This is a genomic window from Escherichia whittamii (assembly GCF_014836715.1).
Taxonomy (GTDB): domain Bacteria; phylum Pseudomonadota; class Gammaproteobacteria; order Enterobacterales; family Enterobacteriaceae; genus Escherichia; species Escherichia whittamii.
This window is the reverse complement of sequence record NZ_JACSQI010000009.1, coordinates 65,162-122,832: the sequence shown is the minus strand read 5'-3', so window position 1 is coordinate 122,832 and position 57,671 is coordinate 65,162. Positions and strand designations below refer to the sequence as shown.

Genomic DNA, 57,671 nt, shown 5'->3' with positions numbered 1-57,671 from the left:
CTCGGCTTCCCGGTGCTGCGTCTGCGCGGCGATTATCTGGCGATAGTTACCCTCGGTTTCGGCGAAATTGTGCGTATATTGCTGCTCAATAACACCGAAATTACCGGCGGTCCGAATGGAATCAGCCAGATCCCCAAACCGACCTTCTTCGGCCTTGAGTTCAGCCGTACCGCCCGTGAAGGTGGCTGGGATACCTTCAGTAATTTCTTTGGCCTGAAATACGATCCGTCCGATCGCGTCATCTTCCTCTACCTGGTGGCGTTGCTTTTGGTGGTGTTTTCTTTATTCGTCATCAACCGCTTACTGCGGATGCCGCTGGGCCGCGCGTGGGAAGCGTTGCGGGAAGACGAGATAGCCTGCCGTTCGCTGGGCTTAAGCCCGCGTCGTATCAAGCTGACTGCCTTTACCATCAGCGCCGCATTTGCGGGGTTTGCCGGAACGCTGTTTGCTGCGCGTCAGGGCTTTGTCAGCCCGGAATCCTTCACTTTTGCCGAATCAGCCTTTGTACTGGCGATAGTGGTGCTTGGCGGTATGGGGTCGCAGTTCGCGGTGATTCTGGCGGCAATTTTGCTGGTGGTATCGCGCGAACTGATGCGTGATTTCAACGAATACAGCATGTTAATGCTCGGTGGTTTGATGGTGCTGATGATGATCTGGCGTCCGCAGGGCTTGCTGCCCATGACGCGCCCGCAGCTGAAGTTGAAGAACGGCGCAGCGAAAGGAGAGCAGGCATGAGTCAGCCATTATTATCTGTAAACGGCCTGATGATGCGCTTCGGCGGCCTGCTGGCGGTAAACAACGTCAATCTTGAACTGTACCCGCAGGAGATCGTCTCGTTAATCGGCCCTAATGGTGCCGGAAAAACCACGGTCTTTAACTGCCTGACCGGTTTCTACAAACCCACCGGCGGCACCATTTTACTGCGCGATCAGCATCTGGAAGGTTTGCCGGGTCAGCAAATTGCCCGCATGGGCGTGGTGCGCACCTTCCAACATGTGCGTTTGTTCCGTGAAATGACGGTGATTGAAAACCTGCTGGTGGCACAGCATCAGCAACTGAAAACCGGGCTGTTCTCCGGCCTGTTGAAAACGCCCTCTTTCCGTCGCGCCCAGAGTGAAGCCCTTGACCGCGCCGCGACCTGGCTTGAGCGTATTGGTTTGCTCGAACACGCCAACCGTCAGGCGAGCAACCTGGCCTACGGTGACCAGCGTCGTCTGGAGATCGCCCGCTGCATGGTGACGCAGCCGGAGATTTTAATGCTCGACGAACCGGCGGCGGGTCTTAACCCGAAAGAGACGAAAGAGCTGGATGAGCTGATTGCCGAGCTTCGTAATCATCACAACACCACTATCTTGTTGATTGAACACGATATGAAGCTGGTGATGGGGATTTCAGACAGAATCTACGTGGTCAATCAGGGGACGCCGCTGGCAAACGGCACGCCGGAGCAAATCCGTAATAACCCGGATGTGATCCGTGCCTATTTAGGTGAGGCATAAGATGGAAAAAGTCATGTTGTCCTTTGACAAAGTCAGCGCCCACTACGGCAAAATCCAGGCGCTGCATGAGGTGAGCCTGCATATCAATCAGGGCGAGATTGTCACTCTCATTGGCGCGAACGGTGCAGGGAAAACCACCTTGCTCGGCACGTTATGTGGCGACCCGCGCGCCACCAGCGGGCGAATTGTGTTTGATGATAAAGACATTACCGACTGGCAGACGGCGAAAATCATGCGCGAAGCGGTGGCGATTGTCCCGGAAGGACGTCGCGTCTTCTCGCGGATGACGGTGGAAGAGAACCTGGCGATGGGCGGCTTCTTTGCCGAACGTGACCAGTTCCAGGAGCGCATAAAGTGGGTCTATGAACTGTTTCCGCGTCTGCATGAGCGCCGTGTTCAGCGGGCGGGCACCATGTCCGGTGGTGAACAGCAGATGCTGGCGATTGGTCGTGCGCTGATGAGCAATCCGCGTTTGCTACTGCTTGATGAGCCATCGCTCGGTCTTGCGCCAATCATCATTCAGCAGATCTTCGACACCATCGAACAACTGCGCGAGCAGGGGATGACCATTTTCCTCGTCGAGCAGAACGCCAACCAGGCGCTGAAGCTGGCAGATCGCGGTTACGTGCTGGAAAACGGCCATGTAGTGCTCTCTGATACCGGCGATGCACTACTGGCGAACGAAGCGGTGAGAAGTGCGTATTTAGGCGGGTAAATTGTCATCAGCCCGGTGGCATAAAGATCACCGGGCCAATGAAAAAACGGCGCTTGAGTTGGATTCAGTGACGGCCAGGAGTATGGTTTAATCCCGATAATGGAATATTAGCTGGCTCATAATGGATTTCTTAACGGTCGTTTTAAAGCTATTTTGCTGTGCGGTTGTTTTGCGATGGAGTTCTTCAGACGAAAACGATAAATCGTGTAGCACGCTGATCGTCTATTTTAGTGCCTGGATGTATGCTGGCTGGGTTGGTATATCATTCGAGCCTTTGCGAGGGTTTGGGTTGTTTATTTTCCCTTTTGTTGCCTTATGGTTAGCCGACAAAAAAATAAACTTACTCATTGGTGCAAGCGTACTGGTGGTGGGATATGCCATCGTTTTTATTCGCTCTTACTCCGGGGGATAGCCGTTAAATCCGGTAGCGGGCAATCAATGTACTTCGTCCGTATACAGACTTGTTTCAACTGACCAGGAGGATTAAAACCAGACCACTTATTTGCCACGGAAAGGTTTTCTCACATGCATTATGCCGTTGTCGTCATGCTTGAACTGCTTTGCTGTATTCACGCTTATCGCTCCGGACAAGAGCGATACTGGATTTTTATCATCTTCTGTTTTCCGGTGATTGGCTGCGTGGCGTATTTCGTCATGGTGATGCTGCCTGAAACGGGCGCTGACCGTCATGGGCGTACTTTGCTGATGCGCCTGCAGGACAAAATCAACCCGGAACGCCACCTGCACAAATTAACCGAAGAGCTGGCGATTGCCGAGACTAATCAAAATCACTACCAGCTTGCCAACGAACTGGCGCGCCTCGGGCGTTACCATGAAGCCGTTCCCCATTATCAGCAGGCGTTAAGCGGGATATTCATCCATGAAGCGGCAATGATGTTAAGCCTGGCGCAGGCGCAGTTTGCCATTCAGGAGTTCGCCGCCTGCCAGCAGACGCTGGAAGATGTGATGCGTTATAACCCCGATTTTCAGTCGGCTGATGGGCATTTGTTATTTGCCAGAACCTTAGCCGCCCAGGAAAAATATGCGGATGCACAAAGCGAGTTTGAAGTGTTGGTTTCTTATTACCCCGGCCCGCAGGCGCGTATTTACTATGCGGAAATGCTGGCAAAAATTAATCGGCTGCGTGAAGCCAATGAGCAGTATGTTGCCGTGGTTGATACGGCTAAACGCTCAAGACCGCATTATCGTAAGCACCACCGGGAATGGATTAAGACCGCCAATGAACGGCTGAAGCAGAGTGTTGTTCAGTAAGTGCTGCGCCAGATAACTTCTGGCGCATTAATTTTTCCCAACGTAGCATTATCCGTGTCCCATCTCCCATTTTCCCTCACCCGCACCGTCACTGCCTTGTCATCTTTCTGACACCTTACTATCTTACAAATGTAACAAAAAAGTTATTTTTCTGTAATTCGAGCATGTCATGTTACCCCGCGAGCATAAAACGCGTGAATTCGCGCATTCGGTACAACAAGAGAGATAAACGATGAAACCGTTACATTATACAGCTTCAGCACTGGCGCTCGGACTGGCGTTAATGGGGAATGCACAGGCAGTGACGACCATTCCGTTCTGGCATTCTATGGAAGGGGAACTGGGTAAAGAGGTTGATTCTCTGGCTCAACGTTTTAACGCCGAAAACCCGGATTACAAAATTGTACCGACCTATAAAGGCAACTACGAACAGAATTTAAGCGCGGGGATTGCCGCATTTCGTACCGGCAACGCTCCGGCTATTTTGCAGGTTTATGAAGTTGGCACCGCTACCATGATGGCGTCGAAAGCCATTAAACCGGTATATGACGTGTTTAAAGAGGCGGGGATTAACTTCGATGAGTCGCAGTTTGTGCCGACGGTTTCAGGCTATTACTCCGACAGCAAAACGGGACATTTACTCTCCCAACCGTTCAACAGCTCGACTCCCGTTCTCTATTACAACAAAGACGCCTTCAAGAAAGCGGGGTTAGATCCGGAGCAGCCACCGAAAACCTGGCAGGATCTGGCTGACTATGCCGCGAAACTGAAAGCCTCCGGCATGAAGTGCGGCTACGCCAGCGGCTGGCAGGGCTGGATCCAACTGGAAAACTTTAGTGCCTGGAATGGCCTGCCGTTTGCCAGCAAAAACAATGGTTTTGATGGCACTGACGCGGTGCTTGAGTTCAACAAGCCGGAGCAGGTGAAACACATCGCCATGCTGGAAGAGATGAACAAGAAGGGCGATTTCAGTTACGTCGGGCGTAAGGATGAATCCACCGAGAAGTTCTATAACGGTGATTGTGCGATGACGACCGCCTCTTCTGGTTCTCTCGCCAACATTCGCGAGTACGCCAAATTTAACTACGGCGTTGGCATGATGCCTTACGACGCGGACGCGAAAGATGCGCCGCAAAACGCCATTATCGGCGGGGCCAGCCTGTGGGTGATGCAGGGTAAAGATAAAGAAACCTACACCGGCGTGGCGAAGTTTCTCGACTTCCTCGCGAAGCCAGAAAACGCTGCCGAGTGGCATCAGAAAACCGGTTATCTGCCAATCACCAAAGCGGCTTATGACCTGACCCGTGAGCAGGGCTTTTATGAGAAAAACCCAGGGGCGGATACCGCGACGCGTCAGATGCTGAACAAGCCGCCGTTGCCGTTCACCAAGGGGCTGCGTCTGGGCAACATGCCGCAGATCCGCGTGATTGTGGATGAAGAGCTGGAGAGCGTGTGGACCGGTAAGAAGACACCGCAGCAGGCGCTGGATACCGCCGTTGAGCGTGGGAATCAGTTACTGCGCCGCTTTGAGAAATCGACGAAGTCTTAACCAGTGAAATGTCGGATGCGCTTCGCTTATCCAACCTGGCATCGCGTGTAGGCCGGATAAGCGAAGCGCATCCGGCACAGTTCAGGAATTAACCGTAATGTCATCATCCCGTCCGGTGTTCCGCTCGCGCTGGCTGCCTTATTTGCTGGTCGCGCCGCAGCTCATCATCACCGTTATCTTTTTTATCTGGCCTGCGGGCGAAGCGTTGTGGTACTCGCTACAAAGCGTCGATCCGTTTGGTTTCTCCAGCCAGTTCGTCGGTCTGGATAACTTTGTCACGTTGTTTCATGACAGCTACTATCTCGACTCCTTCTGGACGACGATAAAATTCAGCACCTTTGTCACCGTCAGCGGTTTGCTGGTGTCGCTGTTCTTTGCGGCGCTGGTGGAGTACATCGTGCGCGGCAGCCGTTTCTATCAAACCTTAATGCTGCTGCCTTACGCCGTGGCTCCCGCCGTTGCCGCCGTATTGTGGATCTTCCTGTTTAACCCTGGTCGCGGGTTGATCACTCATTTTCTCGCCGAGTTCGGCTACGACTGGAACCATGCGCAAAACAGCGGCCAGGCGATGTTCCTGGTGGTGTTTGCCTCGGTGTGGAAGCAAATCAGCTACAACTTTCTGTTTTTCTATGCCGCGCTGCAATCCATTCCCCGTTCGTTGATTGAAGCTGCAGCCATTGATGGCGCAGGGCCGATTCGCCGCTTCTTTAAGATTGCGTTGCCGCTTATCGCCCCGGTGAGCTTCTTCCTGCTGGTGGTGAACCTGGTGTACGCCTTCTTTGACACCTTCCCGGTGATCGACGCCGCCACATCAGGCGGGCCAGTACAGGCCACCACGACGCTGATTTATAAGATCTACCGCGAAGGCTTTACCGGACTGGATCTGGCTTCGTCTGCCGCGCAGTCGGTGGTGTTGATGTTCCTCGTCATCGTGCTGACGGTGGTGCAGTTCCGCTATGTTGAAAGCAAGGTGCGTTACCAATGATTGAGAACCGTCCGTGGCTGACGATATTCAGCCATACCATGCTGATCCTCGGGATCGCGGTGATCCTCTTCCCGCTGTACGTGGCGTTTGTCGCGGCGACGCTGGATAAACAAGAAGTCTATGCTGTACCGATGACGCTTATTCCCGGCACGCATCTGCTGGAAAACATCCACAATATCTGGGTAAACGGGGTAGGCACGAATAGCGCGCCGTTCTGGAGGATGTTGCTCAATAGCTTCGTGATGGCGTTCAGCATTACGCTCGGCAAAATTACCGTCTCGATGCTCTCGGCATTTGCCATTGTCTGGTTTCGTTTTCCGCTGCGTAACCTCTTCTTCTGGATGATTTTTATCACCCTGATGCTGCCGGTTGAAGTGCGTATCTTCCCGACAGTGGAAGTCATCGCCAACCTGAAAATGCTCGACAGTTACGCTGGTTTAACGCTGCCGTTAATGGCCTCGGCTACCGCTACCTTCCTGTTCCGCCAGTTCTTTATGACGCTGCCGGATGAACTGGTGGAAGCCGCGCGGATCGACGGTGCGTCGCCAATGCGCTTCTTTTGCGACATTGTCTTTCCGTTGTCCAAAACCAATCTGGCGGCGCTGTTTGTGATCACCTTTATTTACGGCTGGAACCAGTATTTGTGGCCGTTGTTGATTATTACCGACGTTGATCTCGGCACCACCGTGGCAGGGATTAAAGGGATGATCGCCACAGGCGAAGGTACAACGGAATGGAACTCGGTGATGGCCGCGATGTTGTTAACGCTTATCCCTCCAGTTGTGATTGTTTTAGTGATGCAGCGTGCCTTTGTGCGCGGCCTGGTCGATAGTGAGAAATAAGATGGCAGGACTGAAATTACAGGCAGTAACCAAAAGCTGGGATGGCAAAACCCAGGTCATTAAACCGCTGACCCTTGATGTGGCGGATGGCGAATTTATCGTGATGGTTGGGCCGTCTGGCTGCGGGAAATCGACGCTGCTGCGCATGGTTGCCGGGCTGGAGCGAGTGACTGAAGGCGATATCTGGATCGATGGTCAGCGCGTTACCGAAATGGAACCGAAAGATCGCGGGATTGCGATGGTGTTCCAGAACTACGCGCTCTATCCGCACATGAGCGTCGAAGAAAACATGGCGTGGGGGCTGAAAATTCGCGGCATGGGTAAGCAGCAAATAGCCGAGCGCGTTAAAGAAGCGGCACGTATTCTTGAACTGGACGGGCTACTTAAGCGCCGACCACGCGAACTTTCTGGCGGTCAGCGTCAGCGTGTGGCGATGGGCCGCGCGATTGTGCGCGATCCGGCGGTGTTCTTGTTTGATGAGCCGCTCTCTAACCTCGATGCCAAGCTGCGTGTGCAGATGCGCCTTGAGCTGCAACAGTTACACCGTCGCCTGAAAACGACTTCACTCTACGTTACTCACGATCAGGTTGAGGCAATGACCCTCGCCCAGCGGGTGATGGTGATGAACGGCGGTGTTGCCGAACAGATTGGCACACCGGTGGAAGTGTACGAAAAGCCCGCCAGCCTGTTTGTAGCGAGTTTTATCGGTAGCCCGGCGATGAACCTGCTGACAGGCCGCGTGAATAACGAAGGCACGTATTTCGAACTGGACGGGGGTATTGCGCTACCGCTAAACGGTGGCTACCGTCAGTACGCCGGACGTAAAATGACCCTCGGTATTCGCCCGGAACATATTGCGTTAAGCTCACAAACAGAAGGCGGCGTACCGCTGGTGATGGACACGCTGGAGATCCTCGGCGCAGATAACCTGGCGCACGGACGTTGGGGCGAACAGAAGCTGGTGGTAAGACTGGCGCATCAGGAACGCCCGACGGCAGGCAGTACACTGTGGCTGCATCTGCCGGAAAATCAGCTGCATCTTTTTGATGGTGAAACAGGACAACGAATATGAGTAACTGGCCTTATCCCCGCATCGTCGCCCATCGTGGCGGCGGTAAACTGGCCCCGGAAAACACTCTGGCGGCAATCGACGTGGGGGCAAAATACGGTCATAAGATGATCGAATTTGACGCGAAGTTATCGAAAGATGGCGAGATCTTCTTGCTTCATGACGATAATCTCGAACGCACCAGCAACGGCTGGGGCGTCGCTGGTGAACTGAACTGGCAGGATTTACTGCGCGTGGATGCGGGCAGTTGGTACAGCAAAGCGTTTAAAGGTGAGCCGCTGCCGTTGCTTTCGCAGGTGGCGGAACGCTGTCGCGAACACGGGATGATGGCGAATATCGAAATCAAACCCACCACTGGCACCGGGCCGTTGACGGGCAAAATGGTGGCGCTGGCGGCACGCGAGCTTTGGGCTGGTATGACGCCGCCGCTGCTGTCATCGTTTGAGATTGATGCTTTAGAAGCCGCACAATTGGCAGCGCCGGAACTGCCGCGCGGTTTGTTGCTTGATGATTGGCGCGACGACTGGCGCGAACTGACTACGCGGCTGGGCTGCGTCTCTATTCATCTCAATCATAAGTTGCTTGATAAAGCGCGAGTGATGCAGTTGAAAGACGCTGGATTACGGATTCTGGTGTATACCGTTAACAGACCCCAGCGCGCGGCAGAGCTGTTACGCTGGGGCGTGGATTGCATTTGCACCGATGCGATTGACGTGATTGACCCGAACTTTACGGCCCAATAGTTTTCAACGGAATGTCAGGCTGCGACGTGCTGGGCGGATTCAGCATGTCACCGTTTCTCCTCTCTTGCAGCATATGCTGCTGATTTAGCGAGCTATCCGGATTATGGTTGCTGTTTAGCATCCCGCCGTTGGTGTTGGGTAGCATTTGCTGCCGGGCGGGATTTAGCTCCCCCGGCTGCGACTGCAATACCCGCTGGGAGTTGCTATTAATCTGATTTTCTAAATGCTGTTGCTGCAACTGAGTCTGTGTTTTCAGTTGCTGGTTTAGCATCCCTTTTTGCTGGATTTGCTGCGTTTGCATTTGAGTTTGCATCCGCTGCTGGCTGGGGATCTGATATCCCGGCTGGTTGGGGTTATTCAGAGTATTAATGGGCTGTGCAAAGCCGACAAACGGCAGGAGTGCCGTCAAAAGCAGAAGTCGTTTCATCGCGTATCCTCCTCTGAAGATATCCTTTAAGTTTACTCTGTTCCCGGCGAAACGATGATTATTTCAGAGTTATACACCAGGCTTAAGTGGGGAAAGCCCCTCACGTAACTGGAGAATAACGATGATAAAACCGACGTTTTTACGCCGGGCGGCGATTGCTACTTTGCTTTCAGGATGCTGTTTTAGTGCTGCCGCCGCGCCACCTGCGCCGCCGCCCGTTTCGTATGGCGTGGAGGAAGATGTCTTCCATCCAGTGCGCGCGACGCAGGGGATGGTGGCTTCTGTGGACGCCACTGCCACTCAGGTGGGGGTAGATATCCTTAAGCAAGGCGGGAATGCCGTTGATGCCGCCGTTGCGGTAGGGTACGCGCTGGCGGTAACGCATCCGCAGGCGGGGAATCTGGGCGGCGGCGGTTTTATGCTGATCCGTTCTAAAAATGGTAACACCACTGCTATCGACTTTCGCGAAATGGCGCCAGCCAAAGCGACCCGCGATATGTTCCTCGATGACCAGGGCAACCCGGACAGCAAAAAATCACTCACTTCGCATCTGGCTTCCGGCACACCGGGTACGGTAGCGGGCTTCTCGTTGGCGCTGGATAAATACGGCACCATGCCGTTGAATAAAGTGGTGCAACCGGCGTTTAAACTGGCACGCGATGGTTTTATTGTTAACGACGCGCTGGCCGACGATCTCAAAACCTACGGCAGTGAAGTGCTGCCTAATCACGAAAACAGCAAAGCTATCTTCTGGAAAGAGGGCGAGCCGCTGAAAAAGGGCGACAAACTGGTGCAGGCGAATCTGGCAAAGAGCCTGGAGATGATTGCTGAAAACGGCCCGGACGAATTCTACAAAGGCACGATTGCGGAACAGATCGCTCAGGAGATGCAGAAAAACGGTGGTTTGGTAAGCAAAGAAGATTTAGCCGCGTATAAAGCGGTCGAACGCACACCGATTAGCGGCGATTATCGCGGGTATCAGGTTTACTCCATGCCGCCGCCATCTTCCGGCGGGATCCATATCGTACAAATCCTCAATATTCTGGAAAACTTCGATATGCAGAAGTACGGTTTTGGTAGCGCCGATGCGATGCAAATCATGGCAGAAGCTGAGAAACACGCCTACGCCGACCGCTCGGAGTATCTTGGCGACCCGGATTTTGTCAAAGTCCCGTGGCAGGCGCTGACCAATAAAGCCTATGCCAAATCTATTGCCGATCAAATTGATATCAACAAAGCGAAGCCATCCAGCGAAATTCGCCCTGGCAAGCTTGCGCCTTATGAGAGTAATCAAACTACCCATTACTCAGTGGTGGATAAAGACGGTAACGCGGTGGCGGTGACCTATACGCTGAATACTACCTTCGGTACGGGTATTGTTGCGGGCGAGAGTGGTATTTTGCTTAATAATCAGATGGATGATTTCTCCGCCAAACCGGGCGTACCGAACGTTTACGGGCTGGTGGGCGGTGATGCTAACGCCGTCGGGCCGAATAAACGCCCGCTGTCGTCAATGTCGCCGACTATTGTGGTGAAAGACGGTAAAACCTGGCTGGTGACTGGCAGCCCTGGTGGGAGCCGGATTATCACCACCGTGCTGCAAATGGTAGTGAACAGCATCGATTATGGAATGAACGTTGCTGAAGCGACCAATGCGCCGCGTTTCCATCATCAGTGGTTACCAGACGAACTGCGTGTCGAAAAAGGGTTTAGCCCGGATACGCTTAAGCTGCTGGAAGCAAAAGGTCAGAAAGTGGCGCTAAAAGAGGCGATGGGCAGTACGCAAAGTATTATGGTTGGGCCGGACGGCGAGTTGTACGGCGCATCCGACCCGCGCTCGGTGGATGATTTAACAGCGGGGTATTAATATTTCCATTATTTTTCAGCCCTCTCTCGGTGGGAGAGGGCTGAAATGAGAGCGTTCGACCGAAAATTCTTTATTTCACCCGCGCCATATAATACGCATCGACATATTCACCGTTTCGTAATGCGTACTTCTTACCAGTCCCTTCAATTTCAAAGCCGAATTTTTTATAGACCTTAATCGCCGGGGCGTTATCGACAAATACTGTGAGCTCAATGCGATCTACCCGCAACCAGTTATCACACATCTCAATCATCTCTCGCATCAGGGCGCTGGCGACACCGCGATTCTTCCAACGGAAGTCGACGCAGATACCAAAATCGGCAACATGACTGCGGCGAGGGCGTTGCTGCACGTCAATGGTGAGATGACCCACGACGGTTCCATCAATACAGGCGACTAATTGCTTGATACCGGGGCGATCTACGAGTCGCTCCTGCCACATATGATCGGAAGGATGAGGCACTTGTAGTGTGTTGTAATACACCTCCGGCTGGGCGTGAATTTGCCGAATGGCCTCGTAATCCCGTGTTTCAGCGTGGCGTATTACTATCTCACTCATTCCTCTGTCCTCTTTGGGGTAAATGTCCCTTTCAACATCATTGACTTTCAAATACGAGTCAAATGCATTTTTTTGCAAAAAGTGTTGGACAATTGCGAATGAGAATGATTATTATTGTCTCGCGTTCAGGAAGACCCTCGCGGAGAACCTGAAAGCACGACATTGCTCACATTGCTTCCAGTATTACTTAGCCAGCCGGGTGCTGGCTTTTTTTTTGCTTGTCATTTTGTCCACGGGAATGTTCCTCGTGTTGAGACAAATGCAAAATCGTCTGATGCGTTACGCTTATCAGGCCTACAAATAGTCCTGAACCGTAGGCCGGATAAGGCGTTCACGCCGCATCCGGCATGAATAAAACGCACTTTGCCAACAATCTGACCTACTGAAGCACAGGCATAGGAACCGTGTCCGCTTTGCGCTAAGGTGTAACTAACCACCTTAAAAAGGACGAAATCATGGTCATCAACTGCGCCTTTATTGGCTTCGGCAAAAGCACCACCCGTTACCATCTGCCGTATGTACTTAACCGCAAGGATAGCTGGCATGTCGCGCATATTTTTCGCCGCCATGCGAAGCCGGAAGAACAGGCCCCCATTTACTCCCATATCCATTTCACCAGCGATCTCGACGAAGTGCTAAACGATCCCGATGTTAAGCTGGTTGTCGTCTGCACCCACGCGGACAGCCACTTCGAGTACGCGAAACGCGCGCTGGAAGCCGGGAAAAATGTGCTGGTTGAAAAACCGTTCACCCCGACGCTTGCTCAGGCGAAAGAGCTGTTTGCGCTGGCGAAAAGTAAAGGGCTAACCGTCACGCCGTATCAGAATCGTCGCTTTGACTCCTGCTTCCTGACGGCAAAAAAAGCGATTGAAAGTGGCAAGCTGGGAGAGATTGTTGAAGTGGAAAGCCATTTTGACTATTACCGCCCGGTAGTAGAAGCCAAACCTGGACTGCCGCAGGATGGCGCGTTCTATGGTCTTGGCGTGCATACTCTGGACCAGATTATCTCGCTGTTTGGTCGTCCTGATCATGTGGCCTATGACATCCGCAGCCTGCGTAATAAAGCTAATCCTGACGACACCTTCGAAGCGCAGTTGTTTTATGGCGACCTTAAAGCGATCGTTAAAACCAGTCATTTGGTGAAAATCGATTATCCGAAATTTATCGTTCACGGTAAGAAAGGTACATTTATTAAATACGGCATCGACCAGCAGGAAACCAGCCTGAAGGCTAATATTATGCCGGGCGAACCGGGATTCGCGGCGGATGATTCAATCGGTGTGATGGAGTATGTCAATGACGAGGGCGTTACGGTCAGAGAAGAGATGAAGCCGGAGATGGGCGACTATGGCCGTGTATATGATGCGTTGTACCAAACCATCACCAACGGTGCGCCAAATTACGTCAAGGAATCTGAAGTTCTTACCAATCTGGAAATCCTTGAACGCGGTTTTGAGCAAGCCTCTCCCTCCACAGTGACTCTCGCGAAGTAAGTTTTATGGCCCCTCAAATAGTTCAATTTTTTTGAACAGAGGGGTCAATTTTCACCCTCTATCATCCCAGGCGGATCGGGGCCACACTAAGCCCATCGAAATCATTCAGGGGGCGAATACAAATGATCTACTTACGCAAAGCAAATGAACGCGGTCATGCTAATCATGGCTGGCTGGACTCCTGGCATACTTTCTCTTTTGCCAACTATTACGATCCGAACTTTATGGGCTTCTCCGCGCTGCGCGTGATTAACGACGACGTGATTGAAGCAGGGCAGGGCTTCGGCACTCACCCGCATAAAGATATGGAAATTTTGACCTACGTGCTGGAAGGTACTGTTGAGCACCAGGACAGCATGGGTAATAAAGAGCAGGTTCCGGCGGGCGAGTTCCAGATTATGAGTGCGGGTACGGGTATTCGTCACTCAGAGTACAACCCAAGCAGCACTGAGCGTCTGCATCTGTATCAGATCTGGATCATGCCAGAAGAAAACGGCATTACGCCGCGTTATGAACAGCGTCGATTCGATGCCGTGCAGGGCAAACAACTGGTGCTCTCGCCGGATGCGCGTGATGGTTCTCTGAAAGTGTATCAGGATATGGAACTGTACCGCTGGGCGCTGGTAAAAGATGAGCAGTCGATACATCAGATTTCCGCTGAACGCCGCGTCTGGATCCAGGTAGTGAAAGGCAATGTCACCATTAACGGTGTCAAAGCCTCTACCAGCGATGGTCTGGCGATTTGGGATGAGCAGGCGATTTCCATCCATGCTGATAGCGACAGTGAAATTCTGTTGTTCGATTTACCGCCAGTCTAAATTTATCTCACAACCTTCCTGAGGAATCAGGAAGGTTGTGATGCGTCCGTGGTAAACTAAAGGAATCTATCCCTTTTGTACCTTTCAGGACGATGAAAAAGAAAAGACCCGTACTTCAGGATGTGGCTGACCGTGTAGGCGTGACCAAAATGACGGTCAGCCGTTTTTTGCGCAACCCGGAGCAAGTTTCCGTCGCTCTACGTGGCAAGATTGCCGCCGCTCTTGATGAACTGGGCTATATTCCCAATCGCGCGCCCGATATCCTCTCTAACGCCACCAGCCGGGCGATTGGCGTCCTGTTACCTTCGCTTACTAACCAGGTTTTCGCTGAGGTTTTACGCGGCATCGAAAGCGTCACCGATGCGCACGGTTATCAAACTATGCTGGCCCACTACGGTTATAAACCGGAAATGGAGCAAGAACGCCTCGAATCAATGCTCTCCTGGAATATCGACGGCCTGATCCTTACCGAACGCACCCATACGCCACGCACCTTAAAGATGATTGAGGTAGCGGGAATTCCTGTGGTGGAGTTGATGGACAGCAAGTCGCCGTGCCTCGATATCGCCGTCGGTTTTGATAACTTTGAAGCGGCACGCCAGATGACCACCGCCATTATTGCTCGCGGGCATCGTCACATTGCCTATCTCGGCGCACGTCTCGACGAACGTACTATCATCAAACAGAAGGGATACGAACGGGCGATGCTGGATGCGGGCCTGGTGCCGTATAGCGTGATGGTCGAGCAATCTTCTTCTTACTCTTCTGGTATTGAACTGATTCGTCAGGCGCGGCGGGAATATCCGCAACTGGATGGGGTGTTCTGTACCAACGATGACCTGGCTGTCGGCGCAGCGTTTGAATGCCAGCGTCTGGGGCTGAAAATCCCTGACGATATGGCTATTGCTGGTTTCCACGGCCACGATATTGGTCAGGTGATGGAGCCTCGGCTGGCGAGCGTGCTGACGCCGCGTGAGCGGATGGGCAGCATTGGCGCTGAACGCCTGCTGGCGCGTATTCGTGGCGAAGCGGTGACACCGAAAATGTTAGATTTAGGTTTCACCTTGTCACCGGGCGGATCTATTTAAGCTCACAAATTTGAAGTAGCTCACACTTATACACTTAAGGCACGGATGGATATTGCTTCTGTTTTTGTCCGGCTGGAGAATGTTACCGATAACAGTTACCCGTAACATTCTTAATTTTTGTACTGTGGGGGCACCACTTTGAGCACGACTAATCATGATCACCACATTTACGTCTTAATGGGCGTATCGGGCAGCGGCAAATCTGCGGTCGCAAGTGAAGTGGCGCATCAACTTCATGCCGCGTTTCTTGATGGCGATTTCCTCCATCCGCGCTGCAATATCGAAAAAATGGCTTCCGGCCAACCGCTGAATGATGACGATCGCAAACCGTGGTTACAGGCGCTGAACGACGCCGCGTTTGCCATGCAGCGTACCAATAAAGTGTCGCTGATCGTCTGTTCCGCACTGAAAAAGCACTATCGCGACCTGCTACGCGAGGGCAATCCGAATCTCTCTTTCATCTACCTGAAAGGCGATTTTGATGTGATTGAAAGCCGCCTGAAAGCGCGCAAAGGCCATTTCTTTAAAACCCAAATGCTGGTGACGCAGTTTGAAACGCTGCAGGAGCCTGGTGCGGACGAAACCGATGTACTGGTGGTGGATATCGATCAACCACTGGAAGGTGTTGTGGCAAGCACCATTGAGGTTATTAAAAAAGGCAAATAAGTAGTGACTACATTAACGCTTGTTTTAACAGCAGTAGGGTCTGTTTTACTGCTGCTGTTTTTAGTCATGAAAGCGCGTATGCACGCTTTCCTGGCTTTGATGGTGGTGTCTATGGGGGCTGGCCTTTTTTCCGGTATGCCGCTCGATAAAATCGCAGCGACAATGGAGAAAGGGATGGGAGGCACCCTCGGCTTCCTGGCGGTGGTTGTCGCCCTGGGAGCCATGTTTGGCAAGATCTTACATGAAACCGGCGCAGTCGATCAGATTGCCGTCAAAATGCTCAAATCCTTCGGTCACAGCCGCGCGCATTATGCCATTGGCCTTGCGGGTCTGGTTTGTGCGCTGCCGCTGTTCTTTGAAGTGGCAATTGTTCTGCTGATTAGCGTTGCCTTCTCGATGGCACGCCACACCGGCACGAACCTGGTGAAACTGGTGATCCCGTTGTTCGCAGGCGTGGCGGCAGCGGCGGCATTTCTGGTGCCAGGGCCAGCGCCGATGCTGCTGGCATCGCAGATGAATGCCGACTTTGGCTGGATGATCCTGATTGGTCTGTGTGCGGCAATTCCGGGGATGATTATTGCTGGTCCGCTGTGGGGCAACTTCATCAGCCGTTACGTTGAGCTGCACATTCCTGACGACATCAGTGAACCGCATCTTGGCGAAGGCAAAATGCCATCCTTCGGATTCAGCCTTTCGCTGATCCTGCTGCCGCTGGTGCTGGTAGGTCTTAAAACCATTGCTGCGCGTTTTGTACCAGAAGGATCAACTGCTTACGAATGGTTTGAGTTTATCGGTCATCCGTTTACCGCGATTCTGGTTGCTTGTCTGGTAGCGATTTATGGCCTGGCCATGCGTCAGGGCATGCCAAAAGACAAAGTGATGGAGATTTGCGGTCACGCGTTGCAACCGGCGGGGATCATTCTGCTGGTGATTGGTGCGGGTGGCGTATTCAAACAGGTGCTGGTTGACTCTGGTGTAGGTCCAGCACTGGGTGAAGCATTAACCGGGATGGGGCTGCCGATTGCCATCACTTGCTTCGTGCTGGCAGCAGCGGTGCGCATCATTCAGGGTTCTGCCACCGTTGCCTGCTTAACGGCGGTAGGATTGGTGATGCCGGTTATTGAACAACTGAATTACTCCGGTGCGCAAATGGCGGCACTGTCTATTTGTATCGCCGGTGGTTCGATTGTTGTCAGTCACGTTAACGACGCTGGTTTCTGGTTGTTCGGTAAATTTACCGGTGCAACCGAAGCCGAAACGCTGAAAACCTGGACCATGATGGAAACCATCCTTGGCACTGTCGGTGCTATCGTCGGGATGATTGCGTTCCAGCTGTTGAGTTAAGTTTGTTCGCCCGGTAGTTCTGACGCTACCGGGCTCATTTCGAGAAATTATCCCCGTCACCCCTTCATCCACATCCGAATTCCGTCGAGGAACATCTGGGTTGCCATCATCACCAGAATCAATCCCATCAGACGTTCCAGTGCATTCACCCCTTTCTCACCCAGCAGACGCAAAAATAGCGATGACTGTAGCAGGATGACAAATGTGCCGCCCCAGGCCAGCAGCAGAGCAATCACCAGATGCCCCATCTGATTCGGGTACTGATGAGACAGCAGCATTAATGTGGCGAGGATAGTCGGTCCAGCCACTAATGGGATTGCCAACGGCACGATAAACGGCTCTTCACCAGCCGGAAGCCCGCTACTGTTTCCTGAGGCGCTGGGGAAAATCATCTTAATGGCGATCAGAAATAGAATGATGCCGCCGGAAATGGAGACGGTTTCCGCCCGCAGGCTAAGAAATGCCAGAATTTTCTCACCCGCAAACAGGAACACCAGCATCACCAGGAGGGCAATAAGCAACTCTCGCACCATGATTGCCCGACGTCTTTTCGGTTCAGTATGTTTCAGTACGGACATAAAAATAGGTAGGTTTCCGAGCGGATCCATAATTAAGATCAATAAAACTGCTGCAGAAATGACTTCATTCATAACTCAAGTTCCCTGATAATTGCCTTGGACTTTCTGCGTGCTATGAAAGCAGGATAAGTCGCATTACTGATGGCTTCGCTATCATTGATTAATTTCACTTGCGACTTTGGCTGCTTTTTGTATGGTGAAAGATGTGCCACGAGGACACCGGCACATATATACAGCACACATCTTTGCAGGAAAAAAACGCTTATGAAAAATGTTGGTTTTATCGGCTGGCGCGGTATGGTCGGCTCCGTTCTCATGCAACGCATGGTAGAAGAGCGCGATTTCGACGCCATTCGCCCTGTCTTCTTTTCGACTTCCCAGTCTGGTCAGGCTGCGCCTTCCTTTGGCGGTGCTTCTGGCACACTTCAGGATGCCTTTGATCTGGAGGCGCTGAAGGCCCTCGATATCATCGTAACCTGTCAGGGCGGCGATTATACCAACGAAATCTATCCAAAGCTCCGTGAGAGCGGATGGCAAGGTTACTGGATTGACGCAGCATCGTCTCTGCGCATGAAAGATGACGCCATCATCATTCTTGACCCAGTCAATCAGGACGTCATTACTGACGGATTAAATAAAGGCATCAGGACTTTTGTTGGCGGTAACTGTACCGTAAGCCTGATGTTGATGTCGTTGGGCGGTTTATTCGCCAATGATCTTGTTGATTGGGTTTCCGTTGCGACCTACCAGGCGGCTTCCGGCGGTGGTGCGCGACATATGCGTGAGTTGTTAACCCAGATGGGCCAGCTGTACGGCCATGTGGCGGATGAACTCGCGACACCGTCCTCTGCTATTCTCGATATTGAACGCAAAGTCACGACCTTAACCCGCAGCGGCGAGTTGTCAGTGGATAACTTTGGCGTGCCGCTGGCGGGCAGCCTGATTCCGTGGATCGACAAACAGCTTGATAACGGTCAGAGCCGCGAAGAATGGAAAGGGCAGGCGGAAACCAACAAGATTCTCAACACATCTTCCGTTATTCCGGTAGATGGTTTGTGTGTGCGTGTCGGGGCGTTGCGCTGCCACAGCCAGGCATTCACCATCAAATTGAAAAAAGATGTGTCTATTCCGACCGTGGAAGAACTGTTGGCGGCCCATAACCCGTGGGCAAAAGTGGTTCCAAACGATCGCGAAATCACCATGCGTGAGCTAACCCCAGCTGCCGTCACCGGTACGCTGACCACGCCGGTAGGCCGTCTGCGTAAGCTGAATATGGGACCTGAGTTCCTGTCAGCCTTTACCGTGGGCGACCAGCTGCTGTGGGGGGCCGCGGAGCCGCTACGTCGGATGCTTCGTCAACTGGCGTAATGTTTATTCATTAAATTTGGGGCGTAATGCAGCCCCTTTTAGTGCGTAGTACAGGAGTAAGCGCAGATGTTTCATGATTTACCGGGAGTTAAATAGAGCATTGGCTATTCTTTAAGGGTGGCGGGATACATACGTATTCAATGCCTTACCTGAAGTGAGGATGGCGTAGAGAGGATGCACAGAGTGCTGCGCCGTTCAGGTCAAAAAAATGTCACAACCAGATGTCAAAAATTAGTTGGATGGGGTGACACAATAAAACAGGAAGACAAGCATGTCCGATCGTATCGATAGAGACGTGATTAACGCGCTAATTGCAGGTCATTTTGCGGATCCTTTTTCCGTACTTGGAATGCATAAAACCACAGCGGGACTGGAAGTCCGTGCCCTTTTACCTGACGCCACTGATGTGTGGGTAATTGAACCAAAAACTGGACGCAAAGTCGCTAAACTGGAGTGTCTCGACTCTCGTGGATTCTTCAGCGGCGTCATTCCTCGGCGTAAGAATTTTTTCCGCTATCAGTTGGCGGTTGTCTGGCATGACCAGCAGAATCTGATTGATGATCCTTACCGTTTTGGCCCTTTAATCCAGGAAATGGACGCCTGGCTGTTATCTGAAGGTACCCACCTGCGCCCATATGAAACCTTAGGTGCGCACGCAGATACTATGGATGGCGTTACCGGCACGCGTTTTTCTGTCTGGGCGCCAAATGCCCGCCGTGTCTCGGTTGTTGGGCAATTCAACTACTGGGACGGTCGTCGTCACCCGATGCGCCTGCGCAAAGAGAGCGGCATTTGGGAACTGTTTATCCCTGGCGCGCATAACGGTCAGCTCTATAAATACGAAATGATTGATGCCAATGGCAATCTGCGTTTGAAGTCTGATCCTTATGCCTTCGAAGCACAGATGCGCCCGGAAACCGCTTCCCTTATTTGCGGACTGCCTGAAAAGGTCGTGCAGACCGAAGAGCGCAAAAAAGCGAATCAGTTTGATGCGCCAATTTCTATCTATGAAGTTCACCTGGGGTCATGGCGTCGTCACACCGACAACAACTTCTGGTTAAGCTATCGCGAACTGGCCGATCAACTGGTGCCTTACGCTAAATGGATGGGCTTTACCCACCTCGAACTGCTGCCAATCAACGAACATCCATTCGATGGCAGCTGGGGCTATCAACCGACGGGGATGTACGCGCCAACTCGCCGTTTTGGTACTCGCGATGACTTCCGCTATTTCATTGATGCCGCCCACGCAGCAGGTTTGAACGTCATTCTCGACTGGGTACCGGGCCACTTCCCGACTGATGACTTTGCACTTGCCGAATTTGACGGCACAAATCTGTATGAACACAGCGATCCGCGTGAAGGTTACCATCAGGACTGGAATACCCTGATCTACAACTATGGCCGTCGCGAAGTCAGCAATTTCCTTGTTGGTAACGCGCTGTATTGGATCGAGCGTTTTGGTATCGATGCGTTGCGCGTCGATGCTGTAGCTTCGATGATTTATCGTGATTACAGCCGTAAAGAGGGCGAGTGGATCCCGAACGAGTATGGTGGACGCGAGAATCTCGAAGCGATTGAATTCCTTCGCAATACCAACCGTATTATCGGTGAGCAAGTCCCGGGCGCGGTGACGATGGCGGAAGAGTCTACCGACTTTCCTGGCGTTTCTCGCCCGCAAGATATGGGCGGTCTGGGTTTCTGGTACAAGTGGAACCTGGGATGGATGCACGACACCCTCGACTACATGAAGCTCGACCCGGTTCATCGTCAATATCATCACGATAAACTCACCTTCGGCATGCTCTACAACTACACTGAAAACTTCGTCCTGCCGTTATCGCATGATGAAGTGGTGCACGGCAAAAAATCGATTCTCGACAGAATGCCGGGCGATGCATGGCAGAAATTTGCCAATCTGCGAGCCTACTATGGCTGGATGTGGGCGTTCCCGGGCAAGAAACTGTTGTTCATGGGTAACGAATTTGCCCAGGGGCGTGAGTGGAACCACGATGCCAGCCTCGACTGGCATCTGCTGGAAGGCGGTGACAACTGGCATCACGGTGTCCAGCGACTGGTACGCGATCTGAACCATACTTATCGTCACCACAAAGCACTGCACGAGCTGGATTTCGACGCGTATGGCTTTGAATGGCTGGTGGTGGATGACCATGAACGCTCGGTGCTGATCTTTGTGCGTCGCGATAAAGAGGGTAACGAAATTATCGTTGCCAGCAACTTTACGCCAGTGCCGCGTCATGATTATCGCTTCGGCATTAATCAGCCAGGTAAATGGCGTGAGATTCTCAACACCGATTCCATGCACTACCACGGCAGCAATGCTGGCAATGGCGGCGCGGTACACAGTGATGAGATCGCCAGCCACGGTCGCCAGCATTCATTAAGCCTTACGCTACCGCCACTGGCCACTATCTGGCTGGTCCGGGAGGGATAATGACACAACTCGCCATTGGCAAACCCGCTCCTCTTGGCGCGCATTACGACGGCCAGGGCGTTAACTTCACGCTCTTCTCCGCTCATGCCGAACGGGTAGAGCTGTGTGTGTTTGACGCCCAGGGCATCGAACATCGGTATGATTTGCCAGGACGAAGTGGTGACATCTGGCACGGTTATCTGCCGGATGCGCGCCCGGGTTTGCATTATGGTTACCGCGTTCATGGCCCATGGCAACCCGGCATGGGACATCGCTTTAACCCGGCGAAGTTGTTGATTGATCCTTGCGCGCGGCAAATTGTCGGGGAATTTAAAGATAACCCGCTGCTGCACGCAGGGCATAGTGAACCTGACTATCGCGACAATGCTGCCATTGCGCCGAAATGCGTAGTGGTGGTCGATCACTATGACTGGGAAGATGATGCCCCGCCGCGTACGTCGTGGGGCAGCACCATCATTTATGAAGCCCATGTCAAAGGCTTAACCTATCTGCATCCGGAAATCCCGGTGGATATCCGCGGCACCTATAAAGCGCTCGGTCATCCGGTGATGATCAACTATTTAAAACAGTTGGGCATTACGGCGCTGGAACTGTTGCCGGTGGCGCAGTTTGCCAGTGAACCACGCCTGCAACGCATGGGGCTAAGTAACTACTGGGGCTACAACCCGGTGGCGCTGTTTGCGCTGCATCCGGCATATGCCTGCTCGCCCGAAACGGCGCTGGATGAGTTTCGCGATGCAGTCAAAGCTCTGCACAAAGCGGGCATTGAGGTCATTCTTGATATCGTGCTCAACCACAGTGCGGAACTGGATCTCGACGGCCCGCTATTCTCACTGCGCGGGATCGACAACCGTAGCTATTATTGGATAAGAGAAGACGGCGATTATCACAACTGGACCGGTTGCGGCAATACGCTCAATTTGAGTCATCCAGCTGTGGTGGAGTACGCCAGCGCCTGTCTACGCTACTGGGTGGAAACCTGCCACGTTGATGGCTTCCGTTTCGATCTCGCAGCAGTCATGGGGCGAACACCGGAGTTTCGTCAGGATGCGCCGCTGTTTACGGCTATCCAGAATTGCCCGGTGCTTTCACAAGTGAAGTTAATTGCTGAACCGTGGGATATCGCGCCCGGCGGCTATCAGGTGGGCAATTTCCCACCGCTGTTTGCCGAGTGGAACGATCATTTCCGCGATGCCGCCCGCCGTTTCTGGCTGCATTATGATTTACCGCTGGGAGAGTTTGCCGGACGCTTTGCCGCATCCAGCGATGTTTTTAAACGTAATGGCCGTCTGCCGAGTGCTGCGATTAATCTCGTTACCGCGCATGACGGTTTTACGCTTCGCGACTGTGTTTGTTTCAACCATAAACACAATGAAGCAAACGGAGAAGAAAATCGCGACGGAACCAACAACAATTACAGTAACAATCATGGTAAAGAAGGGTTAGGCGGTACTCTTGATCTGGTTGAACGGCGGCGCGACAGCATTCACGCCCTGTTAACGACGTTGTTGCTCTCCCAGGGTACGCCGATGTTGCTGGCAGGTGATGAACATGGTCACAGCCAGCATGGCAATAACAATGCCTACTGTCAGGATAACCAACTAACGTGGTTGGACTGGTCACAGGCAAGTAGTGGGTTAACGGCGTTTACCGCCGCGTTAATCCATCTGCGCAAGCGCATTCCTGCTTTGGTAGAGGATCGCTGGTGGGAAGAAGGCGATGGTAATGTCCGTTGGCTGAATCGATATGCTCAACCTTTAAGCTCGGATGAGTGGCAAAACGGGCCAAAGCAGCTGCAAATTTTGCTTTCGGATCGTTTTTTGATCGCAATAAACGCCACGCTTGAGGTAACAGAGATTGTTTTACCTGCAGGGGAGTGGCACGCCATTCCCCCATTCGCTGGAGAGGATAACCCAGTGATTACGGCTGTCTGGCCGGGACCTGCACACGGACTGTGTGTGTTCCAGAGATGATAAAAAAGGAGTTAGTCATGATTAGTTTAGAGAAGAACGATCACTTAATGTTGGCGCGCCAGCTGCCATTGAAATCTGTTGCCCTGATACTGGCGGGAGGACGTGGTACTCGCCTGAAGGATTTAACCAATAAGAGAGCAAAGCCTGCCGTACACTTCGGCGGTAAGTTCCGCATTATCGACTTTGCGCTGTCCAACTGCATCAACTCTGGAATCCGTCGTATGGGCGTGATCACCCAGTACCAGTCTCACACCCTGGTGCAGCATATTCAGCGCGGCTGGTCGTTCTTCAATGAAGAAATGAACGAGTTTGTCGATCTGCTGCCCGCGCAGCAGAGAATGAAAGGGGAAAACTGGTATCGCGGTACCGCAGATGCGGTCACTCAAAACCTCGATATCATCCGCCGCTATAAAGCGGAGTATGTGGTGATCCTGGCCGGTGACCATATCTACAAGCAAGACTACTCGCGAATGCTTATCGACCACGTCGAGAAAGGTGCGCGCTGTACCGTTGCTTGTATGCCTGTACCGATTGAAGAAGCCTCTGCATTTGGCGTTATGGCGGTTGATGAGAACGATAAAATTATCGAATTTGTTGAAAAACCGGCTAACCCACCGTCAATGCCAAACGATCCGAGCAAATCTTTAGCGAGTATGGGGATCTACGTCTTTGACGCAGAGTACCTGTATGAACTGCTGGAAGAAGACGATCGTGATGAAAACTCCAGCCACGACTTTGGTAAGGATTTGATTCCAAAAATTACCGAAGCAGGCCTCGCCTATGCGCATCCATTCCCGCTCTCTTGCGTACAGTCCGACCCGGACGCCGAGCCGTACTGGCGCGATGTGGGTACGCTGGAAGCTTACTGGAAAGCGAACCTGGATCTGGCCTCTGTGGTGCCGGAACTGGATATGTACGATCGCAACTGGCCGATTCGCACCTACAATGAATCATTGCCGCCAGCGAAATTCGTTCAGGATCGCTCCGGTAGCCATGGGATGACCCTTAACTCACTGGTTTCCGGCGGTTGTGTAATCTCTGGTTCTGTGGTGGTGCAGTCCGTTCTGTTCTCGCGCGTTCGTGTTAATTCATTCTGCAACATTGATTCCGCCGTATTGTTACCGGAAGTATGGGTAGGTCGCTCGTGCCGTCTGCGTCGCTGCGTCATTGACCGCGCTTGTGTCATTCCAGAAGGCATGGTGATTGGTGAGGATGCAGAAGAGGATGCACGTCGTTTCTATCGTTCAGAAGAAGGCATTGTGCTGGTTACGCGCGAAATGCTACGGAAGTTAGGGTATAAACAGGAGCGATAATGCAGGTTTTACATGTATGTTCAGAGATGTTCCCGCTGCTTAAAACCGGCGGTCTGGCTGATGTTATTGGGGCATTACCCGCAGCACAAATCGCAGACGGCGTTGACGCTCGCGTACTGTTGCCTGCATTTCCCGATATTCGCCGTGGCGTGACCGATGCGAAGGTGGTATCTCGCCGTGATACCTTTGCCGGACATTTCACGCTTCTGTTTGGGCATTACAACGGGGTTGGCATTTACCTGATTGATGCACCGCATCTCTACGATCGTCCCGGAAGCCCGTATCACGATACCAACTTATTTGCTTACACCGACAACGTATTGCGTTTTGCACTGCTCGGGTGGGTTGGAGCGGAGATGGCAAGCGGGCTTGACCCATTCTGGCACCCCGATGTTGTGCACGCGCACGACTGGCATGCGGGTCTTGCGCCTGCGTATCTGGCGGCAAATGGGCGTCCGGCGAAGTCGGTGTTTACTGTGCACAACCTGGCCTATCAAGGCATGTTTTATGCACATCACATGAATGACATCCAATTGCCATGGTCATTCTTTAATGTTCACGGACTGGAGTTCAACGGGCAAATCTCTTTCCTGAAAGCCGGACTGTATTACGCTGACCATATTACAGCGGTTAGTCCGACCTACGCTCGCGAGATTACTGAACCACAGTTTGCCTACGGTATGGAAGGTTTACTTCAACAGCGTCATCGTGAAGGACGGCTTTCCGGCGTACTGAACGGCGTGGACGAAAAAATCTGGAGTCCAGAGACGGACTTACTTTTAGCCTCGCGTTACACCCGCGATTCATTGGAGGATAAAGCGGAGAATAAGCGCCAGCTGCAAATCGCAATGGGGCTTAAGGTTGACGATAAAGTGCCGCTTTTTGCAGTGGTGAGCCGTCTGACCAGCCAGAAAGGCCTGGATCTGGTGTTAGAAGCCTTACCGGGCCTTCTGGAACAGGGCGGACAACTGGCGCTGCTCGGCGCGGGCGATCCGGTATTGCAGGAAGGTTTCCTTGCTGCAGCGGCGGAGCATCCCGGCAAGGTTGGTGTACAGATTGGTTATCACGAAGCATTTTCGCATCGCATTATGGGCGGCGCGGACGTCATTCTGGTTCCCAGCCGTTTTGAACCATGCGGTTTAACACAACTTTATGGATTGAAGTACGGCACGCTGCCTTTGGTGCGGCGTACCGGTGGGCTTGCTGATACGGTTTCTGACTGTTCTCTTGAGAACCTCGCAGATGGCGTCGCCAGTGGGTTTGTCTTTGAAGATAGTAATGCCTGGTCGCTGTTACGAGCTATTCGACGTGCTTTTGTACTTTGGTCCCGTCCTTCACTTTGGCGGTTTGTGCAACGTCAGGCTATGGCAATGGATTTTAGCTGGCAGGTCGCGGCGAAGTCGTACCGTGAGCTTTACTATCGCTTGAAATAGTTTTCAGGAAACGCCTATATGAATGCTCCGTTTACATATTCATCGCCCACCCTTAGCGTAGAAGCGCTTAAGCACTCTATCGCTTATAAGCTGATGTTTACGATTGGAAAGGATCCTGTCGTCGCCAATAAACATGAGTGGCTGAACGCAACGTTATTTGCTGTGCGCGATCGTCTCGTGGAGCGTTGGTTGCGCTCGAACCGTGCCCAACTGTCGCAAGAAACTCGTCAGGTTTACTACCTGTCGATGGAGTTTTTGATTGGCCGTACTCTCTCCAACGCCATGCTGTCGTTAGGTATTTATGACGATGTCCAGGGGGCGCTGGAGTCGATGGGATTGAATCTCGAAGAGTTAATTGATGAAGAAAATGACCCGGGCCTCGGGAACGGTGGTCTGGGCCGTCTGGCAGCTTGCTTCCTGGACTCACTGGCGACTTTAGGGTTGCCAGGTCGCGGCTACGGTATTCGTTACGACTATGGCATGTTCAAACAGAACATCGTTAACGGCAGTCAGAAAGAGTCTCCGGACTACTGGCTGGAGTACGGCAATCCGTGGGAATTTAAACGCCACAATACGCGCTACAAAGTGCGTTTTGGCGGTCGTATTCAGCAAGAAGGCAAGAAAACGCGCTGGATTGAAACTGAAGAAATTTTGGCCGTGGCTTACGACCAAATCATCCCCGGCTATGACACTGACGCAACTAATACCCTGCGTTTGTGGAGCGCACAAGCCAGTAGCGAAATAAACCTGGGTAAATTTAACCAGGGGGATTACTTCGCAGCGGTGGAAGACAAAAACCACTCCGAGAACGTATCCCGCGTACTGTATCCGGACGACTCCACTTATTCCGGACGTGAACTGCGCCTGCGTCAGGAATACTTCCTGGTTTCCTCGACCATTCAGGACATTTTAAGCCGCCATTATCAGTTGCATAAAACCTACGATAATCTGGCAGATAAAATCGCGATTCATCTCAATGACACCCATCCGGTGCTGTCAATTCCTGAGCTGATGCGTCTGCTGATTGACGAGCATAAATTCAGCTGGGACGACGCTTTTGAAGTGTGTTGTGAGGTCTTCTCTTACACCAACCACACGCTGATGAGCGAGGCGCTGGAAACCTGGCCGGTCGATATGCTGGGTAAAATTCTGCCGCGTCACTTGCAGATAATCTTTGAAATCAATGACTATTTCCTGAAAACCTTGCAAGAGCAGTATCCTAACGACACTGACCTGCTTGGACGGGCGTCAATCATTGATGAATCTAACGGGCGTCGTGTGCGGATGGCCTGGCTGGCGGTTGTCGTGAGTCATAAAGTCAACGGTGTGTCGGAGTTGCACTCTAACCTGATGGTGCAGTCGCTGTTTGCTGATTTTGCGAAAATCTTCCCGGGTCGTTTCACCAACGTTACCAACGGTGTGACGCCGCGTCGCTGGCTGGCGGTTGCGAACCCATCGCTTTCAGCCGTGCTGGACGAACACCTGGGCCGTAACTGGCGTACCGATCTGAGTCAATTAAACGAGTTGCAGCAGCACTGTGATTTCCCGATGGTCAACCATGCGGTGCATCAGGCGAAGCTGGATAACAAAAAACGTCTGGCGGAGTACATCGCCCAGCAGTTGAATGTGGTGGTGAATCCAAAGGCGCTGTTCGATGTGCAGATCAAACGTATTCACGAATACAAACGTCAATTGATGAATGTGTTGCACGTTATCACTCGTTATAACCGTATCAAGGCCGATCCGGATGCTAATTGGGTGCCGCGCGTGAATATTTTTGGCGGCAAGGCGGCTTCGGCTTATTACATGGCGAAGCACATTATCCATTTGATCAACGATGTCGCTAAAGTGATCAACAACGATCCACAGATTGGCGACAAGCTGAAAGTGGTGTTTATCCCGAACTACAGCGTTAGCCTGGCGCAGTTGATCATTCCGGCGGCCGATCTGTCTGAACAGATTTCGCTGGCGGGGACGGAAGCCTCCGGCACCAGTAACATGAAGTTTGCGCTTAACGGTGCGCTGACTATCGGTACGCTGGACGGTGCGAACGTCGAGATGCTGGATCATGTCGGTGCTGACAACATCTTTATCTTTGGTAACACAGCGGAAGAAGTGGAAGAACTGCGTCGTCAGGGCTACAAACCGCGTGAATACTACGAGAAAGACGAAGAGCTGCATCAGGTGCTGACGCAAATCGGCAGCGGCGTGTTCAGCCCTGAAGACCCAGGCCGTTACCGCGATCTGGTTGATTCGCTGATCAACTTTGGCGATCACTACCAGGTGCTGGCGGATTATCGCAGCTATGTCGATTGTCAGGATAAAGTTGATGAACTCTATGAGCGTCAGGAAGAGTGGACTGCGAAAGCGATGCTGAACATCGCTAATATGGGCTACTTCTCTTCAGACCGTACGATCAAAGAGTACGCCGATCTTATCTGGCATATTGATCCGGTGAGATTGTAATTTCGCTAAAAATAGAACGGGGCCAAAAGGTCCCGTTTTTTTTCGCCTTTATTTCGGAAAAGTGTCCAGCGGGGGGGAGGATACAGGAGGAGTATAATTTCGCCATTCAGAAAGAATGGACAGAATGATGCAAAACAGAAAATGGATTTTGACCTCGTTGGTAATGACTTTTTTTGGTATTCCCATACTGACGCAATTTTTGGCAGCGGTTGTTGCCATGCTGGGTGCCGGGCTTGCCGCTATTCTTGAGTTTTGCAATCTACTCCTCACACCAACAATTTACCTTCTGCTTAACATTTTTATGCTGGCGCTGGGCGCAATAGTGATATTTTTCTCGGGGCGAGTGTGGGCGGGAGATAGTGCACCAGAAAACAGAGAAATAGCCGTCTGGAGACAGTGTCTTTTTTTAATACCCGCATTATTAACCCTGGTTGGCTGGATAATCACGCTATATCTGGCCGATTATCAATTTCGCCAGATGGGAACTGGTTGGTTGGCAAACCTTATGCTTCCCTGGCTGGGCGTTTTGTTAGTCTCATTAGTCGGTGGTGAGTATTGGTGGGTAGTCATAATTCCCGTTGGGGCGCATATCAGTTTTTCGCTGGGATACGCCTGGCCGACAAGACATCCTTTAACCGGCACGTCCGGACTACGTTGCCGTAACTTACTCCTGTTTCTACTTCTCTTACTCGGTATTGTCGCCGGGTATCAGGCCCATTTATATAAGCAACAAAACCCTGGTGTCGGTGTGCGCGAAAATATTGATACCTGGGCCTGGCGACCCGATAAACTCAATAATCAACTGACGCCACTGCGTGGTAAACCGCAAATTCAGTTTACGCAAAACTGGCCGCGACTCGATGGCGCGACGGCGGCATATCCAATTTACGCCTCTGCCTTTTATGCGTTAAGCGTAATACCAGAGGATTTTCACGCCTGGGAATATCTGGCGAACTCTCGCACGCCAGAAGCGTATAACAAAATCGTTAAGGGCGATGCCGATATTATTTTCGTGGCGCAACCTTCCGGTGGGCAGAAAAAACGCGCAAAGGAATCGGGCGTCACTTTGCTGTACACACCCTTTGCCCGTGAAGCGTTTGTTTTTATCGTCAATGCGGATAATCCGGTTAATTCCCTGACTGAACAACAAGTACGTGACATCTTTAGTGGTGCAATTACTAACTGGCGTACTGTCGGCGGTAACGATCAGGAGATCCAGACCTGGCAACGCCCTGAAGACTCTGGCAGTCAGACGGTGATGCAATCACAGGTCATGAAAAATGTCCGCATGATCTCGCCGCAGGAAACGGAAGTGGCAAGCGTGATGGAGGGAATGATTAAGGTCGTTGCCGAATACCGTAATACAAACAACGCAATAGGCTACACCTTCCGCTATTACGCGACGCAAATGAACGCTGATAAAAATATAAAATTGCTAGCGATTAACGGCATTACACCGACTGCGGAAAACATCCGTAACGGTAAATATCCGTATATCGTCGATGCTTTTATGGTAACGCGGGAAAATACGACATCAGAAACACAAAAATTGGTGGAATGGTTTTTAACTTCGCAGGGGCAGAGCCTGGTGGAAGATGTGGGCTATGTGCCGCTGTATAAAACGCAACCTTAAAGCAGGGGAATAATATGGATACCGTTACTATTCGCCTGAACGCAGCGAATGCCCGTTTTGTCTGTCAGCCGTTTACATGCGATCAGCGGGAGAGGGGATAATTATGCAACCCAGTCCCGCCATGCAGGTATTAATTGAGCAGATATATTACACCTTTCGCCGTTATCCGGCGCCGAAGCAATTTGTGGTTTGTTGTGAATATTGCCTGAGTCAGCAGGAACAAAAGGCATTACGCAATACATCGTTACGAGCGATCCCTTATTCCTTAATCAATGCCTGGAATAGTAGTCCAGGTCCTGATCCGCAAAACAGCGATGAAGTCCGTTATTTTCTGCCGCGTTTACTGGAGTTTGTTGTGCAGGGGTATTTTGACAACATTCACGAAGTATTTACTCTACGCCGTATAAACCTTGCTAATAAAGCAAACTGCGTGCGGATGAACTGGCGATATTGCAGCGATTTGCCTGCCAGTATATGGCTGATTGGGTATCTGGCGATGAAGCTGTCGAATTACATTACATGCTGGAGATGTTTTTCCGTGCCGATATCGCCCTTGCGCCATTGCTTGATGCGGTTATCTCTGTACCCGGTTACCAGCCCACAGTATCGATGGCATGTTTGCTGTGGCATAACAGGGAAGAGAATATCCAGAATAGTCGTTTTGAGCAGAATGATGACGATAAAGCGATTACCGCCCAAATCAATGCCTGGGCCGTCAACAATCAATCCATCCTGAAAGAACGCGCGCGGCAAGCGATTGAGAACCCGCTTAAGCAGCCCGAACAGGATACACGATATCAGGTCTGGGAAGACGACTGGATGATTGATGAGTGTTTATGCGTGATGTATGACGCATCACCCGAACCATCAGGACAATAAAGATGAACAAATTCAGACTTTATATTCCACCTGTCATTCTCGGCTTTGTTATCGTGCCGTTGTTGGTATGGCCGACGGTGGTTGCGCTGGCTGCTTGTGTTATCACATTGAGTTTTCTGGGGGAGATACTGTTCTCTATCCCGCTCATGATCAGGCGTATTTCACTTCTGGAATTACAACTTTGGTTATTGGCTGAATATACGCTTGCTTTCTGTGCAATGTGTTACGTCGGTTGGCAATTTGCCCGCAGAACACCATCGGAACTAAAAAACAGACCTCACTGTTGGCTGGTATTCACACCGGTCTATTTCTGGTTAATTCTCTGGAATATTATTTTTTATATTGCGCCAGAGAAGTCAGCTGTGCTGGAAAATATCCGCAAGTTCTTTCTGAGTGTTGTCTGGTTACCGCTGAATTTTTCGCCATTTTGGTCCCAACCCTGGACCGACTTTGTCGGTCCGATAAGCGCACAGCTTGGTTTTGCGTTGGGATATTACTGCCAGTGGCGCAGCAAAAACAGAAGTCAGGGGCAGAAGTGGAGCGAGTGGGGAACGTGCTTAAGTTTTGTTACGTTGGGTATGATGGCGTGGGCTTTGTCGTAATTCCCTGAATCCAAAAGTTGGTCAGATTGTTGACAAAGTGCGCTTAGTTCATGCCGGATGCGGCGTGAACGCCTTATCAGGCCTACAAAATCATGCAAATTCAATATATTGCATAAACCACGTAGGCCTGATAAGCGTAGCGCATCAGGCAGTTTTTGTGTTTGTCATCAGTCCAGCCCGCTTACGTTAAATCACGACGCCAGCGACAATTTCTGCTGCGTATACTCCAGCAACCACTGACTCACTCGAGACTGTTGTTCCGCATTCAGCCACATACCTTGTTTCGTGCGACGCCACAGGGCATCGTCGGCGCGGCGGACCCATTCATGATCCACCAGATATTTTAGCTCCGCTTCGTAGAACTCATGACCGAAATCTTCCCCGAGGTCGCTTATAGCCCCCGCATTGCCGAGCAGCAGCTCGCTGTTGCTGCCGTAGGTGCGTGCGTAATGACGTGCCAACGATTCGGTCAGGAACGGGTAACTGCGGCGCAGGCGGGCTGCGTAGTCGTCGCGGTCGCCTTCGATGGCGCCACCCGGTAACACACTCTCTTTCGTCCAGGCCGGGCCAATACCCTGATAATACGGTGTCAGTTTTTCCAGCGCGTGCTCTGCCAGTTTGCGGTATGTGGTCAGCTTGCCGCCAAATACCGACAACAGCGGCGCTTTGCCGTTTTCATCATGGATATCGAGCGTGTAATCACGGGTAATGGCCTGCGGCGAGTCGGATTCATCATCACAAAGCGGGCGCACACCGGAGTAGGTCCAGACGATATCGTCCCGGCTTAACTGCTTTTTAAAGTGCGTGTTATACACTTTCAGCAGGTAATTGATTTCACTCTCTTCAATCTTCACTGCTTTCGGGGAGCCTTTGTATTCCACATCGGTGGTGCCGATGATGGAAAACTCGTCCATCCACGGGATCACGAACACAATACGTTTATCTTCGTTTTGCAGAATGTAGGCTTGTTTTTGGGTATGTACGCGTGGCACCACAATATGGCTGCCTTTGATCAGGCGAATGCCATAAGGTGAAGGCAGATGCATGCCTTCGTCGAAGAACTGTTTCACCCACGGGCCGGTGGCATTAACCAGGCCGCGTGCCTGCCATGTGTATTTTTTGCCGGTATCGATATCTTCCGCTTCCACAATCCACATACCGTTTTCGCGGCGAGCAGACGTGGCGCGAGTACGGGTAAGTACTTCGCCGCCTTTACGCACCACCATCTGAGCGTTGGCGAGTACCAGACGGGCGTCGTCTACCCAGCAGTCGGAATATTCGAATCCGCGCGTAATTTCCGGTTTTAACACTGAATTTGCGCCAAAACGCAAACCGGTTGATCCCGGCAGACTGGTGCGTTTTCCCAGATGATCGTACATAAACAGACCAATACGAATCATCCACGCCGGGCGCAGATGCGGGCGATGCGGCAGGCGAAAACGCATCGGGAAGGCGATATGTGGAGCCATTTTCAGCAGCACTTCACGTTCAGCCAGCGCCTCGCTGACCAGACGGAATTCATAGTGTTCAAGGTAGCGCAGGCCGCCGTGAATGAGTTTTGAACTGGCGGAAGATGTCGCACAAGCAAGATCCTGCGCCTCCAGCATCAGCACGGATAAACCGCGTCCAGCGGCGTCTGCCGCGATACCAGCACCATTGATGCCGCCACCTATCACAATCAGATCTTTGGTTTCCATGCTGCCCTCATTCACTTTCGTTAAAGCTCATAAATGTTCGTTATCGAACATATTAGCAAAGAATCGCGCTTTAGGTAACATTGAAAAAACATTTTAGAGTGATATGTATAACATTATGGCGTTTATCTGCCGCTTCGACGTAAACTGGGCGGTAAATTTGCCCACTTGTTTGTAAAGAAAGAGAGACGCATGGATCAGTTCGAATGTATTAACGTTGCCGACGCGTACCAGAAGTTGCAGGAAAAAGAGGCGGTGCTGGTCGATATTCGCGATCCACAGAGTTTCGCAATGGGGCATGCGGCGCAGGCTTTTCATCTGACCAACGATACGCTGGGCGCGTTTATGCGTGATAACGACTTTGACACTCCGGTAATGGTGATGTGTTACCACGGTAACAGCAGCAAAGGCGCGGCGCAGTATCTGTTGCAACAGGGCTACGATATGGTCTACAGCATTGATGGCGGTTTTGAAGCCTGGCAGCGTCAGTTTCCCACAGAGGTGGCGTACGGCGCGTAAGGCTTTATACTGTCCCCTTTTGTGTGGAATAAGCGACAGCAACAATGTTGATGATTACCTCTTTTGCTAACCCCCGCGTGGCGCAGGCGTTTGTCGATTACATGGCGACGCAGGGTGTTATCCTCACGATTCAGCAACATAACCAAAGCGATGTCTGGCTGGCGGATGAATCCCAGGCCGAACGTGTGCGGGCGGAGCTGGCGCGTTTTCTCGAAAACCCGGCTGATCCGCGTTATCTCGCCGCCAGCTGGCAGTCAGGCCATACCGATAGTGGCCTGCATTATCGCCGTTATCCTTTCTTTGCTGCCTTGCGTGAACGTGCTGGCCCGGTAACCTGGGTGATGATGATCGCCTGCGTGGTGGTGTTTATCGCCATGCAAATCCTCGGCGATCAGGAAGTGATGTTATGGCTGGCCTGGCCATTTGATCCGACACTGAAATTTGAGTTCTGGCGCTACTTCACCCATGCGTTAATGCACTTCTCACTCATGCATATCCTCTTTAACCTGCTCTGGTGGTGGTATCTTGGCGGCGCGGTGGAAAAACGTCTCGGTAGCGGTAAGTTAATTGTCATTACGCTAATTAGCGCCCTGTTAAGCGGCTATGTGCAGCAAAAATTCAGTGGGCCGTGGTTCGGTGGACTTTCTGGCGTGGTTTATGCGCTGATGGGCTACGTCTGGCTGCGCGGCGAGCGCGATCCGCAAAGTGGCATTTACCTGCAACGTGGGTTAATCATCTTTGCGCTAATCTGGATTGTCGCCGGATGGTTTGATTTGTTTGGGATGTCGATGGCGAACGGAGCACACATCGCCGGGTTAGCCGTAGGTTTAGCGATGGCTTTTGTTGATTCGCTTAATGCGCGAAAACGAAAATAATTCCAGGGACTTGTAAATGAAACAAACACAACGTCACAACGGTATTATCGAACTGGTTAAACAGCAAGGTTATGTCAGCACCGAGGAACTGGTGGAGCACTTCTCCGTCAGCCCGCAGACTATTCGTCGCGACCTCAATGAACTGGCGGAGCAAAACCTGATCCTGCGCCATCATGGTGGTGCGGCGCTGCCTTCCAGTTCGGTTAACACGCCGTGGCACGATCGTAAAGCCACCCAGACCGAAGAAAAAGAGCGTATTGCTCGCAAAGTGGCGGAGCAAATCCCCAACGGCTCCACGCTGTTTATCGATATCGGCACCACGCCGGAAGCGGTGGCGCACGCGCTGCTCAATCACAGCAATTTGCGCATTGTCACCAACAATCTCAACGTTGCTAACACGCTGATGGTAAAAGAGGATTTTCGCATCATTCTTGCCGGTGGCGAATTACGCAGCCGTGACGGCGGGATAATCGGTGAAGCGACGCTCGATTTTATCTCCCAGTTCCGCCTCGACTTTGGCATTCTCGGGATAAGCGGTATTGACAGCGACGGCTCGCTGCTGGAGTTCGATTACCACGAAGTTCGCACCAAACGCGCCATTATTGAGAACTCGCGTCACGTGATGCTGGTTGTCGATCACTCGAAATTTGGCCGTAACGCAATGGTCAATATGGGCAGTATCAGCATGGTTGATGCCGTCTACACCGACGCCCCGCCGCCTGCGGGCGTGATGCAAGTGCTGGCGGACCACCATATTCAGCTGGAGCTGTGCTGATCCTGCACTTCCTCCCACGTCAGACCAAAACGCGCCAGGTATTTGCGTAGCCGATCCGCGTCGTTGACGCTGGCTTTGCCCTGGCGCGAAACGTCAAAAAGCTGACGTCCGGCAGCAGAAAGCGACTTTGCCTGGCGGCAGATAGCGATAACGTGTTCCAGTTGCAGTCTGTCAAAAAGGTCGATGTTTTCCGCCTCTGCGCCCAACAGTTGTGTAAGCGCCGAAGGATGACTTTCCTGCCAGTTATAGCGCAGACGATTAATCTCATCTTCTACGGTTTTAAGAGTGATTCGTCCACTTTCGGCAAACGTCGCCATCCGCGTAACGCTGGCAGAAAGTTCGCGAAAATTACCGCGCCATGTCGCCTGAGGCGATGTCGCAAAAGCCAGCCAGGCGCGCCGCGCTTCGGTGTTAAAGCGTACGTGGTCGCCAGTGAGCGAGGCGTGGCGCTCTACTTCATAATCCAGATTAGGTTCGATATCTTCCTGGCGCTGGCGTAGCCCTGGCAGGGTGAAGGTCCAGAGATTAATCCGTGCATACAGGTCTTCGCGAAACTTGCCTTCGGCAACCAGCTGGCGTAAATCGCGCACCGTACCGGCGATAAGCTGAAAATCACTGCTCACCTGGCGATCGCTGCCAAACGGGTAAAAGGTTTTCTCTTCAATGGCTTTCAGCAGCATTGCCTGTTCGTCCGCGCCCAGTTCGCCAATCTCATCGAGAAACAACATCCCGCCGTTGGCGCTACGTAGCAGCCCTTCCCGTGATTCCCGCGCCCCGGTGAACGCGCCTTTCACATGACCAAATAGCGCCGACATGGCGGTATCACCGCGCAAGGTGGCGCAGTTCACTTCCACAAACGCGCCGCTAAACTGATGCCGCGCCTGTTTTAACTCGAAGATGCGTCGCGCCAGAAACGACTTACCCGCACCAGTAGGGCCGTTAAGCAGAATTGGCGCGCGGGATTTGATCGCCACTTTTTCGATCTGCTCAATCATGCGGTTAAAGAGGGGGTTACGCGTAGCGATACCGGATTTGAGGAAATCGAGGGTTTGCTGGCGTTCTTCGGCAAAGCGGCTGGCGATAGCGTTATAACGGCTTAAATCGAGATCGATAATCGTCACTTCACCTGCGCTGCGCGGTTGTTCTTTTTTGCGCGGTGGTGAAGATTGTATCAAACGGGCGGGCAAGTAACGGGCTTCCGCCAGCAGAAACCAGCAAATCTGCGCGACGTGGGTGCCGGTGGTGATGTGAATTAAATAGTCTTCTTTATCAGGTTTAAAAGCGTAATGCCGGGCGAAATCATGCAGGCAGGCGTAAACCTCTTCGAAATCCCACGGGTTATGCAGTTCAATCTCAACGCCTACCACTTCTGTTTCTGGCGAAACGCTGGCGATATCGCGTTTAAGCGTTTCAAATAGCGAGCGCGAGCGGGCGTCATGCAACAATTCCAGCCGATCGATGACTAACGATTCTTGCTGGCATAAACAGAGCGTCGGGCGCCATTTTGACCAGCGTTGACTGCCGCGCCCGGCATAATCCAGCACGGTTCCGACAAAGCCAAAAGCCACTGTTTTACGCATCTTAGATATCCTTATAAAAGACGATATTTCATTATCGGTTAAGTGACTTTATAGAAAATCTCCGTTTACGGACTTTGTACTTTTAATTAAATAAAAACAAACAATTATAAAATTAATTCGCTGATTTAATTTTCTGGCACGACGGTTGCAATTATCAGGACAGCAAACAACGAAAAGAGAAAAACATAATGAATTACGAATTACTGACCACTGAAAATGCCCCGGTAAAAATGTGGACCAAAGGCGTACCGGTAGAAGCCGATGCGCGTCAGCAACTTATTAATACGGCGAAGATGCCGTTTATTTTCAAACATATTGCGGTAATGCCTGACGTGCACCTGGGTAAAGGTTCCACCATTGGTAGCGTGATCCCAACGAAAGGGGCGATTATTCCGGCGGCGGTGGGGGTGGATATCGGTTGTGGAATGAACGCGCTGCGTACCGCGTTAACGGCAGCGGACCTGCCTGAAAACCTGGCGGAGCTGCGTCAGGCGATTGAAACTGCCGTGCCGCACGGGCGTTCCAATAATCGTAGCCGTCGTGATAAAGGCGCATGGGAAAATCCGCCTGTTAACGTCGACGCTAAATGGGCCGAGCTGGAAGCCGGTTATCAGTGGTTAACGCAAAAATATCCGCGTTTCCTTAATACCAATAACTACAAACATCTGGGAACGCTGGGAACGGGTAACCACTTTATTGAAATCTGCCTAGATGAGTCTGACCAGGTGTGGATTATGCTGCACTCTGGTTCACGCGGAATCGGTAACGCCATCGGGACGTACTTTATCGATCTGGCACAAAAAGAGATGCAGGAAACGCTTGAAACGTTGCCGTCGCGTGATCTGGCGTACTTTATGGAAGGTACGGAATACTTTGATGATTACCTGAAAGCCGTGGCCTGGGCGCAATTATTCGCAAGTCTTAACCGCGATGCGATGATGGAAAACGTGGTAACGGCGTTGCAGAACATTACGCAGAAAACGGTGAGACTGCCGCAAACGCTGGCGATGGAAGAGATTAACTGTCACCACAACTATGTGCAAAAAGAGCAGCACTTTGGCGAAGAAATCTATGTAACGCGTAAGGGCGCGGTGTCTGCGCGTGCCGGGCAGTACGGAATTATTCCCGGTTCGATGGGAGCGAAAAGCTTTATCGTCCGTGGGCTGGGAAATGAAGAGTCATTCTGTTCGTGTAGCCACGGTGCCGGGCGGGTAATGAGCCGTACCAAAGCGAAAAAACTGTTCAGCGTGGAAGATCAAATTCGTGCCACCGCTCATGTGGAATGCCGTAAAGATGCCGAAGTGATCGACGAAATTCCGATGGCGTATAAAGATATTGATGCGGTGATGGCGGCACAAAGCGATCTGGTGGAAGTTATCTACACCCTGCGTCAGGTGGTGTGCGTAAAAGGATAAATGATGAAAAGGATGATTGCGCTGGATGGCGCACAAGGCGAAGGTGGCGGGCAGATCCTGCGCTCGGCGCTGAGTCTGTCGATGATAACCGGCCAGCCATTTACCATCACCGGCATTCGTGCCGGGCGGGCGAAACCGGGGCTGTTGCGCCAGCATCTGACCGCAGTAAAGGCGGCGACGGAAATTTGCGGGGCAACGGTAGAAGGCGCGGAACTGGGGTCGCAACGTCTGGTCTTCCGGCCCGGCACCGTGCGCGGCGGCGATTACCGCTTTGCTATCGGTAGCGCCGGAAGTTGTACGTTGGTGCTGCAAACGGTGCTGCCCGCGCTGTGGTTTGCCGATGGGCCATCGAGTGTTGAAGTGAGCGGAGGCACCGATAACCCGTCGGCGCCGCCTGCGGATTTTATCCGCCGGGTGCTGGAGCCGCTGCTGGCGAAAATAGGAATTCATCAGCAAACCACATTATTACGCCACGGTTTTTACCCTGCCGGAGGCGGCGTGGTGGCAACGGAAGTCTCGCCCGTGGCATCGTTTAACACCTTGCAACTTGGCGAGCGCGGAAACATTGTGCGCCTGCGTGGTGAGGTGTTATTAGCTGGCGTGCCGCGCCATGTTGGTGAGCGCGAAATCGCTGCGTTGGCAGCGAGTTTTTCTCTGCATGAGCAGACTATTCAGTCATTGCCGCGCGATCAGGGACCGGGTAATACCGTCTCGCTTGAAGTCGAAAGTGAAAATATTACCGAACGCTTTTTTGTCGTCGGTGAAAAACGTGTCAGTGCCGAAGTGGTAGCCGCGCAGTTGGTGAAAGAGGTGAAACGTTACCTGATAAGCCCGGCGGCGGTGGGGGAATATCTCGCTGACCAGCTTGTGTTACCGATGGCGCTGGCGGGCGCGGGAGAGTTTACGGTCGCCCATCCTTCATGCCATCTGCTGACCAATATCGCCGTGGTGGAGCGTTTCTTGCCGGTGCGGTTTGGTCTGATAGAAACAGACGGCGTAACGCAGGTGAGCGTTGAATGATGTAAAGATGTAAGCCGGAACCGACGCGTTATCCGGCTAAACTCACACTCCATACCCCATCATCTTCAGCAGTTTCTGTGCATGTTGCACGGCAGCCTGACGATGGGCCACGCCGAGTTTCTGATACAGATTACGGATATGCGTCTTGATGGTGGTCGCCGCCACTTCCAGCTCGCCTGCAATTTGTTCGTTACTGTAACCGGAGTAAATCAGCCCCAGTACCTGCCATTCGCGTTGGGTCAGCGGACTGGTACGGATCAATTCTGGTACTTCCGGATGATTTAGCAGACGTTCAACGAAACTCTCATCGAAATGGGCGAATTTATGTCGATGATGTTGATTGATTTCCCGCAGAATACGCTGCGCGCGGTGCTGTTCCAGTTCCGGCAGCGTATTGAGCTGAATCAGCTGACGTAACTGCTGCGCCATCGCTTCGCCTTCAATAACAAAATGACTGATAAATCCGGTGCGATTCGCCAGTTTTAATGCATCCAGCAACACTCGCTGGGCGTCGCTTTTACGCCCGGCTTGCCAGTACAACTGATTGAGTAAAAGCAGGTTACGGTTGAGATCGCTCATTAACCGCAGACTACGGGCGTTTTCGTTCAGTTCTTCGAGGACTATTTCCGCAGGTTCAAACTCGCCCAGCAAGATTTGTGCACGGGCAATGTTGCGCCATTGACCTTGCAGGAAGTGGTTGTTAGCAAACTCCGGTTTGGCTGTGTGACGCAACCAGTTGGCAGCTGCCGCTTTATCGCCGGTCATCTGCCAGTAAATCACGCGAACTTTGTTGGCGTTAGAGATCCAGTCGCTGTGGTATTTGCCATTTCCCAGCAGGTTTTCCAGACGGTTTAGCTGGCTACGGGCATTATCTAAATCGCCACGGGCCAGCGAGCATTGAATTAACATTGCCAGGCACTGAAGCTGTTGCTGCGGCTGATAAGATGACAAGACTTCAATCCCGCTTCGCGCTGAGGCTTCTGCTTCATCCAGCCGCGCCCAGGCCCATAGCAGCTGTGCACGGATGCGCACCAGAAACTCATGCATCGGCAACTGTTCCAGATGCTGCTCGTTAATCAACTGGAACGCTTTTTCCTGCGTTTCCCACGCAGTTTGCAAGAACCCCTGGGCAAACAGAATTTCACTTTGCTGGATTAAACTCCACAAGGCGTAGTGCCAGACATCATGCTGACGCGCCATTTGCTCGGTTTGCTGCATAAGCGCCAGCGAGCGGGTAAGTTCACCTTTACAGTGCAACACTTCGCCAAGTACGGAGGTCGCGACAATGCGACTGTAGAACCAGCCCGGAGGCAGTTCTTCCAGTGCCTGTTTTGCCAGCCGTTCGGCTTCTTCCGGATTACCGTCGTTAATGGCGACCTGGGCGCGCAGAGCGTTAAATTCTGCGTGCATGGTGCCTTCTCTGATGCCCTGGATTTCGTGTTCGGCTCGTGCCAGCAGGGTATTTACTTCGCCGTAGCGATGCTGACTTTGCATCAACCAGGCCTGCAACAACACCAGTTGCGGATTTTCCAGCAGACTGTCCCACGGCAGGGCTTTGAGTGACTCTTCCAGCAGCGAAAGTTCACTGTGGTTGAACAGGCTCCAGGCATGATTAAGCAGAATATCGCGCAGCATTAGCGCGTCGCCCGCGGCCAGTGCATGATGGATGGCTTCGCTTGGGAAGCCCTGAGTCATCCAGCTTTCTGCGGCGGCACGATGAATTTCGGGCAGTTCCGCCGCCAGTTCCCACTGGCAGCGCTGGCGCAGGAAGTTGCCAAACAATGGGTGATAGCAGAACCACTCGCCGGTATCATCCATCCTTTGCAGAAACAGCCCCTGACGCTCAATCTCTTCAAGGCGCATTTGCCCGTTTTCTTCGCCGGTAACACGGGTGATGAGTGCATCGTTCATTGAACGCAAAATGGCGCTTTTCAACAGAAAATGGCGCGTCGCCAGATCAACGTTATCCAACACTTCATCGACCAGATAATCAGAAAGATGACTGGCATTAATGCCCGCCAGGCGACGTGCAGATTTGTGCGCAGAGTGGGTATTCTGCCGGACGGAGAGGGCGATTAATTGTAAAGCCGTTGCCCAGCCAGAAACGTCATCGCAAATCCGGCTACTTTCAGCGGCTTCAATGGGTGAAGACAGACGGCAATCAAAAAACTGCTTGGCTTCCTGGTGGGTAAATGCCAGTTGCTGGCTGCCAATTTCCAGCAGTTGGTCACGTACACGCAAATTGGCAATACCCAGTTGCGGAAGATTTCGCGATAAAACCACCAGGGTCAGATTTTCCGGCTGATGGCGAATAAAGAAGCGCATTGACTCGTGAATCACGGGGTTAGTGATCAGATGATAATCGTCAATAACCAGGTAGAGCGGCTGGTGCCATTCTGCCAGTTCGATAAACAGTTGGGCAAAAAGTGAGGATAGATTGGCATATTGCCGCTTTTGCGCCATCACTTCACTGGCGGGGCAATGCCCGTTGGTTGCCTGTTGAATTGCGGCAATCAGGTAGCTGGCGAACCGCTCTTGCTGGTTATCGCCGTCATCCAGCGAGTACCAGCCCAAATCGTTTTTGCCTGCCGCCCATTGGGATATGAGCGTTGTCTTTCCGTAGCCCGCAGGGCTTGTGATCAGCACCAGCCTGAAGTTGTTCGCGCCGGAAAGTTTAGCCAGCAGGCGTTCACGAACCACGGTATGGTCGAGTCGAACCGGGCGACTTAATTTTGACGGAATCAGCATAGTTAATCACTTCACTGTGGAAATTGAGGAAATATTATTTTTTTTGCGCTTCGTAATTAATGGTTATAAGGTCGGCCAGAAATCTGTGCAATGCAAGCGATGACGGTTTTTTATGTGTCTGAATTTGCACTCTGTCACAATTCAAAACCTTTATTAATGATTCACCTAAAAACTACGCTGATACAGCGTAGATACTGGATCTTATGGTGTTTTCTCGTGATTCAAAAGCGTTATTAAAGCAATGATGCTTCCTTAATTCATGATGAAAGGTCTATCTAAAAAGATGAACTTAATAAATCTATTAAGAATGAAATGAATCACGATTGGTATTTCATTACTGAAACTATTTCGCTGCTTTACTTGATTTATAGAGTGACTTTCCGCTTTTTGATAATACGCAATGGCCCTTTCTTACTGTTAATCGTCGGTTTTCTGCGTTCTTTGGCACTGGGTCGATGCTTTTGCAGTTGATTGCACTACCTTTAAGTGGTCGCGATCACATTTTCTTGCTCATCCCCGTCACTCCTCCCCGCCTAATCCCCCGTAGGATGAGGAAGGTCAACATGGAGCCTGGCAAACTAACGATAACGTTGTGTTTAATGTCTAAGAAAACTGGAACTCCTATGTCACAACCCATTTTTAATGAAAAGCAATTTCAGGAAGCCCTGTCACGTCAATGGCAGCGTTATGGTTTAACTTCTGCAGCTGAGATGACCCCTCGTCAGTGGTGGCAGGCAGTGAGTGAAGCTCTGGCGGAAATGTTGCGTGCCCAGCCTTTTGCCAAACCGACGGCGAATCAGCGCCATGTCAACTACATCTCAATGGAGTTTTTGATTGGTCGTCTGACGGGCAACAACCTGTTAAATCTCGGTTGGTATCAGGCTGTTCAGGATTCGCTGAAATCCTATGACATCAACCTGACAGATCTGCTGGAAGAAGAGACTGACCCGGCGTTGGGCAACGGCGGTCTGGGCCGTCTGGCGGCATGTTTCCTCGACTCAATGGCGACCGTCGGACAGTCCGCAACAGGCTATGGCCTGAACTATCAATATGGTTTGTTCCGTCAGTCATTTGTTGACGGTCAACAGATGGAAGCGCCAGATGACTGGCATCGCGGTAACTATCCGTGGTTCAGCCATAATGAAGCGCTTGATGTGCAGGTTGGGATTGGTGGCAAGGTCACGAAAGACGGACGTTGGGAGCCTGCATTTACCATTACCGGCCAGGCGTGGGATTTGCCTGTACTGGGCTACCGAAACGGTGTGGCGCAGCCGCTGCGTTTATGGCAGGCGACGCATGCGCATCCGTTTAACCTCACCAAATTCAACGACGGCGATTTCCTGCGTGCTGAACAACAGGGCATCGACGCTGAAAAACTGACCAAAGTTCTCTATCCAAACGACAACCACACCGCGGGTAAAAAACTGCGTCTGATGCAGCAATATTTCCAGTGTGCCTGTTCGGTAGCAGATATTCTGCGCCGTCATCATCTGGCGGGGCGTAAGTTGCACGAACTGGCAGATTACGAAGTCATTCAGCTCAACGATACCCACCCAACTATCGCTATTCCAGAACTGCTGCGCGTGCTGATTGATGAGCATCAGATGAGCTGGGATGACGCCTGGGCTATCACCAGCAAAACTTTCGCTTACACCAATCATACCCTGATGCCAGAAGCACTTGAGTGCTGGGATGAAAAATTGATTAAAGCGCTGCTGCCGCGCCATATGCAGATAATCAATGAAATTAACAACCGCTTTAAGAAACTGGTGGAAAAAAACTGGCCTGGCGACAAAGCGGTTTGGGCGAAACTGGCGGTGGTACATGACAAACAAGTTCGCATGGCCAATATGTGCGTGGTAAGCGGTTTCGCGGTGAACGGTGTAGCGGCGCTGCACTCGGATCTGGTGGTGAAAGACTTGTTCCCGGAATATCACCAGCTGTGGCCGAACAAATTCCATAACGTTACAAACGGCATTACCCCACGTCGCTGGATCAAACAGTGCAACCCGGCACTGGCGGCGCTGCTCGATAAATCGCTGAAAAAAGAGTGGGCTAATGATCTCGATCAGCTGATTAATCTGGAAAAATTCGCGGATGACGCGAAATTCCGCCAGCAATATCGCGAGATCAAACAGGCGAATAAAGTGCGTCTGGCGGAGTTTGTGAAAGTCCGTACCGGTATTGAAATCAATCCTCAGGCGATTTTCGATATACAGATCAAACGCCTGCACGAGTACAAACGCCAACACCTGAACCTGCTACATATTCTGGCACTGTACAAAGAGATCCGCGAGAACCCACAAGCCGATCGCGTGCCGCGCGTGTTCCTGTTCGGAGCGAAAGCGGCACCGGGCTACTACCTGGCGAAGAACATTATCTTTGCGATCAACAAAGTGGCAGATGTGATCAACAACGATCCACAGGTGGGCGACAAGCTGAAGGTCGTGTTCCTGCCAGACTATTGTGTATCTGCGGCGGAAATGCTGATCCCGGCGGCGGATATCTCCGAACAGATCTCCACCGCAGGTAAAGAAGCTTCTGGTACTGGCAATATGAAACTGGCGCTTAACGGTGCGCTCACTGTCGGTACGCTGGATGGTGCAAACGTAGAGATTGCTGAGAAAGTCGGTGAAGAGAACATCTTTATCTTCGGTCATACCGTCGAGCAGGTTAAGGCGCTGAAAGCGAAGGGCTACGACCCGGTAAAATGGCGGAAGAAAGATAAGGTCCTAGATGCGGTATTGAAAGAGCTGGAAAGCGGCAAATATAGCAATGGCGATAAACACGCTTTTGACCAGATGCTGCATAGTATCGGCAAACAAGGCGGCGATCCGTATCTGGTAATGGCGGACTTTGCGGCTTATGTCGAAGCGCAAAAACGCGTGGATGTGCTGTACCGCGACCAGGAGGCCTGGACTCGCGCGGCGATCCTCAATACCGCTCGCTGCGGTATGTTCAGCTCGGATCGCTCAATCCGTGATTATCAGGCTCGTATCTGGCAGGCAAAACGCTAAGGAAGCGCGATGGAAAGCAAACGTCTGGACAAAGCCGCGTTGGCGGCGGGGATCAGCCCCAATTACATCAATGCCCACGGAAAACCGCAGTCGATTAGCGCCGAAACCAAACGGCGTTTGCTTGATGCGATGCATCAAAGTGCCGCCACGAAAGTGGCGGTAACACCAGTGCCAAATGTCATGGTGTATACCGCCGGGAAAAAAATGCCAATGGCGGTAGAGGGCAGCGGCGAATATAGCTGGCTGCTGACCACCGAAGAAGGAACGCAGTACAAAGGTCATGTGAGCGGTGGTAACGCGTTCAATCTACCGGCAAAACTGCCGGAAGGTTATCACACGCTGACGCTTGCTCAGGATGAACAGCGTGCTCATTGTCGGGTGATTGTCGCACCTAAACGCTGCTACGAACCGCAGGCTTTGCTCAACAAGCAAAAGCTGTGGGGCGCTTGCGTTCAGCTTTATACGCTGCGCTCGGAAAAAAACTGGGGCATTGGCGATTTTGGCGATCTCAAAGCGATGTTGGTGGATGTGGCAAAACGCGGTGGATCGTTTATCGGCCTGAATCCGATTCATGCGCTGTACCCGGCAAACCCGGAAAGCGCCAGCCCATATAGCCCGTCATCTCGCCGTTGGCTGAACGTGATTTATATCGACGTCAACGCCGTTGAAGATTTTCAGCTTAGTGAAGAGGCACAGGCCTGGTGGCAGATGCCGACCACGCAACAGACGCTGCAACAGGCGCGGGATGCCGACTGGGTCGATTACTCTACCGTCACCGCACTGAAAATGACGGCGCTGCGGATGGCGTGGAAAGTCTTCGCGCAACGTGATGATGAACAAATGGCAGCATTTCGCCAGTTTGTAGCTGAACAGGGCGACAGCCTGTTCTGGCAGGCGGCGTTTGACGCGCTACATGCCCAACAAGTGAAAGAAGATGAAATGCGCTGGGGCTGGCCAGCATGGCCCGAGATGTATCAGAACGTAGATTCGCCAGAAGTGCGTCAGTTCTGCGAAGAACATCGCAATGACGTCGATTTTTATCTCTGGTTGCAGTGGCTGGCTTACAGCCAGTTTGCCGCCTGCTGGGAGATAAGCCAGGGCCATGAAATGCCCATTGGCTTGTATCGTGACCTGGCGGTTGGTGTAGCAGAAGGTGGAGCAGAAACCTGGTGCGACCGCGAGTTGTATTGTCTGAAAGCGTCGGTTGGCGCGCCACCGGATATCCTCGGCCCGTTGGGGCAGAACTGGGGATTACCGCCGATGGACCCGCATATCATCACCGCGCGCGCCTATGAACCGTTTATCGAGCTGCTGCGCGCCAATATGCAAAACTGCGGCGCGTTGCGAATTGACCATGTGATGTCGATGCTGCGTTTGTGGTGGATACCGTATGGCGAGACGGCGGATCAGGGCGCGTATGTTCACTATCCGGTGGATGATCTGCTCTCTATTCTGGCGCTTGAAAGTAAGCGCCATCGCTGCATGGTAATTGGCGAAGATCTCGGCACCGTACCAGTAGAGATTGTCGGTAAGCTGCGCAGCAGCGGTGTGTACTCCTACAAAGTGCTCTATTTCGAAAGCGATCACGAGAAGACGTTCCGCGCACCAAAAGCGTATCCGGAACAGTCGATGGCGGTCGCGGCGACGCACGACCTGCCTACGCTTCGCGGCTACTGGGAGAGCGGGGATTTAACGCTGGGCAAAACGCTGGGGCTGTACCCGGATGAAGCCGTGCTGCGCGGTTTGTATCAGGATCGCGAACTGGCGAAGCAAGGGCTACTGGATGCACTGCATAAATACGGTTGTCTGCCTAAACGCGCTGGGCATAAGGCGTCGCTAATGGCGATGACGCCGACGCTTAATCGTGGTTTGCAGCGCTACATTGCCGACAGTAACAGCGCTCTGTTAGGGCTACAGCCGGAAGACTGGCTGGATATGGCGGACCCGGTGAATATCCCCGGCACCAGCTACCAGTACAAAAACTGGCGACGTAAGCTTTCTGCAACGCTTGAGACGATGTTTGCCGATGATAGTGTGAACAAGTTGATTAAGGATCTGGACAAGCGGCGCAGGTTGGTCGCGAAGAAGTAATTGAGGAAGTGCCTGGTACACGTTGCCAGGCTTTTTTTTCAAGGAAAAAAGTTATGGACATATCAGTCAAAGCAGACCTTGAAGATAAGATAAAACAAAAATATACGATTGGGGATTATGAATTTGATGCAGTAAATAAATGCTTTTGGGGTGATGCAGAAATCGAATTGTATCTCTATGAAGTAGATACAGATATCTGGCGAAGCTGCGATGTATGGTATTTTGATGGCTATGAAAATCAATTATCCGATCATGAGACCGAAGATCTTGTTTTCTTTGGTGATAAGGCTTCTGTAAAGAGTAAAGCCATTGAAAAATTTAATGAAAATCCCCCGGAGTTTATGGGGTACAAGATATTTTATAGAAATATAGCCATTGTCTTCGAAACGCGAAGGCACCTGTTATAAGCGACGCAGAGTGGCAGCGAAGAAGAAGTAGAGTGCGGTTGATGCCGGATGCGCCACATCCGGCAGTCAGTGTTATCAAATCACCATATTCAGCAGCAGACAGCCTACCAGACCGCACACCGAGATAATGGTTTCCAGCATCGACCAGGACTTAATGGTCTCGCCGATAGTCAGGTTAAAGTACTCTTTGAACAGCCAGAAGCCTGGATCGTTCACGTGCGAGAAAATCACACTACCGGAACCAACCGCAATAACCATCAGCTCTGGGCTAACGCCTGTCGTTGCAATCAGCGGCGCAGCGATACCACCCGCAGTGATTGCCGCAACGGTTGCGGAACCCAGCGCGATACGCAGTACGGCAGCAATCGACCAGGCCATCAGCAGCGGAGAAATGTTGGTTTCGTGCATCATGGAAGCAATGTATTTGTCCACGCCGCTGTCTACCAGCACCTGCTTGAACGCACCGCCACCACCGATGATCAACAGCATCATCGCAATGATTTTGATGGAAGAAACCAGCGTGTCGTTAATCTGATCCATTGAACGACCACGGTTCAGACCAAAGGTGAACATCGCGATCAGCACGGCAATCAGCGTTGCCATTACCGGGTCACCGAGGAACTCCGCCACCGGCAGGAAAGCGTGACCTTTCGGCAGGATCATTTCGGCAATCGCACGCATCGCCATCAGCACAACCGGCACCAGAGAGGTCCAGACGCTGACGCCAAAGCCTGGCATCTCTTCTTCGCTAAAGGTTTTCGCGCTGTACAGACCTTCCGGGATCGGCTTATCAATACCTTTCAGCACGCGAGCGTAAACCGGACCCGCGAGAATAACGGTCGGGATTGCCAGAATGGTGCCGTACAGCAGGGTTTTACCCATATCGGCATTGAAAATGGTGGCAATCGCAGTCGGGCCCGGATGCGGCGGCAGGAAGCCGTGGGTCACAGACAGTGCAGCCGCCATTGGTACACCAACATACAGCAGTGGAATATTTGCAGCAGCAGCGATAGTGAACACCAGAGGCAGCATCAGTACGAAGCCTACTTCATAGAACAGGGCAAAACCGACGGTAAAACCGGTTAATACCACTGCCCACTGGATGTGTTTTTTACCAAATTTGGCAATCAGCGTGGTGGCGATACGTTGTGCGCCGCCACAGTCTGCCAGCATTTTGCCCAGCATCGCACCAAAGCCCATGATCAGGGCAAGGCTACCGAGCGTCCCGCCGACACCGGCTTTGATAGAGCCAATAACTTTATCCAGCGGCATCCCTTGCATTAATCCAACAGCAAGCGCCACCAGGACGAGAGCGATGAAGCCGTTCATTTTGAAGCGGATCATCAGGAGTAATAACAAGATTACACCGATAGCAACAATGACTAATGGCATGATTTACCTGGCCTTTAATTTGTTATGGGTAACGTCAGGTTTCTGACGACAAATCCTGGTTGTCCCAACTGGGAACAGAGATATAACGGCACCACGGCTGATGACCCCTAAAACGTATTAGTGTAGTCAGATGTTATGAGTGTGTTTGGTGCCCATGCGAATGATACGGGTAACATTGTGTGCTTGAGAATCACCAGAGCGGGGTAAATTTAAATTATGAGAGGTTGGTCATATTATCGCGGGGAAACTTAGGGATTGGATTTGCCGAGGCAATGTAGCGCTAACGCCTGACAGACGGCCCGATAAGACGCTTTAGCGTCGCATCGGGCAATCTACAAAAGAGAGGATAATTTAGTAGTAAGAGTGTTCGCCGCGCTGGTGTTCTGTGAGATCGCGGACACCTTTCAGTTCCGGGAATTCGTTCAGCAACTGCTTTTCGATCCCTTCTTTCAGCGTTACATCGACCATTGAACAACCGTTACAGCCGCCGCCAAATTGCAGAATGGCGTAGCCGTCTTCGGTGATTTCCATCAGCGAAACGCGACCACCGTGACCGGCAAGTTGCGGGTTGATCTGCGATTGCAGCATATACTCCACACGCTCCATCAGAGGCGCGTCGTCAGCCACTTTACGCATTTTGGCGTTCGGGGCTTTCAGCGTCAGCTGAGAACCCAACTGGTCGGTAACAAAGTCGATCTCTGCATCTTCCAGGTATGGCGCGCTCAACTCATCAACATACGCAGTCAGCAGGTCAAATTTCAGGGCGGTGTCGGTGGCTTCCACAGCGTCCGGCGGACAATAAGAAACGCCACATTCAGCGTTAGGCGTGCCGGGGTTAATCACAAATACGCGGATTTGTGTCCCTTCTTCCTGGTTTGCCAGCAGTTTGGCAAAGTGCGCTTGTGCAGCATCGGAAATACGGATCATAGTAATGGCCTAATAGTTGACTATTTTAGTTGGTTATAATACGCCCATCATCGAGGCTCTACAAGGTTCGACAAAGGCACCAGACCTGGACAGTCGCCGCACCATTGCGTAAAAGCAACTGCGCAATCTCTGCGACGGTACTTCCGGTGGTGACGACATCATCCACAATCACCATATGGCGACCTTGCACAGGCAATTCAAGGCGAAAGGCATTTTTCAGGTTGCGCTTGCGCAGACGGGCGCTGAGAAAATGCTGGGTCGCGGTGGCCCGTGTTCGTGTGACGGCTTCGCTATCCCATTGGCAGTGCAACCAGCGTGATAACGGCTGACACAGCAAATCGCTCTGATTAAATCCCCGACGCCAGTGACGCCGCTGCCATAACGGAACGCTGATGATGCGATCCGGCAGTTGCAACCCGGTGGTGCGACGAGCGTGTAAGACTTCCAATAGTAACAGACGTGCCAGGGCGCTGGCGATTTCACTGCGCCGCGAAAACTTAAGCTGGTGGATAAGCGGGCTTAATGGCGGCGTGTAGTTGGCGACCGTGACCAGTCTTTGCCACGGCGGCGGTTTTTGCAGGCAGCGACCGCAGGGAAGATGTGAGTATGTTGCCGGTAACCCACATTGCGGGCATAACGTTTCATGTTTACGGGCGGCACAAGAGCAGACCGAACAAATTCCCCAATGACCTAACGCCAAAGGCATTCGGCATAGCCAGCATAATCCTGGTACTGTTAGCATATGTTCATCCTTGTTAGTCAAAAGAGAACAATAGCGGATGAATAACATCTGGTGGCAGACCAAAGGTCAGGGGAATGTTCATCTTGTGCTGCTGCACGGATGGGGACTGAATGCCGAAGTGTGGCGTTGCATTGACGAGGAACTTAGCTCGCATTTTACGCTGCACCTTGTTGATCTGCCCGGCTTCGGGCGCAGTCAGGGATTTGGTGCGATGTCGCTTGCTGACATGGCGGAAGTCGTGCTGCAGCAGGCACCGGATAAAGCTATTTGGTTAGGCTGGAGCCTGGGCGGGCTGGTGGCAAGCCAGATTGCGTTAACCCATCCCGAGCGCGTTCAGGCGCTGGTCACCGTGGCGTCGTCGCCGTGTTTCAGTGCTCGTGACGGCTGGCCGGGGATAAAACCGGACGTGCTGGCTGGTTTCCAGCAGCAACTCAGTGAAGATTTTCAGCGTACGGTGGAACGATTCCTTGCGTTACAAACCATGGGGACAGAAACGGCACGCCAGGATGCGCGAGCGCTGAAGAAAACTGTTCTGGCATTACCGATGCCGGAGGTTGACGTGCTCAATGGTGGGCTGGAAATTCTGATAACGGTCGATCTCCGTCAGCCGCTGCAACACGTACCCATGCCGTTTTTACGATTGTATGGTTATCTCGACGGTCTGGTGCCGCGCAAAGTGGTGCCGATGCTGGATGAACTCTGGCCGCACAGCGAGTCATATATCTTCGCCAAAGCGGCCCATGCGCCGTTTATTTCGCATCCGGACGAGTTTTGTCAGCAGCTGGTGGCGTTGACGCAGAGGGTGTAGGCAGCATTTGAAATGGCGAGGCAGAACTTTACTGACTCGCCGCAGCCAACTCTTCTTCTGACACCCCAGTAAAGCGCATGATGTCCGCAAGAGGGACTCCGGACTCAAGCATTATTTTGGCTATATGCAAGGCTTTGGATTGCTCCCCCTCCTGCCGCAATCTTTCCGCAATAGTCATTAAACTCTCCTTGTGTTTTGGTGAATGTTCAGCAACGCCGTCGATAAAATCGTTAAAACGTACCGCATCGCCGGTTTGCAGTATTTGACTTACTCCCAGCCCAAATGGGCGGGGATTCTTGTTTCGCGGAGCCGAACCTAAGCCGCGTTAAGCGGTTTAGGAATTACAGGCTCTCCACAAGCTAACACGGCGAGTCCCGCCGCTTTTATATTACGGGCCGCATTGATATCACGGTCATGATCTGCGCCGCATTCAGGGCAGTGCCATTTCCGCACATCAAGAGGCATTTTTTGCATGGTGAAGCCACAACAGCTACAGCGTTTTGAGGACGGGAAAAATGGGGCGATTGCGACTACTGACCGCCCTGCCCATTCGCCTTTGTACCGGAGCTGGCGCACCAGTTCGCTCCAGCTCGCGTCTGCTATCGCTTTGGATAGCGACGGGTTGCGGATCATGTTTTTCACCTTAAGAGATTCGACGCAAACAACCTGGTTTTCGTTAATCAGTTTGCGGGTTGTCTTGTGCAAGGCATCCAGCCGGCAATCGGCAATTTTCGCGTGGAGTCGGGCCACCTTTAAGCGGGCTTTGGCGCGGTTCTTCGAGCCTTTGGCCTTTTTGCTTAGTCGGCGCTGTAGCAGCGCCAGGCGTGCCGCGTATTTAGCGGTATGGCGGGGATTGCTTTGTCTGAATCCGGCATCAGTGACGAACAAATCTTTTAAACCAACATCAATACCGACCGTTTTAGCGGTGATCGGCAGTGATACAGGTTCAAACTCGCAGAGGCAGGACACGAAATATCGTCCGGCAGCGTCTCTGGAAATGGTGATCGAGGATGGCGCAGACGGTAGAGCGCGACTCCAGCGCACATCTAACGGCGCTTTGCTCTTTGCCATATACAGCTTGCCATCACGGTATTTAAACGCCGTATTCATGAAGGTAGCGGCCTGTTTATGGCGCTTGCTTTTGAATGTCGGGTATTTGGCACGTCCAGCGAAGAAGTTTGAAAACGCTGTTTGTTGGTGACGTATGGCTTGCTGGAGCGGCACGGCTGATACATCGCCCAGCCATGAATATTCTGGCATGGCTTTAATCGCAGTCAGCCGCTTATCGGCTTGAGGATAGCCGATCTTCTCCTGCCGTTCGTACCAGGCGTCAGTGCGCCAGCGGAGAATCGAGTTATAGACAAAACGCACGCACCCGAACGTTTGAGCCAAAAGCTCAACCTGATCGGGTGTTGGATAGAATCTGTATTTATAGGCGCGTTTCATAGTCTTACTAAATACTCTGAAATTTGTAAGTCGTATTAATGAAGGTCAAAAATGTTACGTAGTTACCGCGCTTATATCCCCGCCCGATAGGGCGAGGCTTTACGCGCAATATCGGTAATTAAACAGCCCTTTGATTTGTCTGTCATTAGCGTACCCACTACTTAATAAGCAGGCCATTTGCTCTACCAGCCCCATCAGGTCGCGTTGGCGTATATGTTTTTGAATTAACTCCAGCAACGCCATGCGTCGGTGCAGCATGATTTCATCATCAGGCATGACGGTGACATCAATCAGCGGAAATGCAGAGGCATAGAGCTGTCTCGCCAGTTTGGGGTCGGCGAAACAATCCAGCCAACACAGTGAATAGGGATAGGGGCTTTCAATGCCGTGGTAAAACAACAATGGCACCACCATCGGCAACGTTTTGTATCCGGCATCAAGGTGGTTTTGCATTGCGGCAATGGCGTAACGCATCATGCGAAAAGCGATCAGTTTGTTTGAGGTGCTTTGATGTTCAATCAGACAATAGATATATCCCGGTCCTTGCTCCGTTTTCACCGACCACAGCACGTCGGAATAGCTTTCACGCAGATCGTCATCAATAAAGCTGCTCGACTCCAGCTTGAGGGTTTTCATATCACAGAGCGCGTGAATGGATGCCGGTAAATGGAACGCAAGAAAATCACGCGCCGTGTCTGGTTGGCGTAAAAAGAGTTTGAATAGCGCGTCGTGTGGGGTAGAACTCTGCTTTTTGCTCATGGCGTTCCTTCACCTGTTTTCTTTGAATTCCGCGACTCTACGCGCTGCTCCACATCTACGCATTAGCCAGTTGTCATCCCTGCGAGGCGCTTTCAGAGGAATTTACGCCATGCTGCAAGAGTTGCATTTTTATGGAAAACCGCACGCAAAAAAGCCCGGTTGCAAAAGCATACCGGGCTTTCAAAACAGGCAGTGAAACAAGGTTAACGCAACGCCCACCACTCACGCAGACAGGCTTTGCCTTCCGGGCAGCTTTTACAACTGCCAGAGAGGCAGCCGTCAGGTTCTTCCTGAATCCGCACCGCTTTGCCCATACTTTCCAGCTGTTGCAGCATGGCGTTAATCATTGGCTGTGGAGTGTTCAATGTCTGGCTTATCTGGGCCGCTTCCATACGGCCCCGTAACGCCAGCAAATCACGCACCTGAATGAGCGAAGCCATTGCTGTATCCTTAGTGGCAATCGCCGGTGGTGCTGGCTGCACAGCAACTGCTTACCGATTTGCGCGTTGCCAGCAGTTCGATATCTACCCGGCTACGCGCGCGGCGCAGCAAACCGATAACAACGATGTTAAACAGGATAACCGCCAGAATGCATACCAGACTGTAGGTTGGGTGCTGGCTGTAGCTGGCAACCTGATAGAACAACGTTGCCAGCGAGTAAGCGATATTCAGCCCCCACAGGATGGAGAAGCCCATCCAGCCACGGCTTGATTCACGAGCAATAGCACCCATCACCGAGATGCACGGTACATACAGCAGAACGAAAATCAGATAGCTGTATGCTGCAGCCGCGCTGCCAAATTTTTCATCCATCACGCCCATCGCTCCGGTACCCATTTCGCCGTCTCCTTTGCTGGCTTCAATTGGGTTCATCAGTACGCTAAGACTGAAGGTGTCTTTCAGGCTCTGCCAGGTTTCATCAACCGCGCTGAACAGCTCTTCACCGAGGTTAAATTCTGCCGGATTGAACTCTTCGTCCTGAATATTTTCTGCGGTGTAGAGGGTGTTGAGCGTACCCACCACCACTTCTTTCGCCATTGCGCCCGTGAACAGGCCAACCGTTGCCTGCCAGTTATCTTCATGTACGCCAATCGGTTTGAAGACAGGGGTGATCACACGGCTAACGGAAGCCAGCGCCGAATCGTTGATGTTATCGACGATTTTCCCGCTCAATGAGAAGCTGTTGAAGGCGCTAAGGAAAATGCTGACGATGATGATCACTTTACCTGCGCGCATCACGAAGCCTTTCAGACGCTGCCAGGTCTGGATAATCAGACTCTTAACGTGTGGCACGTGGTAGACCGGCAGTTCCATGACAAACGGCGTCGCTTCACCGCGCATGATGGTGTACTTGAGCATCAGGCCAGTCAGCACCGCCATCACAATACCAAGCATATACAGCGAGAAGACTGCCAGCGCGCCATTCTGTCCGAAGAAGGCTGCTGCAAAGACCGCGAAGATAGCCAGACGCGCGCCGCAGGACATAAACGGGGCCATCATAATGGTCATCAGGCGTTCACGCGGAGCATCAAGAGTTCGTGCACCCATCACCGACGGCACGTTACAACCGAAGCCGACGATCAACGGCACAAAGGATTTCCCCGGCAAGCCCAACGCTTGCATCAAACGGTCCATCACAAATGCCGCGCGCGCCATATACCCTGAGTCTTCGAGGAAGGAGAGGAACAGGTACATCATGCCGATCTGCGGCACCAGCGGCAGCACGGTGTTAATACCACCCCCCAGGCCCTGGGCGAGGAAGATAGTCAGCCAGTCCGGGAAGTGGAGCGTATAGCCAATCCACTGAATACCATGCACAAACAGCGCTACGGAACCAACGTCAAACAACGGCTGTAACGCACCGCCGATGTTGATAGCCAGCAGGAACATCAGGTACATCACAAAGAGGAAGATCGGCAGGCCGAGGAAACGGTTGAGCACGATTTTATCCACTGCCGTGGTGAAGCGACTGGGTTCTGCCGTCAGCGTGTTGCTTACCACATCGCAGATAGCAGCAATACACTGGTAACGCGCATCGGCAATATGCAGTGCCGGATCGTCCATCTCATTACGCAGACGGGCGAGGGCGGCATCCAGATGCTGCGACGCTTCACCGGCGTAAGCGCGGCTGTAAATATCACCTTCCAGCATTTGCAGGCCCAGCCAGCGACGCTGTTTGAGCGGGATGTTGGACGGCATCACTTTTGCCAGTGAGTCGGCTTCGTTGAGCAGCGGCTGGGCGTAATGCACCAGCTCCACATTTTCGTTGGCTTTATAGCGATCGATCGCCAGCTTGAGCGCTTCGATACCGCGGCCACGCGTGGAAACCAGCGGGATCACCGGGCAGCCAAGACGTGCCGACAGCGCATCAATTTCAATACGAATATTTTGCTTCTCGGCAATGTCGAGCATGTTCAGCGCTACGATGCAGGGAATGCCGAGTTCCAGCAGTTGCAGCGTCAGGTAAAGGTTACGCTCAAGGTTTGACGCATCCACCACGTTAATCAGCAGGTCGGCGTCGCCACTCAAAATGTAGTGGCAGGCGATTTGCTCGTCCAACGACGTCTGAGATGAAATGGTGGTCAGAGAATAGGTGCCGGGTAGATCCACCAGCGTGACCTGATGATCGGTGGTAGAGAACAGACCCTCTTTACGTTCGACGGTAACGCCAGCCCAGTTTCCTACACGCTGACGTGCGCCGGTGAGCTGGTTAAATAAGGTTGTCTTGCCAGAATTTGGATTACCAATTAAGCCAATGGTTAATTTTTTCATTGTTATTCTCACTGTATTAACAGGAAACCGCTTCCACTTCTAATAAGGCCAGATCTTTTTTGCGTAATACCAGGCTCACACGACGGGTTTCGATATGAATGGGGTCGCCAAGTGGGGCAACGCGCACCACGTTGAACGAGGAGCCAGGTAACATGCCCAGAGAAAGCAGTTTCTGACGATATGCCGGGCTGATTTCACGGGAAAAGCCAGTGATTTTCCACGCAGTATCTGGAGTGTATTGCATAGGTGCCTACTTGTTTCTCATTAACTGGATAACTACCTCATGGGGCGTTTGACAGCGACATGGGACCAGATGATTTGCCAACGAAGGAGAGATTAAATAATCAACAGTACAATGATAATGAGAATGGTTTCTATCAGCAATACTTAAAATGTGTGCGAATGTTGGTTTAGATAATAATCTGCCTCAATGTTGATGTGGCTCAAGGTTATATCTGGGTCGAAATAAAATTCGAATGGCGAATTATTAAGGTGGGTTAATGTTTGTTTAAGGTTTCAGTTGTTAATGCCGTGATAAATATTGGCGGGAATATGTTGTGCGTTTAGATGTGAAATAAAAATGCAGGAAATAATCTCCTGCATTTTTATGTCAGGCAAGATGCTCGTTGTGAGTTGCCAGATGCGGCGTGAACGCCTTATCTGGCCTACGATTTCGCACAAATTTAAATAACAATGATTGAACCGTAGGCCCGATAAGCTTGCTCATCGGCAAGTTTACGTTTGCCCATCGAGGCGTTTAACGCTTTTTGCCCATTGCTGCTGCCAGCGCATCCATCATTGCGCTATTACCGGCAGTCTGCGCTTCACGACTGCGTGGTTTGGCTGCCGTGCGGCTGTTTTGCGGGCGATCGTTACCGCCGCCGCGACGGGCGTTGGTTTCGCCAGGCTGCTCGTCCAGACGCATGGTCAGGGCGATACGTTTACGCTGAAGATCCACTTCCAGCACTTTCACCTTCACAATGTCGCCCGCTTTCACCACGGTATGCGGATCTTCCACAAACTTGTTCGACAGGGAAGAGATGTGAAC

At 52.0% G+C, this 57,671-nt stretch carries 46 protein-coding genes and 3 pseudogenes (1 of these 49 cut by a window edge); 33 read left to right on the top strand and 16 right to left on the bottom strand.

The annotated features are described in order from the left end of the window. The 9 genes from livM to ugpQ all read left to right on the top strand — a co-directional run. Positions 1–735, top strand: partial view of a branched chain amino acid ABC transporter permease LivM gene (gene livM, locus H9644_RS14905; RefSeq protein ID WP_191775147.1) — the 3' portion only. 543 nt of this gene lie to the left of the window's left edge; the window shows 735 of its 1,278 coding nt (coding positions 544–1,278); the start codon falls outside the window, past its left edge; the stop codon is at positions 733–735. Continuing rightward, positions 732–1,499, top strand: a complete 768-nt coding sequence (livG, locus tag H9644_RS14900) for a high-affinity branched-chain amino acid ABC transporter ATP-binding protein LivG (RefSeq protein ID WP_000082101.1) — start codon at positions 732–734, stop codon at positions 1,497–1,499. The genes livM and livG overlap by 4 nt, the downstream gene beginning before the upstream one ends. Before the next feature lies 1 nt (position 1,500). After that, positions 1,501–2,214 carry a high-affinity branched-chain amino acid ABC transporter ATP-binding protein LivF gene (gene livF / locus H9644_RS14895; RefSeq protein ID WP_000416895.1) on the top strand — a complete coding sequence of 238 codons (714 nt, stop codon included), beginning with the start codon at positions 1,501–1,503 and terminating at the stop codon, positions 2,212–2,214. A 525-nt stretch (positions 2,215–2,739) separates the two neighbouring features. After that, positions 2,740–3,486: a hypothetical protein gene (locus tag H9644_RS14890; RefSeq protein ID WP_191775145.1), complete on the top strand. Its 747-nt coding sequence runs from the start codon at positions 2,740–2,742 to the stop codon at positions 3,484–3,486. 232 nt (positions 3,487–3,718) lie between these two features. Then, positions 3,719–5,035: a sn-glycerol-3-phosphate ABC transporter substrate-binding protein UgpB gene (gene ugpB / locus H9644_RS14885; protein WP_064527682.1), complete on the top strand. Its 1,317-nt coding sequence runs from the start codon at positions 3,719–3,721 to the stop codon at positions 5,033–5,035. A 97-nt stretch (positions 5,036–5,132) separates the two neighbouring features. After that, positions 5,133–6,020 carry a sn-glycerol-3-phosphate ABC transporter permease UgpA gene (gene ugpA / locus H9644_RS14880; protein ID WP_000099289.1) on the top strand — a complete coding sequence of 296 codons (888 nt, stop codon included), beginning with the start codon at positions 5,133–5,135 and terminating at the stop codon, positions 6,018–6,020. Then, positions 6,017–6,862 (top strand): sn-glycerol-3-phosphate ABC transporter permease UgpE, encoded by an 846-nt coding sequence (ugpE, locus tag H9644_RS14875; RefSeq protein ID WP_064527680.1) that lies wholly within the window; start codon positions 6,017–6,019, stop codon positions 6,860–6,862. Before ugpA ends, ugpE begins: the two co-directional genes overlap by 4 nt. Before the next feature lies 1 nt (position 6,863). Further along, positions 6,864–7,934, top strand: a complete 1,071-nt coding sequence (gene ugpC, locus H9644_RS14870) for a sn-glycerol 3-phosphate ABC transporter ATP binding protein UgpC (protein ID WP_191775143.1) — start codon at positions 6,864–6,866, stop codon at positions 7,932–7,934. Then, positions 7,931–8,674: a glycerophosphodiester phosphodiesterase gene (ugpQ, locus tag H9644_RS14865; protein WP_191775132.1), complete on the top strand. Its 744-nt coding sequence runs from the start codon at positions 7,931–7,933 to the stop codon at positions 8,672–8,674. The genes ugpC and ugpQ overlap by 4 nt, the downstream gene beginning before the upstream one ends. Here the strand turns inward: ugpQ and H9644_RS14860 are convergent. Further along, positions 8,661–9,101: a DUF2756 family protein gene (locus H9644_RS14860; protein WP_064527674.1), complete on the bottom strand. Its 441-nt coding sequence runs from the start codon at positions 9,099–9,101 to the stop codon at positions 8,661–8,663. The genes ugpQ and H9644_RS14860 overlap by 14 nt on opposite strands. Positions 9,102–9,222: 121 nt before the next feature. Between H9644_RS14860 and ggt the strand changes: the two genes are divergently transcribed. After that, the gene (gene ggt / locus H9644_RS14855; RefSeq protein ID WP_064527672.1) at positions 9,223–10,968 is read left to right on the top strand and encodes a gamma-glutamyltransferase; all 1,746 of its coding nucleotides are present in this window, start codon (positions 9,223–9,225) and stop codon (positions 10,966–10,968) included. A gap of 70 nt (positions 10,969–11,038) precedes the next feature. Here ggt and yhhY read toward each other — a convergent pair whose 3' ends face one another. Next, positions 11,039–11,527: an N-acetyltransferase gene (yhhY, locus tag H9644_RS14850; protein WP_191775130.1), complete on the bottom strand. Its 489-nt coding sequence runs from the start codon at positions 11,525–11,527 to the stop codon at positions 11,039–11,041. A 455-nt stretch (positions 11,528–11,982) separates the two neighbouring features. Between yhhY and H9644_RS14845 the strand changes: the two genes are divergently transcribed. From H9644_RS14845 to gntU, 5 genes are all read left to right on the top strand, one after another. Then, positions 11,983–13,020 (top strand): oxidoreductase, encoded by a 1,038-nt coding sequence (locus H9644_RS14845; RefSeq protein ID WP_191775128.1) that lies wholly within the window; start codon positions 11,983–11,985, stop codon positions 13,018–13,020. 122 nt (positions 13,021–13,142) lie between these two features. Beyond that, positions 13,143–13,838, top strand: a complete 696-nt coding sequence (gene yhhW / locus H9644_RS14840; protein ID WP_064527667.1) for a quercetin 2,3-dioxygenase — start codon at positions 13,143–13,145, stop codon at positions 13,836–13,838. Between the two features lie 92 nt (positions 13,839–13,930). Then, a complete protein-coding gene (gntR, locus tag H9644_RS14835) occupies positions 13,931–14,926 on the top strand; it encodes a gluconate operon transcriptional repressor GntR (RefSeq protein WP_191775126.1) in 996 nt (331 codons plus the stop codon). A 138-nt stretch (positions 14,927–15,064) separates the two neighbouring features. Beyond that, positions 15,065–15,592: a gluconokinase gene (gene gntK / locus H9644_RS14830; RefSeq protein ID WP_064527663.1), complete on the top strand. Its 528-nt coding sequence runs from the start codon at positions 15,065–15,067 to the stop codon at positions 15,590–15,592. A 3-nt stretch (positions 15,593–15,595) separates the two neighbouring features. Then, entirely contained in the window at positions 15,596–16,936 is a 1,341-nt protein-coding gene (gene gntU / locus H9644_RS14825) for a gluconate transporter (RefSeq protein ID WP_000210111.1), read from the top strand. A gap of 56 nt (positions 16,937–16,992) precedes the next feature. On the opposite strand, the gene yhgN is transcribed toward gntU, so the two are convergent. Next, positions 16,993–17,586, bottom strand: coding sequence for an NAAT family transporter YhgN (gene yhgN / locus H9644_RS14820; RefSeq protein ID WP_191775124.1), 594 nt, complete (start codon positions 17,584–17,586; stop codon positions 16,993–16,995). A gap of 192 nt (positions 17,587–17,778) precedes the next feature. On the opposite strand from yhgN, the gene asd reads away from it, so the two are divergent. The 9 genes and pseudogenes from asd (at position 17,779) to H9644_RS14775 (ending at position 31,636) form a co-directional block, all read left to right on the top strand. Continuing rightward, positions 17,779–18,882 carry an aspartate-semialdehyde dehydrogenase gene (gene asd / locus H9644_RS14815; protein WP_064527660.1) on the top strand — a complete coding sequence of 368 codons (1,104 nt, stop codon included), beginning with the start codon at positions 17,779–17,781 and terminating at the stop codon, positions 18,880–18,882. A 271-nt stretch (positions 18,883–19,153) separates the two neighbouring features. Continuing rightward, the gene (gene glgB, locus H9644_RS14810) at positions 19,154–21,337 is read left to right on the top strand and encodes a 1,4-alpha-glucan branching enzyme (protein WP_064527658.1); all 2,184 of its coding nucleotides are present in this window, start codon (positions 19,154–19,156) and stop codon (positions 21,335–21,337) included. Beyond that, on the top strand, positions 21,337–23,310 hold the full coding sequence (gene glgX / locus H9644_RS14805) for a glycogen debranching protein GlgX (protein WP_191775122.1): 1,974 nt from the start codon (positions 21,337–21,339) through the stop codon (positions 23,308–23,310). Before glgB ends, glgX begins: the two co-directional genes overlap by 1 nt. Before the next feature lie 17 nt (positions 23,311–23,327). Beyond that, on the top strand, positions 23,328–24,623 hold the full coding sequence (glgC, locus tag H9644_RS14800; RefSeq protein WP_064527654.1) for a glucose-1-phosphate adenylyltransferase: 1,296 nt from the start codon (positions 23,328–23,330) through the stop codon (positions 24,621–24,623). Beyond that, positions 24,623–26,056, top strand: coding sequence for a glycogen synthase GlgA (gene glgA, locus H9644_RS14795; RefSeq protein WP_064527653.1), 1,434 nt, complete (start codon positions 24,623–24,625; stop codon positions 26,054–26,056). The genes glgC and glgA overlap by 1 nt, the downstream gene beginning before the upstream one ends. An 18-nt stretch (positions 26,057–26,074) precedes the next feature. Next, the gene (glgP, locus tag H9644_RS14790; protein ID WP_064527650.1) at positions 26,075–28,522 is read left to right on the top strand and encodes a glycogen phosphorylase; all 2,448 of its coding nucleotides are present in this window, start codon (positions 26,075–26,077) and stop codon (positions 28,520–28,522) included. A 124-nt stretch (positions 28,523–28,646) separates the two neighbouring features. Further along, entirely contained in the window at positions 28,647–30,155 is a 1,509-nt protein-coding gene (locus tag H9644_RS14785) for a PstS family phosphate ABC transporter substrate-binding protein (RefSeq protein WP_123057973.1), read from the top strand. Between the two features lie 103 nt (positions 30,156–30,258). Next, positions 30,259–31,034 (top strand): annotated as a pseudogene (locus H9644_RS14780) (hypothetical protein). Positions 31,035–31,036: 2 nt separating this feature from the next. After that, positions 31,037–31,636, top strand: a complete 600-nt coding sequence (locus tag H9644_RS14775; protein WP_064527643.1) for a hypothetical protein — start codon at positions 31,037–31,039, stop codon at positions 31,634–31,636. Between the two features lie 191 nt (positions 31,637–31,827). Here the strand turns inward: H9644_RS14775 and glpD are convergent, their stop codons facing one another. After that, positions 31,828–33,333, bottom strand: a complete 1,506-nt coding sequence (glpD, locus tag H9644_RS14770; RefSeq protein ID WP_105289352.1) for a glycerol-3-phosphate dehydrogenase — start codon at positions 33,331–33,333, stop codon at positions 31,828–31,830. Positions 33,334–33,522: 189 nt separating this feature from the next. Between glpD and glpE the strand changes: the two genes are divergently transcribed. From glpE to H9644_RS14755, 3 genes are read left to right on the top strand one after another with little or no spacing between them, the layout of a single operon-like run. After that, on the top strand, positions 33,523–33,849 hold the full coding sequence (glpE, locus tag H9644_RS14765; protein WP_064527639.1) for a thiosulfate sulfurtransferase GlpE: 327 nt from the start codon (positions 33,523–33,525) through the stop codon (positions 33,847–33,849). A gap of 44 nt (positions 33,850–33,893) precedes the next feature. Beyond that, positions 33,894–34,724 carry a rhomboid family intramembrane serine protease GlpG gene (gene glpG / locus H9644_RS14760; RefSeq protein WP_000928734.1) on the top strand — a complete coding sequence of 277 codons (831 nt, stop codon included), beginning with the start codon at positions 33,894–33,896 and terminating at the stop codon, positions 34,722–34,724. A gap of 16 nt (positions 34,725–34,740) precedes the next feature. Continuing rightward, a complete protein-coding gene (locus tag H9644_RS14755; RefSeq protein ID WP_064527637.1) occupies positions 34,741–35,499 on the top strand; it encodes a DeoR/GlpR family transcriptional regulator in 759 nt (252 codons plus the stop codon). Here H9644_RS14755 and rtcR read toward each other — a convergent pair. Beyond that, positions 35,481–37,079: a DNA-binding transcriptional regulator RtcR gene (gene rtcR, locus H9644_RS14750; RefSeq protein ID WP_064527635.1), complete on the bottom strand. Its 1,599-nt coding sequence runs from the start codon at positions 37,077–37,079 to the stop codon at positions 35,481–35,483. The genes H9644_RS14755 and rtcR overlap by 19 nt on opposite strands. A gap of 188 nt (positions 37,080–37,267) precedes the next feature. Between rtcR and rtcB the strand changes: the two genes are divergently transcribed. After that, entirely contained in the window at positions 37,268–38,494 is a 1,227-nt protein-coding gene (gene rtcB, locus H9644_RS14745) for an RNA-splicing ligase RtcB (RefSeq protein WP_064527633.1), read from the top strand. A 3-nt stretch (positions 38,495–38,497) separates the two neighbouring features. Beyond that, positions 38,498–39,514 carry an RNA 3'-terminal phosphate cyclase gene (gene rtcA / locus H9644_RS14740; protein ID WP_191775119.1) on the top strand — a complete coding sequence of 339 codons (1,017 nt, stop codon included), beginning with the start codon at positions 38,498–38,500 and terminating at the stop codon, positions 39,512–39,514. Positions 39,515–39,556: 42 nt separating this feature from the next. Here rtcA and malT read toward each other — a convergent pair whose 3' ends face one another. Then, positions 39,557–42,262 (bottom strand): HTH-type transcriptional regulator MalT, encoded by a 2,706-nt coding sequence (gene malT / locus H9644_RS14735; protein WP_105289353.1) that lies wholly within the window; start codon positions 42,260–42,262, stop codon positions 39,557–39,559. A gap of 623 nt (positions 42,263–42,885) precedes the next feature. Between malT and malP the strand changes: the two genes are divergently transcribed. From malP to H9644_RS14720, 3 genes are read left to right on the top strand one after another with little or no spacing between them, the layout of a single operon-like run. Continuing rightward, positions 42,886–45,279, top strand: a complete 2,394-nt coding sequence (malP, locus tag H9644_RS14730) for a maltodextrin phosphorylase (protein ID WP_105289354.1) — start codon at positions 42,886–42,888, stop codon at positions 45,277–45,279. A 9-nt stretch (positions 45,280–45,288) separates the two neighbouring features. Further along, positions 45,289–47,370: a 4-alpha-glucanotransferase gene (malQ, locus tag H9644_RS14725; protein ID WP_064527628.1), complete on the top strand. Its 2,082-nt coding sequence runs from the start codon at positions 45,289–45,291 to the stop codon at positions 47,368–47,370. A 53-nt stretch (positions 47,371–47,423) separates the two neighbouring features. Continuing rightward, complete coding sequence (locus H9644_RS14720; RefSeq protein ID WP_105289355.1) at positions 47,424–47,777, top strand: hypothetical protein; 354 nt, start codon at positions 47,424–47,426, stop codon at positions 47,775–47,777. Between the two features lie 75 nt (positions 47,778–47,852). Here H9644_RS14720 and gntT read toward each other — a convergent pair whose 3' ends face one another. The 3 genes from gntT to gntX form a co-directional block, all read right to left on the bottom strand. Further along, entirely contained in the window at positions 47,853–49,169 is a 1,317-nt protein-coding gene (gene gntT, locus H9644_RS14715) for a gluconate transporter (protein WP_191775117.1), read from the bottom strand. Between the two features lie 351 nt (positions 49,170–49,520). After that, the gene (gene nfuA / locus H9644_RS14710) at positions 49,521–50,096 is read right to left on the bottom strand and encodes a Fe-S biogenesis protein NfuA (RefSeq protein ID WP_000619389.1); all 576 of its coding nucleotides are present in this window, start codon (positions 50,094–50,096) and stop codon (positions 49,521–49,523) included. Positions 50,097–50,154: 58 nt separating this feature from the next. Next, positions 50,155–50,838: a DNA utilization protein GntX gene (gene gntX, locus H9644_RS14705; protein WP_064527624.1), complete on the bottom strand. Its 684-nt coding sequence runs from the start codon at positions 50,836–50,838 to the stop codon at positions 50,155–50,157. Between the two features lie 37 nt (positions 50,839–50,875). On the opposite strand from gntX, the gene bioH reads away from it, so the two are divergent. Then, entirely contained in the window at positions 50,876–51,646 is a 771-nt protein-coding gene (bioH, locus tag H9644_RS14700; protein WP_064527622.1) for a pimeloyl-ACP methyl ester esterase BioH, read from the top strand. Between the two features lie 28 nt (positions 51,647–51,674). On the opposite strand, the pseudogene H9644_RS14695 reads toward bioH, so the two are convergent. The 7 genes and pseudogenes from H9644_RS14695 to H9644_RS21600 all read right to left on the bottom strand — a co-directional run. Continuing rightward, a pseudogene (locus H9644_RS14695) lies at positions 51,675–51,908 on the bottom strand (transposase); the annotation flags it as partial. A gap of 53 nt (positions 51,909–51,961) precedes the next feature. After that, entirely contained in the window at positions 51,962–53,092 is a 1,131-nt protein-coding gene (locus tag H9644_RS14690; protein WP_064527620.1) for an RNA-guided endonuclease InsQ/TnpB family protein, read from the bottom strand. Between the two features lie 114 nt (positions 53,093–53,206). Next, positions 53,207–53,851: pseudogene (locus H9644_RS14685) on the bottom strand (Rpn family recombination-promoting nuclease/putative transposase); the annotation flags it as partial. Positions 53,852–54,054: 203 nt separating this feature from the next. Continuing rightward, a complete protein-coding gene (gene feoC / locus H9644_RS14680) occupies positions 54,055–54,291 on the bottom strand; it encodes a [Fe-S]-dependent transcriptional repressor FeoC (RefSeq protein ID WP_000157586.1) in 237 nt (78 codons plus the stop codon). A 10-nt stretch (positions 54,292–54,301) separates the two neighbouring features. Beyond that, a complete protein-coding gene (feoB, locus tag H9644_RS14675) occupies positions 54,302–56,623 on the bottom strand; it encodes a Fe(2+) transporter permease subunit FeoB (protein WP_064527618.1) in 2,322 nt (773 codons plus the stop codon). A 16-nt stretch (positions 56,624–56,639) separates the two neighbouring features. After that, positions 56,640–56,867 (bottom strand): ferrous iron transporter A, encoded by a 228-nt coding sequence (gene feoA / locus H9644_RS14670; RefSeq protein WP_001200455.1) that lies wholly within the window; start codon positions 56,865–56,867, stop codon positions 56,640–56,642. A 513-nt stretch (positions 56,868–57,380) separates the two neighbouring features. Continuing rightward, positions 57,381–57,671, bottom strand: a 291-nt coding sequence (locus tag H9644_RS21600; RefSeq protein WP_225221412.1) for a S1 RNA-binding domain-containing protein, incomplete at its 5' end; no start/stop codon positions are given.

What these genes read in the sequence shown, in the direction of transcription:
- ugpC (WP_191775143.1), top strand. Translation starts at nt 6,864, where the DNA reads ATGGCAGGACTGAAATTACAGGCAGTAACCAAAAGCTGGGATGGCAAA.
- glpE (WP_064527639.1), top strand. Translation starts at nt 33,523, where the DNA reads ATGGATCAGTTCGAATGTATTAACGTTGCCGACGCGTACCAGAAGTTG.
- asd (WP_064527660.1), top strand. Translation starts at nt 17,779, where the DNA reads ATGAAAAATGTTGGTTTTATCGGCTGGCGCGGTATGGTCGGCTCCGTT.
- ugpA (WP_000099289.1), top strand. Translation starts at nt 5,133, where the DNA reads ATGTCATCATCCCGTCCGGTGTTCCGCTCGCGCTGGCTGCCTTATTTG.
- H9644_RS14690 (WP_064527620.1), bottom strand. Translation starts at nt 53,092, where the DNA reads ATGAAACGCGCCTATAAATACAGATTCTATCCAACACCCGATCAGGTT.
- rtcB (WP_064527633.1), top strand. Translation starts at nt 37,268, where the DNA reads ATGAATTACGAATTACTGACCACTGAAAATGCCCCGGTAAAAATGTGG.
- ugpB (WP_064527682.1), top strand. Translation starts at nt 3,719, where the DNA reads ATGAAACCGTTACATTATACAGCTTCAGCACTGGCGCTCGGACTGGCG.
- ugpQ (WP_191775132.1), top strand. Translation starts at nt 7,931, where the DNA reads ATGAGTAACTGGCCTTATCCCCGCATCGTCGCCCATCGTGGCGGCGGT.
- malQ (WP_064527628.1), top strand. Translation starts at nt 45,289, where the DNA reads ATGGAAAGCAAACGTCTGGACAAAGCCGCGTTGGCGGCGGGGATCAGC.
- rtcA (WP_191775119.1), top strand. Translation starts at nt 38,498, where the DNA reads ATGAAAAGGATGATTGCGCTGGATGGCGCACAAGGCGAAGGTGGCGGG.
- bioH (WP_064527622.1), top strand. Translation starts at nt 50,876, where the DNA reads ATGAATAACATCTGGTGGCAGACCAAAGGTCAGGGGAATGTTCATCTT.
- glgP (WP_064527650.1), top strand. Translation starts at nt 26,075, where the DNA reads ATGAATGCTCCGTTTACATATTCATCGCCCACCCTTAGCGTAGAAGCG.
- ugpE (WP_064527680.1), top strand. Translation starts at nt 6,017, where the DNA reads ATGATTGAGAACCGTCCGTGGCTGACGATATTCAGCCATACCATGCTG.
- H9644_RS14890 (WP_191775145.1), top strand. Translation starts at nt 2,740, where the DNA reads ATGCATTATGCCGTTGTCGTCATGCTTGAACTGCTTTGCTGTATTCAC.
- feoB (WP_064527618.1), bottom strand. Translation starts at nt 56,623, where the DNA reads ATGAAAAAATTAACCATTGGCTTAATTGGTAATCCAAATTCTGGCAAG.
- yhhY (WP_191775130.1), bottom strand. Translation starts at nt 11,527, where the DNA reads ATGAGTGAGATAGTAATACGCCACGCTGAAACACGGGATTACGAGGCC.
- H9644_RS14720 (WP_105289355.1), top strand. Translation starts at nt 47,424, where the DNA reads ATGGACATATCAGTCAAAGCAGACCTTGAAGATAAGATAAAACAAAAA.
- H9644_RS14860 (WP_064527674.1), bottom strand. Translation starts at nt 9,101, where the DNA reads ATGAAACGACTTCTGCTTTTGACGGCACTCCTGCCGTTTGTCGGCTTT.
- malT (WP_105289353.1), bottom strand. Translation starts at nt 42,262, where the DNA reads ATGCTGATTCCGTCAAAATTAAGTCGCCCGGTTCGACTCGACCATACC.
- H9644_RS14775 (WP_064527643.1), top strand. Translation starts at nt 31,037, where the DNA reads ATGAACAAATTCAGACTTTATATTCCACCTGTCATTCTCGGCTTTGTT.
- malP (WP_105289354.1), top strand. Translation starts at nt 42,886, where the DNA reads ATGTCACAACCCATTTTTAATGAAAAGCAATTTCAGGAAGCCCTGTCA.
- H9644_RS14845 (WP_191775128.1), top strand. Translation starts at nt 11,983, where the DNA reads ATGGTCATCAACTGCGCCTTTATTGGCTTCGGCAAAAGCACCACCCGT.
- glgC (WP_064527654.1), top strand. Translation starts at nt 23,328, where the DNA reads ATGATTAGTTTAGAGAAGAACGATCACTTAATGTTGGCGCGCCAGCTG.
- glgX (WP_191775122.1), top strand. Translation starts at nt 21,337, where the DNA reads ATGACACAACTCGCCATTGGCAAACCCGCTCCTCTTGGCGCGCATTAC.
- gntT (WP_191775117.1), bottom strand. Translation starts at nt 49,169, where the DNA reads ATGCCATTAGTCATTGTTGCTATCGGTGTAATCTTGTTATTACTCCTG.
- H9644_RS14785 (WP_123057973.1), top strand. Translation starts at nt 28,647, where the DNA reads ATGATGCAAAACAGAAAATGGATTTTGACCTCGTTGGTAATGACTTTT.
- glpG (WP_000928734.1), top strand. Translation starts at nt 33,894, where the DNA reads ATGTTGATGATTACCTCTTTTGCTAACCCCCGCGTGGCGCAGGCGTTT.
- livF (WP_000416895.1), top strand. Translation starts at nt 1,501, where the DNA reads ATGGAAAAAGTCATGTTGTCCTTTGACAAAGTCAGCGCCCACTACGGC.
- livG (WP_000082101.1), top strand. Translation starts at nt 732, where the DNA reads ATGAGTCAGCCATTATTATCTGTAAACGGCCTGATGATGCGCTTCGGC.
- glgA (WP_064527653.1), top strand. Translation starts at nt 24,623, where the DNA reads ATGCAGGTTTTACATGTATGTTCAGAGATGTTCCCGCTGCTTAAAACC.
- nfuA (WP_000619389.1), bottom strand. Translation starts at nt 50,096, where the DNA reads ATGATCCGTATTTCCGATGCTGCACAAGCGCACTTTGCCAAACTGCTG.
- gntX (WP_064527624.1), bottom strand. Translation starts at nt 50,838, where the DNA reads ATGCTAACAGTACCAGGATTATGCTGGCTATGCCGAATGCCTTTGGCG.
- yhgN (WP_191775124.1), bottom strand. Translation starts at nt 17,586, where the DNA reads ATGAATGAAGTCATTTCTGCAGCAGTTTTATTGATCTTAATTATGGAT.
- H9644_RS14755 (WP_064527637.1), top strand. Translation starts at nt 34,741, where the DNA reads ATGAAACAAACACAACGTCACAACGGTATTATCGAACTGGTTAAACAG.
- yhhW (WP_064527667.1), top strand. Translation starts at nt 13,143, where the DNA reads ATGATCTACTTACGCAAAGCAAATGAACGCGGTCATGCTAATCATGGC.
- gntR (WP_191775126.1), top strand. Translation starts at nt 13,931, where the DNA reads ATGAAAAAGAAAAGACCCGTACTTCAGGATGTGGCTGACCGTGTAGGC.
- rtcR (WP_064527635.1), bottom strand. Translation starts at nt 37,079, where the DNA reads ATGCGTAAAACAGTGGCTTTTGGCTTTGTCGGAACCGTGCTGGATTAT.
- ggt (WP_064527672.1), top strand. Translation starts at nt 9,223, where the DNA reads ATGATAAAACCGACGTTTTTACGCCGGGCGGCGATTGCTACTTTGCTT.
- feoC (WP_000157586.1), bottom strand. Translation starts at nt 54,291, where the DNA reads ATGGCTTCGCTCATTCAGGTGCGTGATTTGCTGGCGTTACGGGGCCGT.
- glpD (WP_105289352.1), bottom strand. Translation starts at nt 33,333, where the DNA reads ATGGAAACCAAAGATCTGATTGTGATAGGTGGCGGCATCAATGGTGCT.
- glgB (WP_064527658.1), top strand. Translation starts at nt 19,154, where the DNA reads ATGTCCGATCGTATCGATAGAGACGTGATTAACGCGCTAATTGCAGGT.
- feoA (WP_001200455.1), bottom strand. Translation starts at nt 56,867, where the DNA reads ATGCAATACACTCCAGATACTGCGTGGAAAATCACTGGCTTTTCCCGT.